62 protein-coding genes and 2 other annotated features are annotated in these 56228 nt (G+C 41.3%); of the genes, 49 read left to right on the top strand and 13 right to left on the bottom strand.

Annotation, left to right across the window (positions count from 1 at the left end; translation table 11 throughout):
- Nucleotides 1-37: 37 nt before the first annotated feature.
- Nucleotides 38-1297: a bacillibactin exporter BcbE gene (gene bcbE, locus J7I93_RS14170; RefSeq protein WP_214726513.1), complete on the bottom strand. Its 1260-nt coding sequence runs from the start codon at nucleotides 1295-1297 to the stop codon at nucleotides 38-40.
- Between the two features lie 178 nt (nucleotides 1298-1475).
- On the opposite strand from bcbE, the gene J7I93_RS14165 reads away from it, so the two are divergent.
- The 13 genes from J7I93_RS14165 (at nucleotide 1476) to J7I93_RS14105 (ending at nucleotide 13782) form a co-directional block, all read left to right on the top strand.
- Complete coding sequence (locus J7I93_RS14165; RefSeq protein ID WP_214726512.1) at nucleotides 1476-2117, top strand: MOSC domain-containing protein; 642 nt, start codon at nucleotides 1476-1478, stop codon at nucleotides 2115-2117.
- A 289-nt stretch (nucleotides 2118-2406) separates the two neighbouring features.
- Nucleotides 2407-2658 (top strand) — a binding site (T-box leader).
- Nucleotides 2659-2699: 41 nt separating this feature from the next.
- Nucleotides 2700-2948: a binding site (T-box leader), on the top strand.
- A 92-nt stretch (nucleotides 2949-3040) separates the two neighbouring features.
- Nucleotides 3041-4420, top strand: coding sequence for an anthranilate synthase component I (trpE, locus tag J7I93_RS14160; RefSeq protein WP_483297135.1), 1380 nt, complete (start codon nucleotides 3041-3043; stop codon nucleotides 4418-4420).
- A complete protein-coding gene (locus J7I93_RS14155; RefSeq protein ID WP_214726510.1) occupies nucleotides 4404-5015 on the top strand; it encodes an anthranilate synthase component II in 612 nt (203 codons plus the stop codon). The genes trpE and J7I93_RS14155 overlap by 17 nt, the downstream gene beginning before the upstream one ends.
- Complete coding sequence (gene trpD, locus J7I93_RS14150; protein WP_214726509.1) at nucleotides 4987-6012, top strand: anthranilate phosphoribosyltransferase; 1026 nt, start codon at nucleotides 4987-4989, stop codon at nucleotides 6010-6012. Before J7I93_RS14155 ends, trpD begins: the two co-directional genes overlap by 29 nt.
- Nucleotides 6013-6807: an indole-3-glycerol phosphate synthase TrpC gene (trpC, locus tag J7I93_RS14145; protein WP_214726508.1), complete on the top strand. Its 795-nt coding sequence runs from the start codon at nucleotides 6013-6015 to the stop codon at nucleotides 6805-6807.
- The gene (locus tag J7I93_RS14140; RefSeq protein WP_214726507.1) at nucleotides 6804-7427 is read left to right on the top strand and encodes a phosphoribosylanthranilate isomerase; all 624 of its coding nucleotides are present in this window, start codon (nucleotides 6804-6806) and stop codon (nucleotides 7425-7427) included. Before trpC ends, J7I93_RS14140 begins: the two co-directional genes overlap by 4 nt.
- A complete protein-coding gene (gene trpB / locus J7I93_RS14135; RefSeq protein WP_214726506.1) occupies nucleotides 7424-8629 on the top strand; it encodes a tryptophan synthase subunit beta in 1206 nt (401 codons plus the stop codon). The genes J7I93_RS14140 and trpB overlap by 4 nt, the downstream gene beginning before the upstream one ends.
- On the top strand, nucleotides 8626-9411 hold the full coding sequence (trpA, locus tag J7I93_RS14130; protein WP_214726505.1) for a tryptophan synthase subunit alpha: 786 nt from the start codon (nucleotides 8626-8628) through the stop codon (nucleotides 9409-9411). Before trpB ends, trpA begins: the two co-directional genes overlap by 4 nt.
- Before the next feature lie 344 nt (nucleotides 9412-9755).
- The gene (locus J7I93_RS14125) at nucleotides 9756-10544 is read left to right on the top strand and encodes an ABC transporter ATP-binding protein (protein ID WP_214726504.1); all 789 of its coding nucleotides are present in this window, start codon (nucleotides 9756-9758) and stop codon (nucleotides 10542-10544) included.
- On the top strand, nucleotides 10528-11283 hold the full coding sequence (locus J7I93_RS14120; protein WP_214726503.1) for an ABC transporter permease: 756 nt from the start codon (nucleotides 10528-10530) through the stop codon (nucleotides 11281-11283). The genes J7I93_RS14125 and J7I93_RS14120 overlap by 17 nt, the downstream gene beginning before the upstream one ends.
- A 15-nt stretch (nucleotides 11284-11298) precedes the next feature.
- Nucleotides 11299-12291: an aliphatic sulfonate ABC transporter substrate-binding protein gene (locus J7I93_RS14115; RefSeq protein WP_214726502.1), complete on the top strand. Its 993-nt coding sequence runs from the start codon at nucleotides 11299-11301 to the stop codon at nucleotides 12289-12291.
- A gap of 175 nt (nucleotides 12292-12466) precedes the next feature.
- Nucleotides 12467-13045: a LemA family protein gene (locus tag J7I93_RS14110; RefSeq protein WP_214726501.1), complete on the top strand. Its 579-nt coding sequence runs from the start codon at nucleotides 12467-12469 to the stop codon at nucleotides 13043-13045.
- Nucleotides 13042-13782 (top strand): TPM domain-containing protein, encoded by a 741-nt coding sequence (locus tag J7I93_RS14105; RefSeq protein WP_214726500.1) that lies wholly within the window; start codon nucleotides 13042-13044, stop codon nucleotides 13780-13782. The genes J7I93_RS14110 and J7I93_RS14105 overlap by 4 nt, the downstream gene beginning before the upstream one ends.
- A gap of 53 nt (nucleotides 13783-13835) precedes the next feature.
- Here the strand turns inward: J7I93_RS14105 and J7I93_RS14100 are convergent, their stop codons facing one another.
- Complete coding sequence (locus J7I93_RS14100; RefSeq protein ID WP_214726499.1) at nucleotides 13836-14432, bottom strand: class I SAM-dependent methyltransferase; 597 nt, start codon at nucleotides 14430-14432, stop codon at nucleotides 13836-13838.
- Nucleotides 14433-14767: 335 nt separating this feature from the next.
- Between J7I93_RS14100 and cdaS the strand changes: the two genes are divergently transcribed.
- Complete coding sequence (gene cdaS, locus J7I93_RS14095; protein ID WP_214987797.1) at nucleotides 14768-15367, top strand: sporulation-specific diadenylate cyclase CdaS; 600 nt, start codon at nucleotides 14768-14770, stop codon at nucleotides 15365-15367.
- A 924-nt stretch (nucleotides 15368-16291) separates the two neighbouring features.
- Here the strand turns inward: cdaS and J7I93_RS14090 are convergent.
- The gene (locus J7I93_RS14090) at nucleotides 16292-16447 is read right to left on the bottom strand and encodes a hypothetical protein (protein ID WP_214726497.1); all 156 of its coding nucleotides are present in this window, start codon (nucleotides 16445-16447) and stop codon (nucleotides 16292-16294) included.
- Between the two features lie 165 nt (nucleotides 16448-16612).
- Between J7I93_RS14090 and J7I93_RS14085 the strand changes: the two genes are divergently transcribed.
- Nucleotides 16613-17962, top strand: coding sequence for a TrkH family potassium uptake protein (locus tag J7I93_RS14085; RefSeq protein ID WP_214726496.1), 1350 nt, complete (start codon nucleotides 16613-16615; stop codon nucleotides 17960-17962).
- 30 nt (nucleotides 17963-17992) lie between these two features.
- On the top strand, nucleotides 17993-18664 hold the full coding sequence (locus J7I93_RS14080) for an SOS response-associated peptidase (protein ID WP_214726518.1): 672 nt from the start codon (nucleotides 17993-17995) through the stop codon (nucleotides 18662-18664).
- Nucleotides 18665-18693: 29 nt separating this feature from the next.
- On the opposite strand, the gene J7I93_RS14075 is transcribed toward J7I93_RS14080, so the two are convergent.
- Nucleotides 18694-19158, bottom strand: coding sequence for a DinB family protein (locus J7I93_RS14075; RefSeq protein ID WP_214726517.1), 465 nt, complete (start codon nucleotides 19156-19158; stop codon nucleotides 18694-18696).
- Between the two features lie 248 nt (nucleotides 19159-19406).
- On the opposite strand from J7I93_RS14075, the gene J7I93_RS14070 reads away from it, so the two are divergent.
- A complete protein-coding gene (locus J7I93_RS14070; RefSeq protein WP_214726495.1) occupies nucleotides 19407-21539 on the top strand; it encodes a peptidoglycan D,D-transpeptidase FtsI family protein in 2133 nt (710 codons plus the stop codon).
- Nucleotides 21540-21635: 96 nt separating this feature from the next.
- On the opposite strand, the gene J7I93_RS14065 is transcribed toward J7I93_RS14070, so the two are convergent.
- Both J7I93_RS14065 and J7I93_RS14060 read right to left on the bottom strand, forming a co-directional pair.
- Nucleotides 21636-21815, bottom strand: coding sequence for a hypothetical protein (locus tag J7I93_RS14065; RefSeq protein ID WP_214726494.1), 180 nt, complete (start codon nucleotides 21813-21815; stop codon nucleotides 21636-21638).
- A gap of 99 nt (nucleotides 21816-21914) precedes the next feature.
- On the bottom strand, nucleotides 21915-22052 hold the full coding sequence (locus tag J7I93_RS14060) for a hypothetical protein (RefSeq protein ID WP_214726493.1): 138 nt from the start codon (nucleotides 22050-22052) through the stop codon (nucleotides 21915-21917).
- Between the two features lie 151 nt (nucleotides 22053-22203).
- Between J7I93_RS14060 and J7I93_RS14055 the strand changes: the two genes are divergently transcribed.
- Together J7I93_RS14055 and J7I93_RS14050 are read left to right on the top strand one after the other, a co-directional pair.
- Nucleotides 22204-22482: a hypothetical protein gene (locus J7I93_RS14055; RefSeq protein ID WP_214726492.1), complete on the top strand. Its 279-nt coding sequence runs from the start codon at nucleotides 22204-22206 to the stop codon at nucleotides 22480-22482.
- 187 nt (nucleotides 22483-22669) lie between these two features.
- On the top strand, nucleotides 22670-23083 hold the full coding sequence (locus tag J7I93_RS14050) for a VOC family protein (RefSeq protein WP_214726491.1): 414 nt from the start codon (nucleotides 22670-22672) through the stop codon (nucleotides 23081-23083).
- Between the two features lie 85 nt (nucleotides 23084-23168).
- On the opposite strand, the gene J7I93_RS14045 is transcribed toward J7I93_RS14050, so the two are convergent.
- Entirely contained in the window at nucleotides 23169-23681 is a 513-nt protein-coding gene (locus J7I93_RS14045) for a DUF3231 family protein (RefSeq protein WP_214726490.1), read from the bottom strand.
- A 167-nt stretch (nucleotides 23682-23848) separates the two neighbouring features.
- On the opposite strand from J7I93_RS14045, the gene J7I93_RS14040 reads away from it, so the two are divergent.
- Entirely contained in the window at nucleotides 23849-24169 is a 321-nt protein-coding gene (locus tag J7I93_RS14040) for a hydrolase (RefSeq protein ID WP_214726489.1), read from the top strand.
- Between the two features lie 238 nt (nucleotides 24170-24407).
- Here the strand turns inward: J7I93_RS14040 and J7I93_RS14035 are convergent, their stop codons facing one another.
- Together J7I93_RS14035 and J7I93_RS14030 are read right to left on the bottom strand one after the other, a co-directional pair.
- Nucleotides 24408-24623 carry a hypothetical protein gene (locus J7I93_RS14035; RefSeq protein ID WP_214726488.1) on the bottom strand — a complete coding sequence of 72 codons (216 nt, stop codon included), beginning with the start codon at nucleotides 24621-24623 and terminating at the stop codon, nucleotides 24408-24410.
- Nucleotides 24624-24687: 64 nt separating this feature from the next.
- Nucleotides 24688-25017 (bottom strand): hypothetical protein, encoded by a 330-nt coding sequence (locus J7I93_RS14030; RefSeq protein ID WP_214726487.1) that lies wholly within the window; start codon nucleotides 25015-25017, stop codon nucleotides 24688-24690.
- A gap of 313 nt (nucleotides 25018-25330) precedes the next feature.
- Here J7I93_RS14030 and J7I93_RS14025 point away from each other — a divergent pair, with 313 nt between their 5' ends.
- The 12 genes from J7I93_RS14025 to J7I93_RS13970 all read left to right on the top strand — a co-directional run bounded on the left by J7I93_RS14025 (nucleotide 25331) and on the right by J7I93_RS13970 (nucleotide 35577).
- Nucleotides 25331-26413, top strand: a complete 1083-nt coding sequence (locus tag J7I93_RS14025; protein WP_214726486.1) for a hypothetical protein — start codon at nucleotides 25331-25333, stop codon at nucleotides 26411-26413.
- Nucleotides 26400-28568: a molybdopterin oxidoreductase family protein gene (locus J7I93_RS14020; protein WP_214726485.1), complete on the top strand. Its 2169-nt coding sequence runs from the start codon at nucleotides 26400-26402 to the stop codon at nucleotides 28566-28568. Before J7I93_RS14025 ends, J7I93_RS14020 begins: the two co-directional genes overlap by 14 nt.
- Nucleotides 28569-29129 (top strand): 4Fe-4S dicluster domain-containing protein, encoded by a 561-nt coding sequence (locus J7I93_RS14015; RefSeq protein ID WP_110065303.1) that lies wholly within the window; start codon nucleotides 28569-28571, stop codon nucleotides 29127-29129. It begins immediately after the preceding gene.
- Between the two features lie 12 nt (nucleotides 29130-29141).
- The gene (locus J7I93_RS14010) at nucleotides 29142-29666 is read left to right on the top strand and encodes a Rieske (2Fe-2S) protein (protein WP_214726484.1); all 525 of its coding nucleotides are present in this window, start codon (nucleotides 29142-29144) and stop codon (nucleotides 29664-29666) included.
- Nucleotides 29656-29847: a hypothetical protein gene (locus J7I93_RS14005; protein ID WP_214726483.1), complete on the top strand. Its 192-nt coding sequence runs from the start codon at nucleotides 29656-29658 to the stop codon at nucleotides 29845-29847. The genes J7I93_RS14010 and J7I93_RS14005 overlap by 11 nt, the downstream gene beginning before the upstream one ends.
- A gap of 5 nt (nucleotides 29848-29852) precedes the next feature.
- Entirely contained in the window at nucleotides 29853-30164 is a 312-nt protein-coding gene (locus tag J7I93_RS14000; RefSeq protein WP_214726482.1) for a hypothetical protein, read from the top strand.
- On the top strand, nucleotides 30151-30426 hold the full coding sequence (locus J7I93_RS13995; RefSeq protein WP_214726481.1) for a hypothetical protein: 276 nt from the start codon (nucleotides 30151-30153) through the stop codon (nucleotides 30424-30426). The genes J7I93_RS14000 and J7I93_RS13995 overlap by 14 nt, the downstream gene beginning before the upstream one ends.
- Nucleotides 30427-30431: 5 nt before the next feature.
- On the top strand, nucleotides 30432-31940 hold the full coding sequence (locus J7I93_RS13990; RefSeq protein WP_214726480.1) for a nitrate/nitrite transporter: 1509 nt from the start codon (nucleotides 30432-30434) through the stop codon (nucleotides 31938-31940).
- A gap of 43 nt (nucleotides 31941-31983) precedes the next feature.
- A complete protein-coding gene (locus tag J7I93_RS13985; protein WP_214726479.1) occupies nucleotides 31984-32634 on the top strand; it encodes a sensor histidine kinase in 651 nt (216 codons plus the stop codon).
- Between the two features lie 93 nt (nucleotides 32635-32727).
- The gene (locus J7I93_RS13980) at nucleotides 32728-33381 is read left to right on the top strand and encodes a response regulator (RefSeq protein ID WP_285289078.1); all 654 of its coding nucleotides are present in this window, start codon (nucleotides 32728-32730) and stop codon (nucleotides 33379-33381) included.
- A complete protein-coding gene (locus tag J7I93_RS13975; protein ID WP_214726478.1) occupies nucleotides 33371-33829 on the top strand; it encodes a GAF domain-containing protein in 459 nt (152 codons plus the stop codon). Before J7I93_RS13980 ends, J7I93_RS13975 begins: the two co-directional genes overlap by 11 nt.
- A gap of 20 nt (nucleotides 33830-33849) precedes the next feature.
- Complete coding sequence (locus J7I93_RS13970) at nucleotides 33850-35577, top strand: PAS domain-containing sensor histidine kinase (RefSeq protein ID WP_214726477.1); 1728 nt, start codon at nucleotides 33850-33852, stop codon at nucleotides 35575-35577.
- A 143-nt stretch (nucleotides 35578-35720) separates the two neighbouring features.
- On the opposite strand, the gene J7I93_RS13965 is transcribed toward J7I93_RS13970, so the two are convergent.
- The 4 genes from J7I93_RS13965 to fbpA form a co-directional block, all read right to left on the bottom strand.
- On the bottom strand, nucleotides 35721-36911 hold the full coding sequence (locus tag J7I93_RS13965; RefSeq protein ID WP_214726476.1) for a chromate transporter: 1191 nt from the start codon (nucleotides 36909-36911) through the stop codon (nucleotides 35721-35723).
- Between the two features lie 14 nt (nucleotides 36912-36925).
- Nucleotides 36926-37234, bottom strand: coding sequence for a PadR family transcriptional regulator (locus J7I93_RS13960; protein ID WP_214726475.1), 309 nt, complete (start codon nucleotides 37232-37234; stop codon nucleotides 36926-36928).
- A gap of 154 nt (nucleotides 37235-37388) precedes the next feature.
- Nucleotides 37389-37526 carry a hypothetical protein gene (locus tag J7I93_RS13955; RefSeq protein WP_214726474.1) on the bottom strand — a complete coding sequence of 46 codons (138 nt, stop codon included), beginning with the start codon at nucleotides 37524-37526 and terminating at the stop codon, nucleotides 37389-37391.
- A 13-nt stretch (nucleotides 37527-37539) separates the two neighbouring features.
- On the bottom strand, nucleotides 37540-37704 hold the full coding sequence (gene fbpA / locus J7I93_RS13950) for a Fur-regulated basic protein FbpA (RefSeq protein WP_214726473.1): 165 nt from the start codon (nucleotides 37702-37704) through the stop codon (nucleotides 37540-37542).
- Between the two features lie 182 nt (nucleotides 37705-37886).
- Between fbpA and J7I93_RS13945 the strand changes: the two genes are divergently transcribed.
- The 17 genes from J7I93_RS13945 (at nucleotide 37887) to J7I93_RS13865 (ending at nucleotide 56040) form a co-directional block, all read left to right on the top strand.
- Entirely contained in the window at nucleotides 37887-38210 is a 324-nt protein-coding gene (locus tag J7I93_RS13945; protein ID WP_214726472.1) for a MerR family transcriptional regulator, read from the top strand.
- 159 nt (nucleotides 38211-38369) lie between these two features.
- Nucleotides 38370-39122 carry a threonine/serine exporter family protein gene (locus J7I93_RS13940; protein ID WP_214726471.1) on the top strand — a complete coding sequence of 251 codons (753 nt, stop codon included), beginning with the start codon at nucleotides 38370-38372 and terminating at the stop codon, nucleotides 39120-39122.
- 42 nt (nucleotides 39123-39164) lie between these two features.
- Nucleotides 39165-39608 (top strand): threonine/serine exporter family protein, encoded by a 444-nt coding sequence (locus J7I93_RS13935; protein ID WP_214726470.1) that lies wholly within the window; start codon nucleotides 39165-39167, stop codon nucleotides 39606-39608.
- A gap of 74 nt (nucleotides 39609-39682) precedes the next feature.
- Entirely contained in the window at nucleotides 39683-40582 is a 900-nt protein-coding gene (locus J7I93_RS13930; protein ID WP_214726469.1) for a hypothetical protein, read from the top strand.
- Between the two features lie 18 nt (nucleotides 40583-40600).
- Nucleotides 40601-41200 carry a gluzincin family metallopeptidase gene (locus J7I93_RS13925; protein WP_214726468.1) on the top strand — a complete coding sequence of 200 codons (600 nt, stop codon included), beginning with the start codon at nucleotides 40601-40603 and terminating at the stop codon, nucleotides 41198-41200.
- A gap of 107 nt (nucleotides 41201-41307) precedes the next feature.
- Nucleotides 41308-43023, top strand: coding sequence for an ABC transporter ATP-binding protein (locus J7I93_RS13920; protein WP_214726467.1), 1716 nt, complete (start codon nucleotides 41308-41310; stop codon nucleotides 43021-43023).
- Nucleotides 43024-43445: 422 nt separating this feature from the next.
- The gene (locus tag J7I93_RS13915; RefSeq protein WP_214726515.1) at nucleotides 43446-45155 is read left to right on the top strand and encodes a serine hydrolase domain-containing protein; all 1710 of its coding nucleotides are present in this window, start codon (nucleotides 43446-43448) and stop codon (nucleotides 45153-45155) included.
- Between the two features lie 69 nt (nucleotides 45156-45224).
- Nucleotides 45225-47339, top strand: coding sequence for a glycoside hydrolase family 3 protein (locus J7I93_RS13910; protein WP_214726514.1), 2115 nt, complete (start codon nucleotides 45225-45227; stop codon nucleotides 47337-47339).
- Between the two features lie 164 nt (nucleotides 47340-47503).
- Nucleotides 47504-48763 carry an exo-beta-N-acetylmuramidase NamZ family protein gene (locus J7I93_RS13905; protein ID WP_214726466.1) on the top strand — a complete coding sequence of 420 codons (1260 nt, stop codon included), beginning with the start codon at nucleotides 47504-47506 and terminating at the stop codon, nucleotides 48761-48763.
- Nucleotides 48764-48912: 149 nt separating this feature from the next.
- A complete protein-coding gene (nagE, locus tag J7I93_RS13900; protein WP_214726465.1) occupies nucleotides 48913-50289 on the top strand; it encodes an N-acetylglucosamine-specific PTS transporter subunit IIBC in 1377 nt (458 codons plus the stop codon).
- A gap of 286 nt (nucleotides 50290-50575) precedes the next feature.
- The gene (locus J7I93_RS13895) at nucleotides 50576-50722 is read left to right on the top strand and encodes a hypothetical protein (protein WP_214726464.1); all 147 of its coding nucleotides are present in this window, start codon (nucleotides 50576-50578) and stop codon (nucleotides 50720-50722) included.
- A gap of 160 nt (nucleotides 50723-50882) precedes the next feature.
- Nucleotides 50883-51344: a hypothetical protein gene (locus J7I93_RS13890; protein ID WP_214726463.1), complete on the top strand. Its 462-nt coding sequence runs from the start codon at nucleotides 50883-50885 to the stop codon at nucleotides 51342-51344.
- Nucleotides 51345-51454: 110 nt separating this feature from the next.
- Nucleotides 51455-51796 carry a nuclear transport factor 2 family protein gene (locus J7I93_RS13885; RefSeq protein ID WP_214726462.1) on the top strand — a complete coding sequence of 114 codons (342 nt, stop codon included), beginning with the start codon at nucleotides 51455-51457 and terminating at the stop codon, nucleotides 51794-51796.
- Nucleotides 51797-51923: 127 nt separating this feature from the next.
- Complete coding sequence (locus tag J7I93_RS13880; protein ID WP_214726461.1) at nucleotides 51924-52799, top strand: carbon-nitrogen hydrolase family protein; 876 nt, start codon at nucleotides 51924-51926, stop codon at nucleotides 52797-52799.
- A gap of 3 nt (nucleotides 52800-52802) precedes the next feature.
- Nucleotides 52803-53471 carry a GNAT family N-acetyltransferase gene (locus tag J7I93_RS13875; RefSeq protein ID WP_214726460.1) on the top strand — a complete coding sequence of 223 codons (669 nt, stop codon included), beginning with the start codon at nucleotides 52803-52805 and terminating at the stop codon, nucleotides 53469-53471.
- 21 nt (nucleotides 53472-53492) lie between these two features.
- Nucleotides 53493-54164 carry a GNAT family N-acetyltransferase gene (locus J7I93_RS13870; RefSeq protein ID WP_214726459.1) on the top strand — a complete coding sequence of 224 codons (672 nt, stop codon included), beginning with the start codon at nucleotides 53493-53495 and terminating at the stop codon, nucleotides 54162-54164.
- 517 nt (nucleotides 54165-54681) lie between these two features.
- Nucleotides 54682-56040 carry an LVIVD repeat-containing protein gene (locus J7I93_RS13865; protein WP_214726458.1) on the top strand — a complete coding sequence of 453 codons (1359 nt, stop codon included), beginning with the start codon at nucleotides 54682-54684 and terminating at the stop codon, nucleotides 56038-56040.
- The last annotated feature ends 188 nt before the right edge of the window (nucleotides 56041-56228 follow it).

The following is a 56228-nucleotide window of genomic DNA, read 5'->3' as shown; positions in this document are numbered from 1 at the left end:
CATTTTACTGGGTCACTCTAAATCGATACGGATTTTTTTATGCTTCATTTTTATCGGGTTTTATAGCCATCATTGTCGCCAGGGCTGCAAGAATGGTTATAGCACTTAATATATAAAAAAGCGCCTTGTCAGAGTGCTTCATTAGAATTGCGATTGCCGGGGGACCCGCAGCAACTCCAATAAATCTCATAGAGCTGTAAATGGATGTAATGGTTCCTCTTTCCGCTTTTTCAATGCCTTCAGTAATAAGAGCATCCAAAGATGGGAGGGCAACCCCTATACCAATACCAGCAAACAGGAACATGCCAATCATAAACCACATATTGTTTGAAAAGCTGAGAATGGCAGTCGCACCAGCAACCAGAACAGTTCCTAAAAATATTATCCATTTCATCAAAATTTTATTTTCTTTTATTTTTTTGCCAGTCAAATAGGACGAAATACAAAGAGCACCCAGTGGAACCGCCAGGAGAAGCCCTTTTTTAACATCTTTAATTTCATACGTTTTTTCCAGTATATCAGATAAATAAAAAAGGATTCCAAAAAGGACAAACATAAGAATTGCACCAATAAAAAAGATAGCGTAAAGCCATTTACCATTGTTCTTAAAGGTATCCTTGATATTTCCCCAAAATTTCTTCAATGGCAGCGGTTCTTCACGTTTATTTGGTGTTTTTACAAGGAAGAACACTAGCATTATGGATATGGTACAAAATACAGGAAATGAAAAAAATGGCAAAAACCAAATGAATCCTGCCAAAAAGGCACCAAGAATAGGTGACAAGACTTTCCCGAATGTATTGGATGTTTCGATTAAACCGAGCGAGCTGCTTACATCATTATCATTCTTGAACATATCACCGACCAGCGGCATAACAATTGGTGCCGCTCCAGCAGCACCAACCCCCTGCAATGCCCTGCCCGCTAATATTATCCAATAGGCATCATCCACTTTCCAGGCAGCCCATCCTGAGATGAGCCCGCCAATTCCCGCAATGAGAAGACTTGGAATGATTACTTTTTTACGGCCTATATGATCGGATAAAAAGCCGGCGATAGGTATCAAGATTATGGCTACAATACTGTATACCGTAATAATCATGCTTGATTGGAATGAAGAAATATTTAGTTTGTTTTCCATTTCAGGCAATACTGGAATTAACATAGAATTTCCAAGGGTCATAACGAGAGGAATTGAAGAAAGTGAAAGAATGGCCCATTTTTGGTTATGAACATCATCTCCGGTCTTCTTTTTGGCTTTTGAATTTACGGATTGTAAATTTTCAACATGCTCCATATTTCTTACCTTCCTTTTCGTTAATCAAACTAATATTAATATGAGCTTATAACACGGAAACTAATTAGAAAAAGGGTTTACTTTTTATGGGAAAAATCAAATGATGGAAATAAATGTTCGTTTTACTAAAAAAAAGAGTTAAAATATAAAAAAATACAAACTGGGCGAGGGGAATTTAATGGAGACAAACGGGATCATCAAGTGTTTAAGCGTAGGAAAGCCACAACTGTATTATTGGAAAAATAAAGAGGAGACTTCAGGGATTGGTAAAGGTAAAACTGCTGATGCTTTTTTAACGAAGGAAGGCTTTATCGGAGATGGTGTGGCCAATATAGATTTCCATGGCGGCCCTGACAGGGCTGTCTGCCTTTATCCTTATGAGCATTATCAAATGTGGGAAAAAGAATTCAAGAAGGTTTTCAATCTGCCATCCTTCGGGGAAAATATATGTGTAAGCAATATGCTTGAGAAGGATGTTTTTATCGGGGATGTTTATTCACTGGGGGAGGCAATGGTGCAAATAACACAGGGACGCATTCCATGTTCAACCATATCGAAGTATAATGGTGAAGACCGGCTTTTAGGCAGAATTGTCGAAACAGGGTACACCGGTTATTTTTTCAGAGTGCTTGAAGAAGGAAGAGTGGGAGCGGATTCCTGCCTTAAGCTGGTGGAAAGAAAACAGGAAAATATTTCGGTCCTTGAAGCAAATTATATATTGTTTCATAACCGCAAGAATCGAACTGCTGTTGCAGAGTTGCTGAAGGTTCAGGAGCTTGCTGATGTTTGGAGAGAGAAACTGGAAAAAGCACTTTTATAAAGTTATAAATGATTTTGTAAATGAAAAAATGGTTAAATAAGGTTGGTTGATTGGAGCGTAAGGTGCGAGACTCCAGCGGGAGGAGTGGGACAGGTGAGACCCCACAGGCGCTGCGCGCCGAGGAGGCTCACCGCCCGCCCCGCGGAAGCTTGAGCATCCTGGAGCGGAAATCAACCTCTACACTACTTGTTTGAAAATCAACAAAGTTTGCGAAAACATTTTTTATAATAATTTTTTGTTCATCCCTTGACATTTTTTATTTATCGGAATATTATAATAAGCAATATATCGAAAGGCAATGACAAAGAGTAGTAACTTCTGCGGAAGCTTTAGAGAGCTGATGGTTGGTGCAAATCAGTGCGAATGCTGAAGTGAATGGACTTTCGAGCCTCCAAACCGAACCTTTTAAAGCAGTAGGCTTTGGCGAACGGTCTCATCGTTACAAGGGACAGATATTCAAGCGTTTTTCGTTTTGATATCTGTTAAAGTGAGCTGAAATTTCAGCTAATGAAGGTGGCACCACGGGTTTCTCGTCCTTTTTAAGACGGGGAGCCTTTTTTATTTCCTTTAAAACTTTATAGCTTTAAATCGTTGAGCAAGAGGAGTACATTGATACTTTCCGTTCCAGAGAGCCGGGGCAGGTGGGAACCCGGTACGGAAAATCAATCGAATGGACTTGCGAGAGGCTTTCTGAAAACAGTAGGAAAGCACGGTTTCCGCCGTTAAAAGGATAGGGTATCGATTGTTGTTTTATCTAATCCGTACCCGAAGAGGGAGCAGCTAGCTGCTCTGAAATGAGGTGGCACCACGGTCACATGATACGTCCTCTATACACACAATCCCTGTGTGTATAGAGGACTTTTTTATTTCTGTCAACGAACTGGAGGAGAAATAACTTGAAGACGATTATTGATGAACGATACATGATCGAAGAGCTTGAGGGTGATACATTAACACCCATTTTGATTTACCAGAGAATGAGCGGGAAAAAGAAGTTCCTTTTCGAAAGCTCATTAAAGCATGAAAAGTCAGGCAGGTATTCATTCATTGGCGCAGATCCTGTGATGGAGCTTAAGGGAGATGGAAACCTTACAACCATCACAACAGATGGAAATGATGAGGTGCTTTCTGAAAAGCCGCTCGATGTCTTAAAGAAAATTATGCCTGAGGATAATAGACCGCAGCTTGAACGATTTCCGTTTTGCGGAGGGGCTGTGGGATATGCAGGCTATGATGTGATCAGACAGTACGAGGATATCGGAAGGGTTCCAGAAGATGAATTGAATGTTCCAGATGTTCATCTTATGTTTTTTGAAGAGGTTGCTGTGTTTGACCACCTGGAGCAAAAGGTTTACCTTGTCGCAATGCCTTTGACTGAAAAAACGGATGTATCACGACTTCGCCAAAAAGTGGAGAAAAGAAAGACAGAAATCCAAAATGGAAACAGCAATATGGAATCCAATGAAGCTGCCCTAAATGATTTTAAGGCTTCCACTTCAAAAGAAGACTTTGTTGACAAAGTAAAAAAAGCAAAGAAATACATTGAAGAGGGTGACATTTTTCAAGTAGTTTTGTCACAGCGATTGAAAGCTGAAATGACAGGCGACCCCTTCTCCTTTTACCGAAAATTAAGAGTGCAAAACCCGTCGCCATATATGTATTATCTTGAATTTGAGGATTATGCGGTTGCAGGAGCATCACCCGAAAGCCTCATCAAAGCGACTGGCGATAAGGTGATAACAAACCCCATTGCTGGAACAAGGCCAAGAGGGAAAACGGAAGCAGAGGACCTCCAGCTTGAAAAAAGCTTAAAAGAAGATGAAAAGGAGCTTGCCGAGCATCGCATGCTCTTGGATCTGGGCCGAAATGACCTCGGCCGTGTCTGTGAATTTGGCTCAATCACGATTGAAAAAAACATGGTAATCGAGAGATATAAGCATGTTATGCACCTGGTATCAGAAGTTGGAGGCAAGCTGAAAAACCCATATTCAGCCATTGACGCCTTAATCGCATGCTTGCCTGCCGGGACAGTTTCCGGCGCTCCTAAGATTCGGGCAATGGAAATTATTAATGAACTTGAAAAAGTTAAAAGAGGTATCTATTCTGGGGCAGTCGGCTATTTTTCCGGAAATGGCAATATGGATTTCGCTCTTGCGATCAGAACCATGGTCATTAAAGATGGCTATGCATATATACAGGCTGGTGCGGGGATCGTTCATGATTCGGTTCCAGAAAAAGAATATGAAGAAACACTTCATAAACTAAAAGCATTTTTGGAGGATAAAAATGATTTTACTGATTGATAATTATGATTCATTCACTTATAACCTTTATCAATATTTAGGGGAACTTGGGGAAGAAATTAAAGTAGTCCGCAATGACCAAATCACCCTTGAAGAAATAGAGAAACTGAATCCTGAGGCAATTGTGCTTTCGCCGGGGCCAGGCAGACCGGAACAAGCCGGGATTATTGTAGAAGTGATTCGTAATTTCCATAAAAAGCTGCCCATTCTAGGGATTTGCCTGGGCCATCAGGCAATTGGTTTTGCGTTTGGCGCCAAAATCGAAAAAGCCAGGAAAATCATGCATGGCAAGGTTTCAAACCTGAAGCATAATGGTTCGCAGCTGTTTCAATATATGCCACAGCCCATCAATATCATGCGTTACCATTCTTTAATCATTCAATCCGGCACTTTGCCAGGCAGCTTTCAAGTATTGGCGAGGTCCATGGATGACAATGAGATAATGGCCATCAAGCATGAAGCATATCCTCTTTACGGTTTGCAATTCCATCCGGAGTCAGTGGGAACGGTACTTGGCAAAAAGATATTGGAAAACTTTTTACAAACAATCGGGAGGGAAAAGAAAGATGAAAACAATACTGCAACGGTTATCTGATAGAGAGTCTTTAACAGAAGCAGAAATGAAGGAAGCAATGGATACTATTTTTTCTAATGATGTAACAGATAGTGAAATAGCCGCTTTTATGGTCAGCCTAAAGACGAAGGGAGAAACGGTTGACGAAATTGCAGGAATTGTAAGAGCTATGAGAGATAAATCACTAACATTTAGCAAGAAGATTCCCAATGTTTTGGATAATTGCGGAACAGGCGGAGATGGATCAAGCAGCTTTAATATCAGTTCCACCTCGGCATTTGTGATTGCCGGAGCGGGAATTCCCGTTGCCAAGCATGGAAATAGAAGTGTTTCCAGCAAAACCGGCAGTGCTGATGTACTGGAGCATTTGGGCATTAACTTAAATAACTCGCCGGAACGGACTGAAGAGATCCTTGAAGAAATCGGGATTGCATTCCTGTTTGCTCCCCATGTTCACCCGAACATCAAGAGAATCATGAAAGTGCGCAAGGATTTAAGAATTCCGACCACATTCAACTTAATCGGACCGCTGACTAATCCGGTTGAACTTGATAATCAGCTCCTTGGCATTTACCGCAGAGATTACACGATGATGTTCGCAGAAGTATTGAAAACATTGGGCAGAAAACGAGCTGTTGTCCTGAATGGTGCAGGTTATATGGATGAAGCCTCGCTGCAGGGAGAAAATCATTTGGCTATACTTGACAATGGCAAAGTAATCGAAACGATATTGCATCCTGAAGAGGTTGGACTGCCTGTTTACAGCAATGATGCCATCAGAGGCGGAGATTCCAGAGAAAATGCGGAAATTCTTTTAAATGTCCTTAAAGGTGAAAAAGGGGCAAAAAGAGATACAGTGCTGTTGAATGCCGGGATTGGCATCTTTACTGGAGGCAAAGCAGACACCATTCAAAGAGGGATTGATATAGCAAGAGAAAGCATCGACTCAGGAGCAGCTTTTGATAAACTCCAACAATTAATTAAAGCAAGCAAAAGCTTTCAAAAAGAGGTGATATAAATGGAAACCATTTTAGATAAAATTTTAGCTGAAAAAAGAAAAGAAATTATGGAGCTGCATGAAAAAAAAGAAACAGAAAAGGCAGATTTGAAATTTGAAAAACATTCCTTCATATCCCGTCTTGAGAAGGAAAATGAACTTGCTGTCATAGCCGAATTCAAAAGGGCTTCACCATCAAAAGGGGATATTAATATTTCTCAGAAACCTGAGGAACAGGCATTATTTTATAAAAATTTTGGTGCAGATGCGATTTCAGTTTTGACCGATAGAAGCTTTTTTAAAGGCAGCTTTTCTGATTTAACTGCTGTAAGGGAAACAGTTGATCTGCCGATCCTTTGCAAGGATTTTATTATAGATGAGGCACAAATCTTAAAAGCAAAGGCGGCAGGTGCGAATCTTATCTTGCTGATTGTTGCTGCAATGGATGCGGAAAGGCTGAAAGAGCTTTACAATTTTGCTCTTGAGCAGGAACTAGAGGTGCTGATGGAGATCCATAATGAAGAAGAATTGGAAACAGCACTAGAAACGGGAACAAAATTAATTGGTGTCAACAATCGAAACTTAAAAACCTTTGAAGTGAACCTTGAAGCAACGGAAAAGCTTGCACCAGCTATTAAGAAGGCGGGCAGATTCCTGATTAGCGAGAGCGGCATCAAAACGGAAGAGGATGTGCATCGTGTAATTGCAGCAGGAGCAAACGGCATTCTTGTCGGAGAAGCGTTTATGAAAGCAGATAATCTGGAAGGGCTGCTGAAGGCAATGAAGCTTCCTTTGCAAGGGGCTGTAAAACAATGAAGGTAAAAATTTGCGGAATTAGGGACATTAAAACAGCATTGTCAGCAATTGAAAGTGGTGCCGATGCCCTCGGGTTTGTTTTTGCGCAAAGCAAGAGGAGAATTGACCCGGAGGAAGCAGGGAAGATCATACACCAGCTTCCGGAGGATCTATTAAAAGTAGGCGTGTTTGTAAATGAAACAAAAGAAACCATAGAGAAGATTGTTGAGATCGCAGGTATAAATGTTATCCAACTGCATGGTGATGAAACACCTGAATTCAGCTGCGGATTTTCTCTTCCTGTTATAAAAGCATTGAGCGTTGGCTCGGCTGAGGATCTATCCAAGCTGGATGAGTATTCAAATGAATACTTCCTGCTGGATAGTCCAAAGGGTAAGTATCGGGGAGGCAATGGTGTTTCATTCGATTGGAGCATCCTTAATGAGAATCTTTTATTAGGTAAAAAGATTATCCTCGCTGGAGGTCTGAACCCTGAGAATGTGGCAGAAGGCATTAAAGCAGCTAGCCCGTATATGGTTGATGTGAGCAGCGGGGTTGAAACAGAAGGAAAAAAGGACCTTGGGAAAATTAAAAGATTTATAGATGAAGCAAAGAGCATGGAAAAGGAGGAAGTAAAATGACAGCGACTTATACATTGCCAGATGACCGGGGACACTTTGGTGAATATGGGGGCAGATATGTACCGGAAACCTTAATGCAGGCTATTCTTGAATTGGAAGAGGAATATAAAAAAGCACGTGCAGATGAGAGCTTTCAGGCGGAACTCCGAGCTTTATTAAAGGATTATGTCGGCCGTGAAACGCCATTATATTATGCTGATAACCTCACAAAATATGCAGGCGGTGCGAAAATCTATCTTAAGCGGGAGGATTTAAACCATACAGGCGCACATAAAATCAACAACTCATTGGGCCAGGCGCTATTAGCCGCCAGAATGGGCAAAAGGAAAATTGTTGCCGAAACGGGTGCAGGCCAGCATGGTGTGGCTACAGCAACGGCTTGTGCGCTATTAAATCTGGAATGTATTATTTTTATGGGTGAAGAGGATATCCGCAGGCAGCAGCTGAACGTTTTCCGGATGGAACTGCTCGGAGCCAAAGTGGTAGGTGTTAAATCAGGCAGCGCGACATTAAAGGATGCTGTGAACGAAGCCCTCCGCTACTGGGTGACAAACGTAGAAGATACCCATTATATTTTGGGCTCTGTCATGGGTCCGCATCCTTTTCCAATGATTGTCCGCGATTTTCAAAGTGTTATAGGCAATGAAACAAAGCAGCAATATCTTGAAAAAGAAGGAAAGCTTCCAGACGCAGTTGTAGCCTGCATAGGCGGCGGCAGCAACTCCATGGGCATGTTTTATCCTTTTATAAAGGATGAAAGTGTACGCATGATTGGTGTGGAAGCAGCAGGCTTAGGTACAGATACAGAAAAGCATGCCGCATCGTTAACAAAGGGCTCGCCAGGAGTCCTTCATGGGGCACTCATGTATTTATTGCAGGATGAGCACGGGCAAATTCAGGAAGCGCATTCGATTTCTGCTGGCCTTGATTACCCCGGTGTCGGCCCGGAGCACAGCTATTTAAAAGATAGCGGAAGAGCGAGATATGAATCCATTACAGATGATGAAGCAATGGAAGGATTAAAGCTGCTATGCAAGCTTGAAGGCATTATTCCTGCATTGGAAAGCTCCCATGCAGTTGCCTATGCTTTGAAGCTGGCACCGCAAATGAATAAAGATGAAGGACTTGTTATCTGCTTATCAGGCAGAGGCGACAAAGATGTAGAAACAGTAAGAGCCAGATTAGGAGGGGAAGGAAATTGAACCGGATCGAAAAAGTATTTCAAACTCTAAAGAAAAATAATGAAAAAGCGTTTGTGCCATATATTATGGCTGGTGATGGAGGCTTGGACACACTGGCTGAAAAAATAACTTTCCTGGAAAAAGCGGGAGCAACAGCTATTGAAATTGGTATCCCATTTTCAGATCCTGTAGCAGATGGACCTGTTATCCAGCAGGCTGGAATCCGGGCTTTACAGGCAGGTACAACACTTCGGGGTGTTATGGAAAAAATTGCTGAGATCCGCCCCATTGTCCATATTCCGCTAGTTTTTATGACCTACATGAATCCGATCATGGCATATGGAATTGGGAACTTTATTGCTGATGCCTCAAAGGCGGGTGTGGATGGCTTAATTCTCCCTGATCTCCCAGCTGAGGAAGAAGAAATTATCGCTCCTATTGCAGAGCGGGCTGGAATTGAGATTATCCGGCTCGTAACCTTAACGAGTCCAATAGAGCGAATTCAGGAAATTGCAGCCAGGGGAAAAGGCTTTTTATATGCCGTAACGGTTAACGGTATTACTGGTGCAAGAAAAGGATTTAATGAAGAGCTTGGCAAACACCTTGAAAAGGTGAAGGAGGTCAGCCCGATACCGGTCCTTGCAGGATTCGGAATCTCCGAGCCTTCACATGTTGAAAAAATGAATATGCATTGTGATGGCGTCATAGTCGGAAGCAAGATTATTGACCTGTTTGAGAGCGGGAACTTGACTGAAATTGAAGTGCTGATTGCTGCATCTAAAGCAGAGAAAATTAAGGTGTAATAGAATGAGCTTTCTCCTAAATCGGAGGAAGCTCATTATTATTTTTGGGGCTTTGCGCATGTTGATTTTGGCACTTTGTTGATTAGAGCGGAAGGCGGGAGTATCTTGCGGGAGTGCGAGTCAAACGGAAAACCCCGCAGGCTTAATGCTTGAGGAGCGTAGGACTGCCCGCGGTTCGCTTAGCTTTTTGAGCGGAAATCAACAGGTAAGATTAACAGATCCATTTTTTTGAAAAAGCCCATTTTTAAAAATTTTCACAAGAAAGGTTGACATGCAGGTTGAATACATTATAATTACAAGTAATCCGAGTAAATTAATATGTTTTATAGGAATAGGTGATTTAAGTGTTCATTGAGATAAATGAAGTTCATAAACAATATAGCGATAAAGAAAATCAGCCTGTGGTTGTATTGAAGGGTATTAATCTTTCGGTTGGCAAAGGGGAGTTTGTTTCGATACTGGGCCCATCCGGATGCGGGAAATCCACGCTTCTATCAATCGTTGCAGGTTTGACTAAAACAACCTCCGGACAAATTCTTATTGATGGAAATACCATCACTAAACCTGGCAAGGACAGGGGAATGGTTTTTCAGCAAGCTGCCCTATTTCCCTGGTTAACAGTTATGGAAAATGTTACATTCCCTTTGAAAAAAGAAATGAAGAAGAAGGATGCAGAGGAAGTCGCACTAAAATACCTGCAAATGGTTCAGCTGGGGAAGTATTTATCTCACTATCCCCATGAACTATCAGGGGGAATGCAGCAGCGGGTTGCAATTGCAAGAGCACTTGCCATGAATCCAGAGACACTTCTAATGGATGAACCTTTTGGTGCCCTTGATGAGCAAACCCGCTCCCGCTTACACGTGCAGCTTGAGAATATCTGGACCGAGACGAAGAAAACGATTTTGTTTGTCACTCATAGTATCTCTGAATCTATTAAGCTTTCAGATCGGATCATTGTGATGGGTACAAAACCGGGTACTATTTTACAGGACATCACTGTAGATATTCCAAGACCGCGTGAAGAATACAAAAAAGAAATGCTGGAGATTGAAGATCATATTATGAGTTATTTAAAGAAGGAAATTGACAAAGTCGTAAGTGAGGAACTTCAATATGCAAACAGCCATTAAACGAATTATCTTCTTCGCTGCCATCATCGCTTTTTGGGAGGCTGGTTCCCGGCTGGAGCTATGGCATCCGCTAATTTTCCCTTCTTTGTCCAGTGTTTTCAGCGCTTTGGTGGAAGGGTTTCAGGATAAAACACTCATATATGATTTAATCGCGAGCTTTAAACGTCTTGCAGTAGGGTTGGCCATTAGCCTTGTAATCGGTACATTAATTGGCATTCTTCTTGGAAAATCGAAGACAGCCGATGACACATTGGGAGCTGTCATTCTTGCCCTGCAGAGTGTTCCGAGCATTGTGTGGCTGCCTATCGCTATTATGTGGTTCGGTCTAAATGAAAAGGCGGTTATTTTTGTAACTATTCTTGGCGGAACATTTGTAATGGCACTGAATATGCGGACAGGAATCAAGAATGTATCACCTTTATATATAAAAGCAGCACAAACCATGGGGGCAAATGGGATTGACCTATTCACAAGGGTTATCTTCCCAGCTTCTATACCATATGTCGTCACTGGATCCCGTCTTGCATGGGCATTCGCGTGGCGGGCATTGATGGCCGGTGAGCTTTTAAGCACTGGTCCAGGATTGGGATATACGCTGCGATATGCTTCAGATTTTGGAAGAATGGATATTGTTATTGGCGTCATGATTATCATTGGTACGATTGGGATGATCGTCGACCAATTAATCTTCCAGCGCATTGAAAAATCAGTTATAAAAAAATGGGGACTTGAGTCTTAATCAGGAGGGGTAAATATGAAAAAGGTATTTATATGGATCGCTGTATTATTCACATTCGCGGGGCTGCTTGCAGGCTGCGGTTCATCTGAAAAGAGCAGCGGAAGCGAAGACAAAATTGTCATCGGATATTTTCCGAACATCAATCATGTCCCAGCAATGGTGGCAAAAGACCAGGGCTACTTTGAAAAGCAGCTTGGGGATGGAACAAAAGTGGAATATAAAACATTTGCTGAAGGCGGTTCATTCATGACAGCCCTTAAAACTGGCGACATAGATGCCGGTCTTGTTGGGCCAGGGCCAGCAATGAACAACTACTCAACTGGAGCAGATGTGAAAGTCATCGCGGGAGCCTCGACTGGCGGGACGGTTGTCCTTGCGAGAGAAGGGGTAGAAATCAACTCCCTTGAAGATTTCCAAGGGAAAACGTTTATCACTCCAGGTGTTGGCTGCACACACGATGTTCAGTATGAAACGTATTTAGAAGAAGCTGGCATCACATCTGCCCGAATCGGCGGCACAATGAAGCATCTGACAGGTAACCCTGCTCAGTATGCAAGTATGCTGAAAACTGGAAAAGTTGATATTGCAGTTGCTCCTGAACCATGGGCAGCAGTAATTGAACAGGAAACAAATGCTCAAGTCGTAATCGGCTGGGATGAAGTATCCTTCGGTGAAACTTTACCTGCATCAGTATTAGTAGCAACTGGCGAAGCGGTAAAAAATAGCCCTGATAAAGTGCAGAAAATCGTAGACGCTCATAAGGACGCTGTAAAATTCATCGAAGAAAATCCCGAAGAGGCAAAAGCAATTACCATTAAAGATATTAAGGAAGTTACAGGCCAGGAGCTTGAAAAAGAAGTAGTAGACCGCGCCTGGGAAAGAATCGGATTCACCTATGAAGTGAACGCCGAAGCCATCCAAGCATTTGCTGATTCATCCTATACTTTAAAATTCCTTAAAGACAAACCTGAATTTAGCGAGCTTATTGCGAAAAACTTTATTCAATAAGAGAAAATTTGGACCGGAGCCCGGAATGGGTTTCGGTTGTTTGTTTGGTGCCTCACTCTTCCCTGGTCAACATTCCCAATGCTCAAAACCTTCCTAAGGTTTAACATCCACTCAAAAAAGGAAAAATACCATGCAAGTGGCACAATACAACTTAGAAACAGGAGTGGCGCAAAATATGAAAAAAGGAATGGGAGTTTTAATAGCCGTTATTGCGGTAGTTGTAGTGCTGGGGATGATGCTGATGTCCAGCTATAACGGATTTGTAAATGCAGAGGAAAATGTAGACCAGGCATATTCGCAAATTGAGAACCAGCTGCAGAGGAGGCTGGACTTAATACCGAACCTGGTGAATACGGTAAAAGGTTATGCTGCTCATGAAAAGGAGACGATTCAGGCAATTTCTGATGCTCGTGCAAGATTGGCCGGTGCGCGGTCTCCTGAAGAGGAAGCTGCAGCAAATGCCGAGTTATCAAGCGCTTTGAGCAGATTACTTGTTGTGGTTGAAAACTATCCAAATTTAAAAGCGGATAAGCAATTTACTCAATTAATGGACGAGCTTGCCGGCACTGAAAATCGAATTTCCGTTGCCCGAAAGGATTACAATGACCAGGTTGCTGTGTATAACAAGAAAGTAAAAAGGTTTCCAGGTGCGATCGTAGCCGGAATTACTGGCTTTGATGAAAAAGAATACTTTAGGGCCGATCCGCTGGCTAATGAAGCGCCGGAAGTTGACTTTGGAGGCAATGGAGAATGACCATTCACAGGATCAGCTCGATCCTGCTAATATTGCTTTTGGCAATAGGGGTATTGCCAGCTCATGCAGATGAGCATATACCCCAGCCGGTCGGAGACATTTATGTTCAGGATTTTGCAAATGTTCTTAATGACCAGGAGAAATATGATTTAAATCATTTAGGCAGGCAGATCGAGGATCAGACTTCTGCGCAGATTGCTGTCCTTACCGTTGATACGACCGGAGGCAGGCCGATCGAAGAGTACACAAATGAAGCTTTTCGTACATATGGAATAGGAAGCGCTGCAAAAAATAATGGTGTTTTATTAGTAGTTGCCATGGAGGATCGTCAGGTTCGAATTGAGGTTGGATATGGACTTGAAGGGCGGATTCCTGATGGAAAAGCCGGCAGGATCCTGGATCAGTATACAATCCCGAATCTTCAGGCAGGACAGCCGAATAGGGCAATTGTTGAAACCTATAAGATTCTTGCACAGGAGGCTGCCGGAGAAAATATTGTGCAGGGCAATGGCGGAAATGCCAATGCCGAAACCCAAGACACTGGGGTAGGCATTCCATCCTGGCTGCTCATCATTATTGTCGTCGGTTTTTTATTCCTTGATATAAAATTTTTTGGCGGAGCATTTTCATATGCCATTTTATCCATCCTCTCAAGAGGCGGAGGGGGTGGAGGCGGCGGTCCCCGTGGAGGGGGAGGCGGTTCTTCCGGAGGCGGAGGCGCCAGCCGCGGCTGGTAATGCAGCACACAAAAGGAGTGGAGAATATCATTTCTCCACTCCTTTTAAATTATTTATTTAATTCCTGTTACACAGACTGCTAACACTGGGCGTGCATTCTTATAAGAAACAGATATGGAATGGAAGCCGGCTGCTTCCATATCTGCTTTCATTACATGTCCCAGACTTTTCGTTATCGTTTCATTTGCTCCTTCTTCTCGCGGCTGCACTGTAATCGCGATCTTTCCCTTGCTTTCAAGCATTCCGTATAAATACTGCAAGGATTCTCTTGGTTTGGTCCATAAAGGATAATTGTTAACAGAGAAGATCTTGTTATATTTTTTATCAGGTAAGAAATCATGTATGTCCTTAACGAACAACCTGACTTTCCCTTGCTGGATACAATCGTCATTCAGCTTTGCGGCAGCTGATTTCATATCTCTTGAAACGTCGACTCCATCAGCTTCCACATGGCGGTAATTGTCCATAATATAACGAATGCTGTATCCGGGACCGTAACCCACCTCTAAAATAGAATCTCTGCGTTTTATCTTGAGTTTTCCTACTGTCCATTTATTAATCTTGCGGTTTTCAAAATACATAATTTTGCCCGCAAGTTTACCCATTATTCCTTCAGGTTTTTCAAATTGTTTTGCCAAAATCTCAAACATGTCTATCACCTCGTTGCGTAATACTTATATTTAATCCTTTTTTACGGTTTCTAAACCTATTTCTGTTAAACTGGGCAGCTAATTTTCGATCCAGGCGTCCGCTTCTCCGCGGATAGTCAGGGATCCCCTTCAAGCATTAAGCCTGCAGGGACTCCCTTTGACTCGCTTGTCCCGCTGGCACTTACAATAAGCCTCCTGAGGAAAGCGCGACTTCCGTTTTAATCAACAGGGTGCCAACACAGAGCTTTAACAGACTCTTCTGTTAAGTATGTAAGTGGATAAATATTTTTTAACAGGAAAAGGTACTAATATAAAAAATGATTGGAGGAAGTCCAGTGATTTATGGCGAGGAACAATATCGTAATGACTTAAACCGATATATTGGCAATATAGATCAGCAGCTTCATTCACTTTCCAAAACGCTGGAGGACTTCAACTGCTGTATTTTATCCGATTTTGAAAGATTGCAGAAGATGGTGACAGATGCCCACAACATTGCTTCCACTTATTATTTGCAATCTTATTTATCACCATATACAAAGGAATATTCAAACTTGTCATTGGCCGCCCAGCATTTATCGGAAAAAAGGCATGGCGGGCTCATTGTCGTGGAGAGAAAACAGCCGCTAGATGATTATCTGCATAATGGAACGCCAATTGGTGCAAAGGTTAGCCATACCTTGCTGGAAACGATCTTTTATCCCGGAAATCCTCTCCATGATGGAGGGACCCTAATAAGAGAAGATATGATAGTCTCGGCAGGCAACATTTTACCTCTAGCAAGGAAAAGCATAGAGGGGAAGAAGTTGGGGACAAGACATAGGGCTGCATTGGGAATTACAGAGAAGACGGATGCAGTTGTCATTATTGTTTCTGAGGAAACAGGACGAATTTCATTTGCTGTTGATGGTCAGCTTTATACAGTGAGAACATAAAAAATCCCCCATAACTGGTGATTCATCTTTGATTGGAGTGGAAGGTGCAAAGACTCCTGCGGGAACAAGGGTCAGGGGAGCCCCCTCAGGAGCGGAGTGACGAGGAGGCTCCCCGGGCAGCCCGGGAAAGCGAAGCACCTGGAACGGAAATCAACAGGCCCATTTCAAAGACGGAATAAAAAAGACTGTAGCAAATCAACGGGTTCCGATACCTGTCACTTTTTATAATAATACGTTTGAAGATCTGCTTATATTTGTTATACATTTTGTCCTGCAAAATGCAGGGCTTTTTGTTATGTAAGAATATTACAAAGTGCCATCTAGTGTATAATGCAATTTATGGCCAAAGTACTGTTATAAAACTAAATGTTGATTTCACTGTGTTTGAAAATAACCGGAAAAATTCCGTTTAAAAGGGGAAATACCCATATTTCCTTAAGAATAAGCGGAGCTTTTTCGCTTATATGATCCAAATCTTTGAATTTTGGCTTATTTAGAGCAGTTAACCGGAATTCCTCCGCTTATCTCTGCTTCTTAAGCTTCCTCTATATACTTTAGCCGGAAATTCTCCGCCTATTAATTCTCATACCTATAGGAAAATCATCAATGAATAATTACAGAGCCAAAGAGAAACTTAGTATTGTAACTAAAAAACACAGCATTTTGCAATCCAATTTGCGAGGTAACAGAAATCTCTGTAACCTTACATTTCGAAATACAAATTGGACCACAGTTTCAAGCCTGTTTTTAGAATTATTCGCGTTATATCAATGAAAAATGACCATCAAATTCACATACAAATTGATGGTCATTTTAAAATACACATTGGATTTTTGTGACAGGTAAAAGAACCCGTTAGTAGCAAATCCGATTTTCATCGAGGTTGTCTACAGTCTGAATCCCCCATAACCGGGGGATTCCATATTACTTCTTGTTAATTTGTTTTCCGCTTTTCTTCTGGCTTTGGGAGTTATTGTTCCCGATCTGGAACTCGCTTCCTAGCTCAATATCATTTCTTTTATCCTGCTTTTCAATTTGTTCTCTCGTTTGGTTTGCATTTTGTCTGCCTTGTTTTGTCATGTCAAATCCTCCTTTAAATAAAGTGCTCAACAGTTTTAATATGCTCCATCCTGCAAAATAGATTAATGTCTTCAGTAAAAAACCGGAAAAAATTTTAACTTGCAGGATTACATATTTTGATTTATCGTAAGGGTATTTCAAAGACATAATGAATTGGTGAGCCAAATGAACTGGATTAAGGAAAAAATTAATGCTTTAACACCAACACAGCTAATCGTTTCTTTCTATGTTGTCGCAGTATCGATTTCTGTTGTTTTATTAAGTTTGCCTGTCGCTCATAAACCTGGGATGACCTGGACTTTTACAGATGCCTTGTTTACTGCGGTTAGTGCAGTAAGTGTAACTGGGCTATCCGTTGTGTCAACAGTAGATACATTCAGTACCACGGGTATTTTCTTTTTAATGTTCATTCTTCAGTTTGGCGGTATTGGCATTATGACACTTGGAACCTTTCTATGGCTGGTAGTCAGGAAAAGGATTGGCCTTAAAGAGAGGCGCTTGATTATGATCGATCAAAATCAGACCAATCTGGCGGGACTGGTTGTATTGGTCAAACAAATCCTGCTTTTGATCCTTGCAATTGAATTCATTGGCGCATTAATACTTGGCTTTTATTTTCTTAATTACTACCCAACTTGGCAGGAGGCATTTCTGCAAGGGGCATTCGCCTCTGTAAGTGCCACCACAAATGCAGGCTTCGATATTACAGGTTCATCGCTTGTGCCATTTGCAAATGACTATTTTGTGCAATCGATTAATATTCTTTTACTTACTCTTGGTGCAATCGGATTTCCTGTTTTAATAGAGTTAAAAGCCTTTTTATTTAATAAAGATAAATTCTTCAGGTTTACGCTATATACGAAATTAACAACACTTACCTTTTTCTTTTTAATGCTTTTAGGTACCATTTTGATTCTGTTATTGGAATTTAATCACTTTTTTAAGGGTAAAGAGTGGCATGAAGCTTTCTTCTATGCGTTTTTTCAATCCTCGACAACAAGGAATGGGGGATTGGCGACAATGGATGTTGCCCAATTTTCTGAACCGACTTTACTTGTGATTAGCTTTTTGATGTTTATTGGTGCCTCTCCAAGCTCTGTAGGGGGAGGTGTCCGGACAACCACATTCGCTCTTAATGCTTTGCATATTTATCATTTTGCCAAAGGGAAGAAGACGATTAAAATCTTCAAAAGAGAGATTCATGAGGAGGACGTAAATAAATCTGTCATTGTCACAATGATGGCTGTAGGGCTCTGTTTTATCGCAGTTATTCTTTTATCCATATCAGAAAAGTTTACTCTCATGCAAATAATTTTTGAAGTATGTTCGGCCTTCGGGACAACGGGTTTGTCGATGGGAATTACTGCTGATCTAAGCACATTCGGGAAGTACGTTATTATTGCCCTTATGTTTATCGGAAGAATTGGAATCCTATCCTTCTTGTTCCTTATCAATAAACATGAGCAGTACGATGATAACTACCATTATCCTAAAGAGAGAATTATCGTTGGCTAACAGGATTGTTTTAGAATGGAGGTAAATGAAATGTGCGGGCGTTTCACCTTAACAGAGACAATTAATAAACTTCAAATGACATTTGAATTTGAATATTCAGGGGGCGAGATTGTTCCCAGGTATAATATTGCACCTAGCCAGAATATATTAACGATTATTGGCAGCGGGGAGCAGCGGATTGGCAAACAGATGAAGTGGGGACTTGTGCCTTTTTGGGCCAAAGACGAAAAAATTGGCTATAAAATGATTAATGCCAGAGCGGAAGGCATTGATTCAAAGCCCAGTTTTAAAAAACCTTTTAAAAGCAAAAGGTGCCTTATCCCGGCTGACGGCTTTTATGAATGGAAGAAAACAGAGGAAGGAAAACAGCCTTACAGATTTATTATAAAGAATGAGGAGCCCTTTGCTTTTGCTGGAGTATGGGATATGTGGGATAAAGGCGATAATCCCCTAATGAGCTGTACAATCATTACAACAGTCCCTAATGAAGTAACAGAAGAAGTCCATGATCGGATGCCGGTCATATTAAAAGAAAGCGATTTTGAGGATTGGCTTAATCCCAACTTTGATGACACTGAATACTTGAAATCTTTATTAGTTCCTTATCCGGCTGAGAAAATGGATAAGTATCCGGTATCATCTAAAGTTAATTCTCCTAAAAATGAGATGGCAGAATTGATTTCTCCGCTTAATAGTTTATAAAAAAGGACGCCGCCGGGGCGTCCTTTTTCCTATCCTCTGCTTACGAACATCGGCAGGTCTGTATGCCCCATCTCACGAACATAAACAAATAAGTTGCCTTTATGATGGATTTCATGGTCCATGGCAATCTGAAGAAGCTGGCTTCCTGTTAATTCCATTCCAAAGATCTGCTTCATATCAATGCTTCTTTCCAATTCCTCATTTGTCAGTGAAGATATTAAATCTTTTGTCTTTTCTGTGAGGGTCTCAGCTGCTTCAGAAAGATTCTGCGGCACGTCATCCAATTTTTCTCCAAAGACCGCTCCATTTCCTTCTTTTACGGTTCTTGCAAACATGTAAAAGGAAGTGAGCATATGAGTGACTAATTTTCCGGCAGGCATGCTTGTTTCAGTCGGTTTGTAATCATAATTTGCCGCTTCAATTTTCCCGACAAGTTCATTTGTTACACTGCGATGCGATAAAAAATAGTTTAAAAGCTTTTGTGATCTTTCCATCATAATCCCTCCTGGAATGAATACTTCGTATAACATTTTCAACTGCAATCTTAAAAATCCTACCATGAAATTTTCTTTTTCGAAATTTATTTGACTATAGCCTGGTATGTTTCTGCAATAACCATTACTTCCGTGCATGATCTGGCAGGAATTTTACAATATTTGTGGAATAAATTAACAGAGTATAAAAGGTTTTGAAGGATCTCTGCAAAACAGCCATAGTGTTCATAAAGGGGGGAGATTCCAGCATGGGAAAAAAGAAAAAGAAAAGCCATGTGCCATTTAGGGTCAATTTATTATTCTTTGCAGTTTTTATCCTATTTTCATTGCTTATCTTAAGGCTGGGTGTTGTTCAGATTGTCAATGGTGAGACATATAAAAAGGAAGTTGAGCGGACAGAAGACGTTATCGTGTCCAACCCGGTTCCAAGGGGAAGGATGCTGGACAGGAATCATCAGCTGATTGTTGATAATGTCCCAAAAAGTGCGATTACGTACACAAACCGGAATGCCAAACAGGAAGAAATGGTGGAGGTTGCAGAACGGCTGGCTGTGCTGATTGATAAAAAGCCTGATAAAGTAAGGGAACGTGATAAAAAGGATTTTTGGATTATGAGAAATCCTGAAGCTGTAAAAGAAAAAATTACTGAAGAGGAATGGGAGCTTTTTGAAAACAAAAAGCTCACCGATAAAAAAATCTATGAGATGCAGCTTGAAAGAATTACAGATGAAGATCTTAATCAGCTAAGTGAACAAGATCTTGAGGTTCTCGCAATCTATAGAGAGTTTACAAGCGGCTATGCCATGACCCCTCAAATTGTAAAAAATGAGAGTGTAACACCTGAAGAATACGCGGCTGTAAGTGAAAACCTGCAATATTTGCCGGGAGTCAATACCACTACAGATTGGGATCGTACATATGCTTTTGGCAATACACTTCAAACAGTTCTCGGGAAAGTTACAGATTCTAACGAGGGGCTTCCTGAGGAGCGGCTGGATTATTTTCTTGCAAGAGATTACAGCAGAAATGAACGGGTAGGGAAAAGCTATCTTGAAATGCAATATGAGGATGTCCTTCATGGACAAAAATCAAAAGAGCGGCTTATTACAAAAAAAGGTGAAATTCTTGGAAGTGAGATGGTTTCGGAAGGTAAGAGAGGAAAAGACCTTGTACTTACGATTGATATGGATCTCCAGAGGGCAGTGGAAAAAGTATTGGAAGAGGAAATATGGAAGGCAAAACGGACGGGCGGAACCTATTTAATGGATCGTGCATTTGTTGTGTTAATGGATCCCCATACAGGAGAAGTCATGACGATGGCTGGAAAGATGATCGGCAAAGATAAAGACGGCAAGACCGTTCTGCAGGATTATGCGCTTGGAACAATCGCCTCCTCATATAATGTTGGTTCATCAGTTAAGGGAGCAACGGTTTTGACAGGATATAAAACAGGTGCCATTACTCCAGGAACAACTTTCTTGGACGCTCCAATGAAAATTGCAGGAACTCCGCAGGTGAAAAAATCCTGGTTTAATTTTCAGGCTGTCATGAACGAGACCAGGGCTTTGCGTATTTCCTCCAATGTTTATATGTTTAAAACAGCTGTCGAAATTGCGGATGCACGATATGCTTATGATCAGCCTCTTGGTTTTAAAAATCCAAGGGCCTTTGAAGATATGAGAGATTCCTTCGGTCAGTTTGGTCTCGGGGTCAGGACTGGCATTGACTTGCCAAATGAGATGGCAGGGTATGAAGGTCCGCTTCGGTTGCCTGGCTTCCTGCTTGACCTTGCAATTGGCCAGTATGATACCTATACTCCAATGCAAATGGCACAATATATATCAACCATTGCGAATGGGGGCTACCGAATTCAGCCGCGCCTTGTAAAAGAAATTCGAGAGCCATCTAATGTGCAAAGCGAATTAGGGCCAATTTGGAAGGATATTCAGCCAACTGTTCTGAATACAATCGATGTGACGGATAGAGAGCTAAGCACTGTGAAAGAAGGATTAAGGCAGGTTATGCAGCATCCGGAAGGAACAGCATACAGACGATTTGCTGATGCTCCTTATTCTCCGGCTGGAAAAACAGGTACAGCGGAGGCTTTTTACGATGGACCTCTTAGAAAAAAAGGAGATCCCCTAATTGATGTGATGAATTTAAGCCTGGTTGCCTATGCACCGCATAACAATCCTGAAATTGCCATGTCTGTTATTGTTCCATGGGCGTATCAGGGCCGAAGCGGACATACAGCCAACTATGAAATAGGCAGAAGGGTTTTGGATACTTATTTTGCTTTGAAAAAGCAGCGGATGTCCGGAGGAAAACAAGTACTGCCCGCCGAAGAAAAAGCAGAGAATACAGAAATAGAAGAATCCTAATTTCTTATTATTTCTAAAAGGATAGCTAAGATCGATCAAGGGTGGCCTTTTCATGGCAGGCCGCCGAAACTGCATTTATAGACGAAAAGCCTTTCCTTATTGGGAAGGGCTTTTCTTGTGCACAAATTTATTCTTTACATGCCGGAAGTTCTCTTTTAATTTAAACTGTTTTTCACTTTTCCCAAAAATTTTACGGTTAACGATAAATTGAATCGTTTCTTCCAAAATAGCCAGGATTATAATAGGAATGGAGATGATCAGAATCCAAAACCACATGCTTCTGCTCCTTTCATCTGAATCAACATACTTTAATATATTCAAAAATCCAGAAGGAATGAACAAATTGGAATTTTTATCCTTAGTCAAAAGGAGGATTTAATGGAGTACCTGCCCGATGAGTCTGATATCATCCAGGAGAACCTGTTTCATTTTCTCATCACGGCATGTGTAATAATCATTAAACAGACGACCAATTTCTTTAATAAACGCCAAATACTCTGTTTCCTTAATCATCTATCAAGCTCCCGTTCTAGTTGTTATTTTACTTATAACCTATTTTTAGTATCATAAACAGTTTATAGAAAAAAACTTTACCATTTTAAATGCTGCTGCAGTTTAAGAAAAGGACATTCGGGAAAATAATTTTAAAAAGGAGGTTGCTATCATGAAAACAATTAACGTTGAGCTTCAATACGATGAAAAGGAATTGAATAAGGACCAAACAAAGGTATTTGATCAATTGAAAGAACAGCTGGGTGGAACAGGTTTTCATGTTGTCACGATCATGGAAAATGATAAATATCTCCAGGAGCATTCTGGCCTTCCAAACCAAAAGAAAAATAAAGTACTTCCATCACAGCCTGAAGGAGCTGACCCTGATATCAATTCAAGCGGTGCAGGGGGTATGGTGTCCCCTGATTCTAGTGATAGTAAATATACTTAAACAAAAACGAGCCTTAGTCTTATTCAAGACTAGGGCTTTTTTGTGTTTGGCTATGTTAAAGCTATAAGCTGATTTGCAGGTGTTATTTGGAGCGGAAATCTACACTCAAGTTAACAGAACCAAAAAGGAATTTATAGTTTTGGATAGAATTAACAATAGGAGAATTTAATTGAAGGGGGATTTTTTAATGAAACAAAAGCTGCTAAGGGTTGGAACAGCCTACATACCTGTTACAAATGTTAGTAACTCACTAAAATGGTATACGGATAAACTCGGAGCCGTTGAGAGCTACAAAGATGAAAAGGGGAAAATGGCCATTATCAATATGGCCAGCCAAAGTTTCTTCCTTGTTGAGTCTCCTGAACAAGAGAGCATGAACTTTTTTGATTCTGAAGGTAACAAGCGTTTTTCTCTTACTTTTGAAGTAGATGGTCTCGCGCAATTGAAAGGTTTGCATGAAGAGCTTCTTTTACAAAATGTTAAAATAGGTGAGATTGAAAACCGCGGACATCCAGGCCGAAATTTTGTTTTTTCCGATCCGGACGGAAACCTTTTTGATGTATGGAGTGAATTAAGCCCTAGCTTTAAAAAGCGTATATGATGGAAAAAGAGCAGACCCTAAAAAATAGGGTCTGCTCTTTTTCTCTAAGTATTGATAGTTGTACAGCTCTCGCTCTGCTTTTTTATTAGCAATTATCCGATTTATGAAGATGAAGCGGAGGAGGAATGAGCCATCCTTTTTCCTTATTCATACGGAGAACCTTAACACCCAGTGCAGCTTTTTGCGTATGGAATTGACCAAACATGGCGGCAATGTCTTCACGAATACATTGGCCCATAACTGTACTGCATCCAACCATTCCTGCTGCGATATCCCCGGATAATTTGGCAGCTACTTCAGGATCCATAAACCTTGCACCAGCTGGAATATCATTCACGCATGCATCAGGGCGGTCAGGCGGTGCTGGAGGCAGCCCAACTCCGTTCTCCTTTAAGAGTGCCTCGATTTGTTCTTCTTCTTGCTTGGAAAGGCGGATCGCTTCTTCAAGCAATTTCTTCAAGTCTTCATCTCCAGAATGGCTAAGCATCGTTTGATAGGCTGATGCCATGCCCTTGCCTGCCAACAAGTAAGACCAGGCACTATAGACCTCGCCATAGTGCATCGGCTCGTCTTTCGGATTACCGCTTAAAATACCCATTGTATACCTCCTGAAAAAATTCATGATATGTGCCACCTTCCTAAAATTGCACAGGTATATCATGCCCAAAAGCAAATATAAAATGCCTCCTAAAAATGAAGAGGAGGGGGTTAAAGTCCACTCATTTGTGGTAAATACCCAATAAATGAAAGAGAGGAGATAAAATCATGGAACAAGCTAAAAAGCCATATTATATAGATATTGAAAATGCTCAAGTATATCCTGTACCAGATGAAGCAGCTGACTGGCAGTTTAAAATTTTTGCTACGGATAAAGAAATAGCAAAATTAGCCGATTATATCAGACAAAATTATGATGCGGATATGAAAACATTTGAACTTGCACATGTTCCATTGGCGGAAGATAAAGAAGAAACTCAAAATCACAAATATGATGCCACAATGGAAGGAATATATCGGATAATTTATGAATTGGGTGATGACGAAACCCGCAGGAATATTGCAGAATTGGGTATTTTGAACAGATAATTAAATATATTAGGAAGGAATACGGCTATTTTGGCCGTATTTTTTCGTTTTATGGGGATTTTTTTAGGATATGGGACAAAAAATGCTTTTTAGTAAACTTTAGGTGTCTTGCTGGTTGCCTAAAAGCTTTTTCAAAGCTAAAGATAATTTTATCAACGAAAATTAGGGTATATCAACGAAAACAGGGATTATATCAACGAATTTATCATTATCAACGAATCCAAATCAACAGGCCGGTTTAACAGACCTTAGGGTAAATAAAAAAAGAACCATCTCTCCTGTCTCGATCAGAAAAGCGGTTCTTATATTTGCAACTATATAATTTATCTTTCTTGGTCTTCGTTTGTCTTGTACGCATATCCTCAAATGCAAATGGACTGCGGTTTGATTCAGGATTTCTTTTTCCCTCGCGAACAGCTTTATCACGGAATTTTTTTGCAGCTGATTTAGCCATTATAACAACTCCTTCGAAAAGATTAAGTTTATTTTATCATATACAAAAGGTCGCCTGCACTTTTTTAAGCAGGAGGGATCACGTTTGTTAAAAGCAAAACAAAAAAAGCCAATCCAACAATAAGGAAAATCGCTGAACCCAGAACAACATTATTTGGCCTGAAGTGAAACTCTTCACGCTTTGTTAAAAATCCAGTTCGGGCACTTGTTGTGATGTCAATAAACCTCGTGACCGTTCCTCCGCTCCCAGAGAACCATACACTTAAAGCGGTAAAAACCACTCCTGCAAAAAACATAACTTCTATAAATCGAATGGATAATGCTCTTGAAATAAAGAGGGTAATCACAGATTCCACCAATAATGTAATGAGCAGTATAATCAAATTCCTTTTCATCAGCCCGCCTCCTCATGTGATATACGAATGATTGTTATTGTTATATATAGTTTCAAATTGAAGACCTTAAAATAGGTCTATTTTTTGTTTCCCTTATTAATGTACAGAAAATGTCTTACTTAAAAAAGAAAAGAGCAGAGTTTACTTGCTTACATTAATGCCTGATTCATTCAACTTAACACTATGAAAGTTTCCTTTTGTCTAAGATAGGGGAATTTCCCCCTCCTAATGGGGAGTTTCCCCGATATGGAAAATCTCTTCCCGCTTTTACAATAAGGTTAAGGTAATTGTTTGTGAATGAGGAGGAGTTAATATGCAGGCAAAAGCTGCAGTCAATCAAAAAACAGGAAATACACTAAACAATGCATTTGCATCACATTTCGCAAAGTCGATGTTTTTATCAGTAACAGCACTGGCAATCTTATCTTTTATCGGTACAAGAATGTTTACACATGTTGATTTGAACCTTTACGGATATATGGTTGGAACAATCGTTTTTATTGGAGGTTTCTTTTACCGGTTTATTGCCTGGGGTGAACGGCCGCCGACAAAGATCATCCTTAAAAAGGGACTTAAATTATTATTCAGGAAGTCAACTCCAAAAACTTCTGTTGAACATCTTGCCACTTACAATTTCATCTGGAATAGGGGAATTTACCGATGGACCCAGCACGTATTAATCGGTTGGGGATGTATTCTATCCTGCTTTGTAACATTTCCGCTCGTTTTTGGCTGGATGTATTTTACGATGGATGACAATGGCTACTACAACATTATTGCATTAGGAATGCAGGTGATGACAGTTCCTGCTGATGGTATCATCGCAAATCTTTCTTATAACGCATTGAATATTACGGCTGTAATGGTTATCGCGGGCGTTTGCATGGCTCTATACCGCCGCTTGAAAAATATGCAGGCAAGAGCGGAACAGAAATTCCTTTATGATTTCTTGCCGTTATACATGCTGCTTCTTGTAAGTGTTACCGGATTAGCTCTTACATTTATGAACATCTTTTTACACGGTGCTGGACAGCCCGCAATGTCCCTGATTCATCAGTGGTCAGTCATTATTACGCTAATTTATCTGCCATTCGGTAAGCTTGCACATATTCCATTCCGTCCAATGAGTGTTCTGGCAAGAAACTATAGAGAGCATTATGCTGAGCAAGCTATGAAGGAATGTAAAGTGTGCGGAGATCAGTTTGTTTCATCAGAACAATCACAAGATGTCGTCGATGTGCTCGGCGTGAACGATATTCAGTTTAAAACAAAGGAAGGCCACCATCTTGCAGAAATGTGCCTTCCTTGCCGAAGAAAATACCGGATTGCACAATTCTCCGGATTCCCTACTCATGAAGTGAAGGTCAAGGAGGCAAACCAGAATGCAAAGGGATAAGTTTTTTAAAGAAATCGAGAATTTAAACCATCCAAATGAAAAATTAATCAAAACTCATTGCAGCTATTGCGGTATGCAGTGCGGAATGAACCTGCGGGTTAACACACAGACAAATAAAATAATCGGAGTCGAACCCCGATATGATTGGCCGGTTACAGTTGGAAAGATGTGCCCTAAAGGGGTTACTGCCTATCAGCAGACAAACCATAAAGACCGGCTTTTAAAACCGCTGATAAGGGATGATGCTTCCTTAAAAGGAACAACTGAAGGATTCCGGGAAGCAAGCTGGGATGAGGCATACGATCTAATTGCAAAGAAATTTACTGAACTTCAATCTGCATATGGCAAAGATACACTGTCTGTATTCAGTGGCGTATCCATGACAAATGAGAAATGTTATTTGACTGGCAAGTTTGCAAGGGTTGCAATGGGAACTCGGTATATCGATTATAACGGCCGCTTCTGTATGTCAAGCGCAGCCGGCGGTTTCCTCCGATCTTTCGGAGTAGATAGAGGGTCAACGCTGCCATGGACAGATATCCATGAAACAGATTGCCTGTTTATCGCAGGAAGCAACACGGCTGAATGCCATCCAACTTCCATGTTCAGAATCTGGAATGTCCAGGAAAGAGGCGGCTATATCATTGTTGTAGATCCACGCGAAACCCCAATTGCAAGAAGGGCAGATCTTCACCTTGATTTACAGCCGGGCACTGACCTTGCGCTTGCAAATGGGATTGTGAATCAGCTAATCGAGTTAGGCTATATAGATGAAGAATTCATTAATAACCATACAAACGGATTTGAAGAAACAAAAGAACTTGTTAAAGATTTTACGCCGGAATACACGAGCTTGCTGACTGGTGTGGCACCAGAAAAAATCATTCGCGCAGCTGAGCTTTACGGCAAAGCACCGAACGCGGTGGTTATGTTTGCGCGTGGAGTTGAACAGCAGCATAAAGGTGTAGACAATGTGTCAGCTTACACAAATATGGCACTTGTCACAGGAAAGATCGGCCGTCCGAAATCAGGAGTAGCCACTTTTACAGGGCAGGGTAACGGCCAGGGCGGAAGGGAGCATGGACAAAAGTCCGACTTGCTGCCAGGCTACCGTAAAATCACAAATCCTGAGCATGTGAAAGAAGTTTGCCAGGTATGGAACATCACACCAGACGAAATGCCGAAACCGGGTGTTTCTGCTTATGAAATGTTCGAATTAATGAAAGAAAAAACAATCCGCGGATTGTATCTGCTTTGCTCAAACCCTGCAGTCTCAGCGCCAAATCAGAACTTCGTAAGAAAGGCGCTGAAGAGTTTAGACTTCATGGTATGTTCGGACTTCTATCTTTCTGAATCCGCGGAATTTGCAGATGTCGTACTCCCAGCGGTAACCTGGTCCGAAGATGAGGGAACTGTAACAAACATTGAAGGACGAATTATCAAAATCAATAAAGCACAGGAGCCTGTAGGAGAATCCAAGCCAGACTGGCAGATCCAAGTAGAGCTGGCTGAACGGCTAGGAAGAGGAAAGCAATTTTCCCATTTGAAAACAGCAAGAGATGTTGCAGATGAATTTAGATTGGCAAGTAAAGGCGGCTATGCTGACTACTATGGCGCCACATGGGATAAGATCGAGAAGCAAGACGGCGTATTTTGGCCATGCAAGGATGAGAATGATCAGGGAACACCGCATATGTTTCTTGATAAAAAGTTCTATCACCCTGATGGAAAAGCGAAAATTTGCGCACTTCCTTACCGTCCGCCGGCAGAAGAACCTTGTGAAAAATACCCGCTCCGCTTAACAACCGGACGCGTTGTCTATCACTATTTATCCGGCAACCAGACAAGAAGAATTCCGTTCTTGCATGACATGTGCCCTGAGCCATTTGTAGAGGTTCATCCTGAAACAGCAGCAAAATATAATATGGATCATGAAGAAAGAGTACGCCTGTTTACTAGAAGAGGCGAAGCCATCTATAAAGTGAAAATAACAGAGGCAATCAGAAAGGATACGGTTTTCGTTCCTTATCATTTTGGACACGAAGACTCTATTAATCTATTAACAATTGCAGCGCTGGATCCAATTTCCCGGATGCCGGAATTTAAAGCATGTGCTGCACAGCTGGAAAAAGTCGAAATAAAGAAGGTGCAATAAATGAAAAAGAGGCTGTACTTGGAACTGGAAAACTGTATAGGATGCCGTTCATGCCTGGCAGCATGTACGCAATGCGGAGGACATGAGGAACGCAACAGGAACTATGTTTACGATGTAAACCCTCTGGTTAACCGGCAGACGATGCCTCTTATGTGCCTTCACTGTGAGAATCCGGCATGTGCGAGAAGCTGTCCTGCCCAGGCAATCCAGATCCATGAAACAGGGGCAGTTTTATCTGCCCTCGTAGAAAAATGCATTGGCTGCCAAAACTGTACGATTGCTTGCCCTTACGGCATACCGAAGTTTGATACTGAACAGAACTTAATGTATAAATGCGATTTATGTATTGACCGGACGAAGGATGGCATTCCGCCAATGTGTGCAAGTGTGTGTCCATCCAATACACTGCAATGGCTGACAGATGAGGAAATTGAAAACAAAAAGAAACAATTTAACCTTGATAACGGCAAATGGGTCACAAGCATGCCATACCTGGAAGGCGAAACAAACGTGAAAGTAAATCTGCCGGGAATCCTGCAGGGAATTACAAAGCTGTATTAGGAGGGATTAGGGATGTCAGATAAAAATAATAAAATTCCCTTTAACGAAGATAACTATACTCATAATATTGAACGGAATAATGAAAGAAAGCTGGATAGACGGGGATTTATGAAAACATTGGTTGGAGCTGCAGGCGTATTTGCAGTTTCCTCCCTTCCATGGGGTGCTGTAGCGGCAAAAGAATTAATGGGGCTTGGCGAAAAAGAATATCCGCATAAAAAAATTACAGATGTAAGCAAATTGCCGATTGGCGATGCTGTGGATTTTAAGTTTCCTGGAGATCATGATGATGCCATCCTCATTCGATTATCAGAAAACAATTATGTTGCCTACCAAAACGCCTGTACACATCTGCGCTGCCCAGTCTTTTGGGTGAAGGAACAAGGGGAAATGGTTTGTCCTTGCCACCACGGAAAGTTTGATGTGGAAACTGGGGCGCCGACTGCCGGACCGCCAAGAAGGCCGCTTCCAGAAATACAGGTTAAAGTGGAAAACGGTGCAATTTATGCAGTGAGGGTGAAACGTTATGAAGCGTAGCTATATAGGCGTCATCATTTTGGCCGCTATATTAATGATGAATATCGTATTTACCCAGTATATGGTCCACCAGTATTATTACGAAAACTATGTGAATGTGTTAATTTTTGGCGGGTTAAATATTGTATTATTTCCCTTGGCCGTATTCGCTTATAAAAAGACGATTAACATGAGGGCGTGATTTTAATGAACAGTGAAACTTATCTTGATTTTTGTTTTGTCAGAGAGGCATCTGGAAACTTTGCATCAGAGGTTGACCAAATGCTTTCCGAGTTATTTAAAGGGGTACGCTTGAACTGGTACCTTGATGAAAAGAATGAGAGCGGTATGGATATTGTTATAGCCGAAGTAAAAGGTATGAGCAAATGGGAGTCTGAGGATGAAACCATTGATTATATTGAAGACCATGCCGGTGACTCTTTCTGGAGATATTTGCAGGGCTACCAAATGTATATCTATCCTGCAAAGAGAGGGTGCGGCAGCTGTGGAACTCATTAAAAAAGAAGATTTGGATGCATTTGTTCTGCAAAATGTTCAGGTAGCGATTTTAGATGAAGAGGGGAATGACAAAGCCCCCTTTGTTCCTAAAATCATACAAAAAACCAGGCTGTGCCCTGATGGAACACACTTGCGCATTTATTTTGACCATATGAATTTCTTTGCGGTTCCTTTAACTTCCTCTGTGGAAGCATCGGAGCAGGAATGGGCCGCATTTGATAAGGATGCTGGTTTAAAATATGTAATTAAGAAGAGAGCGTGAAAACAATGATAAGAAAAATTCAGCTTCCTTTGCAGACGATGAATTTAATAGCCGGCTTTATGGTATGGGTATTAATATCCTCACTTATGCCATTTATTAAGGAAGATATTAATATTCCAGCTGATAAGCTGGCGCTTATTACAGCAGTTCCGGTAATCCTCGGATCCTTGCTTCGCATACCTCTAGGCTACTATGCCAATCAATTCGGTGCAAGAAAGATTTTTATGTTCAGTTTTATCCTGCTATTATTTCCTGTTTACTATATCAGCATAGCTGATACTATTACCGATCTATTGATTGGTGGGTTATTCCTAGGACTCGGAGGAGCCGTATTCTCAGTCGGGGTGACATCACTTCCAAAGTATTACCCTAAAGAACGACACGGCTTTGTAAATGGAATTTACGGTGCCGGTAACCTGGGAACAGCTGTTACTGCTTTTGCTGCTCCTGTTGTGGCTACTAAATTTGGATGGTCAGCAACGGTACAAATTTACCTTGTTATTCTTGGAATCTTTGTTGCCGCCAACTTCTTTCTTGGTGATAAAAAAGAGGTTAAGGTTAATACGCCACTCCTTGAACAAATCAAAGGGGTCTATAAAAATGAAAAGCTTTGGCTGCTAAGCCTGTTCTATTTTATTACATTTGGTTCTTTTGTCGCTTTCACCATTTATCTGCCAAACTTCCTTGTTGCACATTTTGAATTGGATAAAGTGGACGCGGGGTTAAGAACTGCTGGTTTTATTGTCCTTGCAACTGCTATGAGACCGATTGGAGGCTGGCTTGCTGATCGCTTCCACTCTCTGATTCTGCTTATGTTCGTTTTTGGGATTTATACCGTTTCTGCAGTGATTCTTTCGTTATCTCCATCTATCACATGGTATACATTTGGCTGCCTGAGCATTGCATTTTCAGCAGGGATTGGTAATGGCGTCATCTTTAAGCTTGTGCCAATGTACTTCCAAAAGCAGGCTGGTATTGTTAACGGAATTGTCTCTGCAATGGGGGGGCTTGGCGGATTCTTCCCGCCGCTGATCCTGACATTGTTATTTAATATAACGGGCCATTATGCAATTGGCTTTATGGCATTGTCTGAAGTAGCGCTTGCCAGTCTAATACTTGTTATTTGGATGTATTTCCAAGGGAAAATGGAAGTTGCAAGCCAGGTTATTAGCCACACTGTTGAGGGGATACTGGTAACAGATAAGGGAGGAAAAATTATTTCCGTAAATCCCGCATTTACAGAAATCACAGGTTATCAGGAAGAAGAAGTGATTGGCAAAAACCCTAGTATACTTAAATCTGGCAGACAGTCAAAAGGTTTTTATCAGGACTTGTGGAACACGATCGAAACAAAAGGGTTCTGGCAAGGGGAGATTTGGAACAGCCGTAAAGATGGAGAAGAATACCTGCAATGGCTCACCATAAGTGCAATTAAAAATGATGCCGGAGATGTGATTCAATATGCGGGAATGTTTAGTGATATTTCAAGCCACAGAGTGAAACAGGCGAAATAATTAGCCAGGCTAGCATTCTAATAAAAAGGAGGAGGGGTGAAAAATGGAAACCCAGCCAGCAAAGAACAAGATTAGCTCCTACATTATCCAATCTCAGGAAGAGGAGATTAAACGCATTGCCCTGGAGCTTCATGAAGGGGTCGGGCAAACATTATACAGTCTATATACTGGTATGCAATTCATTGAAGCTGCTGTAAATATGCCGGACATGAAAGGTTATGTAGGCGATATGGCACAAATGCTTGAAAAAACAATTCAGGAAATCAGGCTTCTGGCTGTGGAATTGCATCCCCCTACTCTAGAAACGCTTGGGCTTCTTCCTGCCATGAAGAGTTATCTAAAGTTATATACTTCCACCTATGGAATCACTGTTGATTTGCAAAACGAAGGGATAGAGGTGCCGATCACCGAGAGGGAGAGCATCACCCTATTCCGGGTTTGCCAGGAAGCATTAGCGAACATAGCAAGGTATGCTGATACCATGAGTGCGAATATTGGATTTAATTGGGGGCCAGGCCAGCTTTCAATCAGCATAAAAGATCAGGGGAAAGGTTTTGATGTAGACACAGCTATGAAAAAATCTACAGGTCTTGCCGCTATGATCGAACGAATGTGCTTAATTAATGGAAAATGCAGAATAAATTCTAAAATTGGGGAAGGTACTTCAATAGATATTACCCTTCCGTTATACTAAGATTAGACTGTACAAGGGATGCGCAAAAGCGAATCCCTTGTTGCATATATGAAATCATTCTTTATATACGAACAATGTTAAGGGGGAGCCGGCTTGATAAAAATTTTACTGTGCGATGACCACGCAGTAGTTAGAATGGGTTTGAAAATGCTATTAAATAATCATGAAGATATGCAGGTAGTCGGTGAAGCTTCGGAAGGCAATGAGGGGATCCAGCAGTCGCTTGACTTAAAACCTGATGTAGTAGTTATGGATTTAAGCATGCCTCATGGAAAGGATGGCATGTCTGCTACTTCAGAATTAAAAAAGCTTATGCCGGATGTCGCCATCCTGATTTTGACCATGCATGATGATGAGGAATATTTATTCAGGGCCATTCAGGCTGGTGCTTCAGGCTGTATTTTAAAAAGTGCTCCGCATGATGAACTGGTAGCTGCCATCCGTTCTGTTGCCGGCGGAAATGCATACTTGCATCCATCCGCAACGAAAAGGCTGATGGAAGAATATATCGGAACCGTAAAGCAAGGAAACACCGACACATTCAATCTCCTGTCTGATCGCGAGAAGGAAGTTCTGACATTAATCGCCAAAGGCTTCTCAAATAAAGAAATTGCCGAACAGCTTGTCATAAGTGTTAAGACAGTTGAAACACACAAAGGCAATCTGATGGAAAAGCTCCAAATGAAAACAAGGCCTGAACTGGTTTCCTATGCACTAAAAAAGGGGCTGTTAGGGTATGGAATATAGGGGATGCAGCCAGGCTGGCAGCGGCCAGATTGATCAGGCCTGTGAAAAAATTCTATCTGAATTGGAATGTGATTTTGTCGGTCTTGCCCTTCAAAATACGGATGGGCCGGATGTGAGGTGGCACTACGCTGCAGGCAATAGCAATGAAAAATATAAAAGGATTACTGTCAGGTACGGCAAAGGCATCGCAGGGAAGGTTATTTCAACCGGAAGGCCGATGTATTTGGAGAATTTCCCTGAGAATATCTCAGGCAAAGTGCTTGAATATCCGATTATGCTTGCAGAAAGCCTAAATTATGCCTATGCATTTCCGATCCACTTTAAGGGTATTCCTAAAGGTGTTCTTTTAATTGGGAATCGAAACGGTCAGGCTATTAATGAAGATGAGCAAAGCACAGTTCGGTCTGCCGCCAGAAGGCTGGAAGAAAAGCTGAGCAGCTTAATCTAAATGCAACTGGAGGAAAGAAAATGGACAGGAATAATCAATTACATAATAAAAGAGAGATTGCTCCTGATTCCAGCGATGCTACCATTCTTATTAATGAATCGGGCAACATCTCCTATGCGAATCAGCAGGCACAAGAACAATTCGGCTACAGGGACAATGAATTGCTGGGTAAGAGCCTTAAAGAGTTAATGCCTGAAATAGCTCTACTCGATACAGAGGAAGGCAAAGTAGTCCATCAGTACGGAAGGCATCAGAATGGGCAAAGTTTTTCGATTTTTTATAGAATCAATTCTTTCAAGCTTGGCCAGGAGAGCTATTTTTTAATCGTTTTTCATTCTGTAAAAGACCGATCACGTTTAAAAAAACAGCAGTCCTATCCATTGAATGAACTGGTTGACCTTCAATTCGCTCTGGATGAATCAACGATTGTCGCCTTTACCGACCAAAAAGGGAAAATTAAATATGTGAATGAAAAGTTCTGTGAGGTTTCAAAATATTCGGCTGAAGAGCTGATTGGCAAAGACCATAGAATCATTAATTCCGGTTATCATTCCAAAGAGTTTATGAAGAACCTCTGGACAACCATCTCCAGCGGGGATGTCTGGCGCGGTGAAATTAAAAATAGAGCGAAGGACGGAACTTTATATTGGGTTGATACGACAATTGTCCCTTTCATGGATGAGAAAGGAAATCCCTACAAATTTCTGGCTATCCGCAAGGAAATAACCGAGTATAAGCGTGTCGTTTCTGAACTGAAAAAATCGGTTAATGAACTGATAGACTTAAAATTTGCCCTTGATGCTTCATCAATAGTGGCGATCACAGATCAAAAGGGCACAATAAAATATGTAAATAATCAATTTTGCAGAATCTCAAAGTATTCAAGGGAAGAATTGCTTGGGAAGGATCATAGGATTATAAACTCCGGCTATCATCCCAAAGAGTTTTTCACGGATTTATGGAAAACGATTTCCTCAGGCCAGGTGTGGAAAGGGGAAATCAAAAACAAAGCAAAGGACGGAACCTATTATTGGGTTGATACAACCATTGTGCCTTTCCTTGATGAAAATGGGAAGCCATACCAGCATCTCGCCATTCGCCATGAAGTCACCCAAAGAAAGAATGCTGAAGAAGAGCTTCAAAAAATGATGACAAGAATTATTGATGTTCAAGAGGAGGAGCGGAAGAGATTGTCGCGGGAGCTTCACGATGGCATTGGCCAGAATCTATATAGTCATCTAATTACCATTAATAGGCTGCAGGCCGAAATAAGCCATCCTCTCCTTGATCAAATGCAGGATGAAGCCACTGAGGTTATTGAAGAGCTTCGGGATCTTTCATGGGAGCTTCGGCCTTCTGTCCTTGATGACCTGGGGCTGATTCCGGCTATACGTTCCTATTTAGTCCGTTATTCAGAACATCATAATATAAATGTCCATTTTGATTGTTATCTGACCTCCCGCCTAAGTTCCAACAAAGAAATTACGATCTACAGAATTATTCAGGAGGCGCTGACCAATGTCAGGAAATACGCCGATACAGAAGAAGCGACTGTGACAATCCGCCAAAATGATGAAGAGATCCGTGTAGTCATCGAAGATAAGGGGAAGGGCTTCGATGTCGAAAAAGTAACACGCGGCGTCGGACTCTTCAGCATGGAAGAAAGAGCCAAAGCAGCCGGAGGTTCTATAAAAGTCGATTCAGCAGAAGAAAAAGGAACCAGGGTCGTCCTTGAAATTCCTTTATAGTAAAAAAGCTGCCGGAGCATTCGGCAGCTTTTTCTTAACGACAATTTTGTTCATAAGGATCTTTGTCGAAAAAAACAGAGTAAAAGAGTTGTGAAAAAGTCCTTCATTGGTGTGGAGGATAAAAATTACTTAACAGAACTCTTTTAAAAGATTGAACTTAATATCATTCCGCCAATTGCACCAGTCACAACAATAATCCATGGCGGCAGCTTCCAATAGACCAGCATGCTGAATAGAACCGCCGCAAAAGCGAAATCAACTGGCTCCAGTATGCTGCTTGTCCAAATGGGATGGTAAAAGGCGCCTATCAAGATACCCACCACGGCTGCGTTTACACCCATCAAAGCTCCTTTTATTTTCGGGTTGCGGCGCAGGCTGTCCCAGAAAGGAAGTGTACCTAAAATTAAGAGAAAAGCAGGCAGAAAGATGGCTGCTGTTGCAAGTAAACCGCCTTGCCATCCATTAATTGCTGCACCGATATAGGCAGCGAAAGTAAATAAGGGCCCCGGCACTGCCTGGGCTGCACCGTAACCTGCCAGAAAGGCTTCTTCACTTAGCCAGCCAGTCGGGACAAACTCGCGCTCCAGTAATGGAAGGACAACATGGCCTCCTCCGAAAACGAGGGAACCTGAACGATAAAAGCTATCGAATAAAGCTACCCAGTTTAGAGCAGTTAACTCCCTTAGAATAGGCAGCAATATTAACAGAGCAAAAAATAGCACTAAGCATCCAATGGCAAAGCCCTTTGAAATAGGAAAATGGATCTGTACGTCATCATTCTCGGCATGCCTTTTATAAATTAAAAATCCAATAAAGCCTGAGATTAGAATAATTGCTACTTGTGTAAATGCTGTTTGCCATAATAAAACAGCAATCATTGCAATTAAAGCAATTGTTTTTCGTGGCAGGTCAGGTACCAGCTTTTGCGCCATTCCTAAAACTGCATGAGCAACTACAGCCACTGCGACAATTTTTAGACCGTGTATCCAGCCAGCTTCTGCCACATCTATACCCTGCAGCAAGATGGCAAAGATAATCAGGGCAATGACAGACGGCAGGGTAAATCCAAGGAAGGCCATAATGCCGCCGGCTACACCGGCCCGCATCACCCCAATGCCGATGCCGACCTGACTGCTTGCCGGACCGGGCAGGAATTGACATAAAGCCACCAAATCAGCATAGCTTTTTTCATCCATCCATTTCCGTCTTCGCACATACTCATCGTGGAAATAGCCAAGATGCGCCACAGGTCCGCCAAAGGATGTAAATCCGAGTCTTGTTGAAACAATTAGTATTTCTACTAAAGATCTTAAACTGATATTATTCCTGTCCATTATGCAATCTCCTTTTAATCTTTTATTTCTTTGAAAAGCTCATAGGCTTTCTTTCTCGCTTCCTCTAAGACCAAAATTCCTTTTTCAGTAGCTGTATAATACTTTCGAATTTTACCTTCCACGTTCTTTTGCTCCTGATGGAGAAGGCCATCAGATTCCATGGAATGAAAAATCGGATACAGTGTCCCGGAACTAATGCTATACCCATGCTCCTTTAATTCTTCAAGCATCCACATGCCGAATATGGGATGCTCTTTTGCGTGGTGAAGAATATGGATTTGTATAAAGCCTAAAAACAGCTTCCTTACTATCTTTTCCTCCAAAGAGAATCCTCCTTACTTCAATTTCGAAAGCCAATATCGAAAGCCGATATTGGCATAATAACAAATTAAACAGAATATGAAAAGAGGGAGAGCTTAATCTTTACAATACCTTTATGTTTACATAAAAAAGAACGCTCTATGCAAGCGTTCCTTGTTAATTATTCTGTACATTTCTCAAGATTTCATAAGCCTGGTCTCCGGCCGCAGCAGCAAAGCTTTCCCACATCTCATCACGCAATAAATCAAGTTCAATTATTTTTCTCGCCAGGTCAACGGCATCCTTCGACTCCATGTTCATCCCCCTATTAAAAACTGTTTCCGTTTTTGTGTTTTTTAAATATAACCTCGAGCTCTGTTAATGTCAGTTTTTGCAGAGCGGGTTCGGAATACTGATATTCTCCTCCTGAGTTAATCAGCAAATCAATCAAATATTGTTTCTTTTTTTCAATTGCCTTTCGTAAATATTGCATCCTGATCTCCTCTTTTCTTTAATGTTTCTGTCATTCTATAAAAAGATAAGTTCTCTGTCATTTACCATGTAAGGTTTTCTAACGTGGTTTTTTAAATATTGTCAGATTTTCTAACATAATTGATGAAATTAACTCTGAGATTAGTATAATGAAAGAAATAGTTGAATTTGAGGTGACATTGATTGGAGAATGAAGCTTCTTACAAAAACAGAAAAGTCATATCGATCGGAACGGTGAGTGAATTGACGGGCCTAAGTGAACGGCAGATTCGCTATTATGAAGAAAGGAAGTTAGTATTTCCTGAAAGATCGGACCGGGGAAGCAGGAAGTATTCTTTTTCCGATGTTGAGAGGCTTATAGATATTGCAAACAAAAGGGAAGAGGGAGTCAGAACGGAAGAAATACGGTCTGAATTAAAAAGGAAAAAGAAAGAGGACGACAAGGCGGCACGGTCAAAAATGATCCAGGGGCAGCTTAATGCACAATTCGGGATTCGAAAAAAATAAAGCTCTAAATGCGGTTATTCTTTAGAGGAATAATCGTTTTTTTTGACTTTTTATATAAACTTTTCCTCAAAAGCACTTTCTTTCGTTTATCATTTCCTTTAAGATTTAACCTTATAAAAGAGGGTTTTATAAAATTGAGTAACTAAAGCGGGTGAAAAAATGGGGAGAGAGCTTCCTCCAACTTTTGAAGTAATTGAATTATGCCTGCTTGCAGGGAAGATTATGCTGCAGGGAGGCGCAGAAACGTACCGGGTAGAGGACACAATGACTAGAATTGCAGCTTCTTTGGGGATTCCGCATTCACACAGTTATGTGACACCCACCGGGATCATTTTTTCAACGGATGGAACAGAACCGGCGAAATTAATCCGGATATCCGAGCGTTCAACTGATTTATATAAAGTTACACTTGTTAACGGGATATCGCGAAAAATCAGCGGCGGTGAGCTGGATGGGAAAGAGGCTTTAGCCAAACTGAAAGAGATTGAAAGAGCTGACTATACTTTTCCCGTATACCAGCAGGTTCTGGCAGCTTCTATTGCAAGCGGCTGTTTCTTGATTATGTTTTTAGGGCAATGGATAGATTTTGTTCCGGCCATGATTGCTGGTGGATTGGGCTTTGCTTCATTTATATATGTCCATAGGGTCGTGCAGATTAAGTTCTTTTCAGAGTTTATTGCTTCTTTGTTAATTGGGCTATTAGCTTATCTGTTTGTCTCACTTGGAATAGGGACTGAATTGGATAAGATCATCATCGGTTCGGTAATGCCGCTAGTGCCGGGGCTGCTTATTACGAATGCAGTTCGTGATTTAATGGCAGGCCACCTTGTTTCAGGGTTATCCAAGGGAGCGGAGGCCTTTCTGACAGCCTTTGCAATAGGGGCAGGCATTGCTCTTGTGTTTACTTTTTAAATGGCTAAGCAAGTTATGGTTAATACGGAGGAATGAATTTTAATGTTAACTCACTTAATCACAAGTTTTATAGCATCGGCAGGATTTGGTGTGCTTTTCAATGCGCCGAAAAAATCATTGCTGAAATGCGGGTTTGTCGGCATGGTGGGCTGGTTCGTTTATATATGGCTGGTTACCCGCCAGTATGATGCTGTTATTTCTTCGTTAATTGCTGCATTTACGATTGCAGTCATCAGCCAGGTTTTTGCCAGAATGTATAAAACGCCAATCATTATTTTCAGTGTAGCAGGCATCATTCCGCTCGTGCCGGGCGGATTGGCATATGATGCAATGCGGAATTTTGTTGAAAATGATTACAATACAGCTATTCAACTGGCTGCCAAGGCCTTTATGATTTCTGGTGCGATAGCAGTCGGGCTTGTAATATCAGAAGTTCTTAATCAAATCATCCGCAAGATTCAGTTTAAATCGGAAAGAACTTATTGATTTCTGAAAATTCTTTCTCTATAATTTATTTAGCGGTTATTTCGGAGTGCTAAATAAATAAGAGGAGCTTAGTGATGGCGACACAAACGAAAATAGAAGAAATTTACAGCGGAATACATACCCATTACACCCAGTACAGCAGGATGCAATGGACACTATATACAGCCGGCTATGACTTTGGGCTAAAGGAACAATATGCAAAAATTACTGACATAATGAAAAATAAGGCTAATTATGAGGTTGTTCTCGAATATTTGCAAAAGGACATTTCTCCGCTTGAAAAAAGAAAGGCGGAGATTGTCCTGAACAGATTAAAACCTTATCATCTTTCCGCCGAATTGAATGAATTGGATATGGAAATTAGCGATAAAGTAAATGATCTTTCTAAAATATTAAATACTTTTCGTTATCGATTTGAGGGTAGAGAAGTTTCTTCTGTGGAGCTTAATCAGGTATTGAGTTCTGAAAGCAGCCGGGAAAAAAGAAGGGAAGCCTACTTTGCGAAGAACCAAATTAATAAACCGATGATTGAAGGCGGTTTTATTAATCTGATAAATCTTCGCAAGGAATACGCCAAGGCATATGGAGCGGAAAATTTTATTGCTCACAAGATTGAGCAGGATGAGCTTGATCAAAGTATCTTTGATGGCTGGCTTCCACAGCTCCACGAAGCACTGCCTCAAATGAACGCAGCAAGGGAAAAATATGCACTGGAGTATTTAAACGATGAGCGGATTATGCCATGGGATGAACAATATATTGATTCCAGGATTGCGCCTTCCCTGAATAAGCATGTAGACATGTCTGATTTCTATGGAAATATAAAAGAGCTTTTTGATTTATTCTCTATTGATATTTCAAAGTTTAATATCACTTATGATATCTTCCCTAGAGCCAATAAATCGGAATGGGGCTACAATTTCCCTGTGGAAACAGCAAAGGATTCCCGGATACTTGCCAATGTCAAAAATTAATATCATGAATATGGCGTATTGCTTCATGAAACCGGCCATGCCGTACATTCTTTCCTCCTAAATCCTGACGAGGAAATTCTGAACCGTGGTGTCAGCGGAATTATCAGTGAAGGCATTGCCAACCTGTTCCAGGGCTTTTTATACAGTCCCGTATTTTATAAAAAGTTCTTTTACGATGAGATGGGTGCAGGGAATCAATTCAAGAAACTGAAGGAATATCGAAAGCAAAATTCATTACGGGCGATCAATAGAATCTTCTTTGACCATAGCTTATATAAAAATGATATAAGCAGCCTGGAAGATATTTATGATGTGTATTGGAAAAATCAGATGAACGTTCTAAAAGAAGAACCGTTCGGCGAAGAGCCGCCATGGGCGTTTACCATTCACTATACCACCCACCCGATTTACCTGCACAATTACTTTATGGGTGATGTAACCTGTGCCATGCTCTCTTCTGTATTTGAGCAAAAGACAGGTTCAATCATGAGTGATAAGCCCAATGAATTTGGTGAGTTTTTAATTAATGAAGTTATTAAACCCTCGGGAAGATACCCATTCGGCGAGCTTTTCAGAAGGATAAGCGGGCAGGACTTTAAATTGGATTATATGCTTTAATTTTTGAATCGTTCCAGATACGACAATTCTGGGACGATTTTTAACTTGTTATTTTTTTACAGCTTTATCTTGATACGGTCTTATTCATTCAGAAAAGGAGAACAGCAATGATTCGACGTTTTTTTACCTATTATAAGCCGCATAAGCGCTTATTTATTCTTGATTTCAGTTCAGCTGTCATTGTGGCAGTTCTGGAATTGGGCTTCCCATTAGCGGTTCAGTGGTTTATCGATAGCTTGCTTCCCAGCGGCAATTGGTCAATGATTGTCTCTGTTAGTGCCGGCCTTCTGGCTCTATATATGATGAGTACATTATTGCAATTTGTTGTTAACTATTGGGGGCATAAGCTTGGGATTAATATTGAAACAGATATGCGCCAGCAGCTGTTTCAGCATGTGCAGAGCCAATCATTCCGTTTTTTTGACAATACTAAAACGGGCCATATTATGAGCAGGGTGACAAATGACCTCATGGATATTGGAGAACTTGCCCATCATGGCCCGGAGGATTTATTTATTGCAGTGATGACGTTTGTGGGTGCTTTTTGGATTATGCTAACCATTAACGTCAAGCTTGCTCTTGTGACGATATTTGTTCTTCCGTTTCTGGTATGGCTTATTGCTTTTTGCAACATCAAGATGAATAAGGCATGGAAGCGTATGTATAGTGAAATTGCCGATGTTAATGCCCAGGTGGAGGACAGTGTTTCCGGGGTCCGTGTGGTTCAATCTTTTACAAATGAAAATTATGAGATTAAAAGATTTACTGTGAACAATGGGAAGTTCCGCCTGGCAAAGCTTGCTGCTTATAAGATAATGAGTTTTAGCGCTTCGGGCATTTATATGCTGACAAGATTAATTACTCTAATTGTATTGGTGTACGGTTCCTGGCTAAGCTTCAGCGGCCAGCTTACCTACGGGGAGCTTGTAGGTTTTGTCCTATACGTGAATGTCCTGCTAAAACCTATCGATAAAATCAGTGCGCTGATGGAGCTGTATCCAAAGGGAATGGCAGGCTTTAAACGGTTTACAGAGATCATTGATACAGAGCCGGAAGTAGAGGATACTGAGGATGCGATTGAGGTTGCATCTCTAAGAGGGGATATCCGCTTTAATGAAGTATCCTTTAGCTATGATAAACATAAATCAGTGCTGGAAAGGATTAACCTTCAGATTAAAGCGGGTGAGACAGTTGCGTTTGTAGGACCATCAGGCGCTGGCAAGACAACGATATGTTCCCTTATCCCCCGTTTTTATGATGTGAATAGCGGCAGCATCACTTTAGATGGTATGGACATCAGGGATTTGACGAAGAAATCATTAAGGTCGCAAATTGGTATCGTCCAGCAGGATGTTTTTCTTTTTACCGGCACGCTCAAAGAAAATATTGCGTACGGAATGCTTGAAGCAACAGATCAGCAAATTGCAGAAGCTGCAAAGAAAGCACATTTGGAAGATTTCATTGCTTCACTGCCGTTTGGCTATGAAACCCAAATTGGGGAAAGGGGATTAAAACTTTCGGGCGGCCAAAAGCAGCGGATTGCAATCGCGCGAATGTTCTTGAAAAATCCGCCGATTCTCATCCTGGATGAAGCTACATCCGCATTGGATACCGAAACGGAACAAATTATCCAAACAGCATTAACAGATCTTGCCGTGGACAGAACTACTTTAGTTATTGCCCACAGACTTGCGACCATTCGTAATGCTGATCGGGTTGTCGTTGTAACCGAAGAAGGGATAGCAGAAGAAGGGACACATGACGAATTAATCAAGCAAGGCGGAATCTTTGCCAGCCTTCATAATGTGCAGTTTCAAAGATAAGGGCGGAGTCCGATTAGGATTCCGCTTTTTTACATGGTACAGACAACTACTAATTGGTTACTTTGCAAATAAAAGACTCATCTAAGCGAATGAACATTGGAGATTAGCGAACAAAGTTTTGAATTTAGCAAAAAATGAATACTGCGAAGAAAGCATTAGATTTAGCGAATAAACAGCAAGGACATGTGATTGGGAAGGAACGTTAAATTTTTTTTGAAAAAGAATTAGATAATAAATTTTCAGAATAGTCAAATATAACTAGATTATACTCTTTTCATTGGAAATTTTTAACTAGAACAGGACTTATGTGGTATAGACGACTATACTCTTATTCTATTAAGCTTAAAGTATGAAATGTAAGCCCTTTCAAATGTAAAGGAGGTTATTGTATGGGCAAAAGTCATAATAATAAAGGAGGCAATATGAAAAGAAAATCATTGCTTGTTGCGATTTCTGCTGCACTAAGTACTTCACTCTTTATTCCGGCAGTATTTCCAGTATCTGCACAAGGCGGGGAAGGAGTTATGCCAACAATGGAAATGAAGGATAAAAAGACTACGAAATACAAAATTCATCCAGTTTTTGCATGGGATCGTCCTGGACCTGTTTCTCCTGTTCTTCATCCGGGGTCTGCAGTCGGAGCGGGAATGGTTCAGCAGCCGCTTGATAAAATTGATTCAATTATGGAGGATATGATAACAGATGGAGTTATGCCAGGGGCTGTAGCTTTTGTAGCAAGAAGGGGACATATCGTAAAACATGATGCATACGGATATGCCTACCGTTATACGGATGATAAATTTACCGAAGCTAATAGTCCGATTGAAATGATAGAAGATACGATTTTCGACCTAGCTTCCATCAGTAAAATATTTACAACTACAGCAGCCATGATGTTATACGATGAAGGTTTCTTTCAGCTCGATGATCCTGTAGCAAAATATATTCCGGAGTTTGCAGAGAACGATAAGGAAAGTGTTACGATTCGCCAGCTGATGACCCATACTTCAGGATTTGCCGCATGGATTCCGTTACATTCCCAGGGCAGCAGCCGTGAAGATCGCATGCAGATCGTTTTTAAGTATCCTTTAGCCAATGAACCAGGTGAAGTGTATACATACAGCGACTTGAACATGATTACGCTTGGTGCACTAGTCGAACGTTTATCGGGGCAAAGGCTTGATGAATTTGTGAAAGAGCATATTACAGAGCCGCTTGGCATGAGCGATACGATGTATAACCCGCCTGAATCCTTGAAACACCGTATTGCTGCAACAGAATATCAGCCTGCTATCAACCGGGGACTTGTATGGGGGGAAGTTCATGATGAGAATGCCTGGTCACTTGGTGGTGTGGCAGGCCATGCCGGCGTCTTCTCAACAGCCGCTGATCTTGCGAAATTTGCCCATATGTATGTGAATGACGGCCGATACGGAGGCAAGCAAATTCTAAAAGAAGAAACGGTAAAAATGCTTGTCGAAAATCAGATCCCGCAATTCCCAGGCGACGACCACGGACTTGGCTGGGAGCTCGGTCAGGGATGGTTTATGGACGCACTATCTGAGGGGAATTCACTTGGGCACACTGGCTATACGGGAACTTCCATCGTTATTAATCGAAATAACGGAGCAATTGCGATCCTCCTGACAAACCGTGTTCATCCATCACGCAATACGGTAACAACCAATATTGCGAGAAGAGCCTTTGCAAGGCAGGTTGCTGATTCGATTCCAGTTTCGATCCCTGGTAAAGGCGATGCCTGGTTCTCAGGATATGGAGATAAAGCGCAGCATAATTTGACTGCAAAAGTGGATGTTGCCGATGATGCAGTTCTGTCCTTCGGTACATGGTACAGAACTGAAACTAATTTTGACAAGGCCTATGTTGAAGTTTCTAGGGACGGCGTTAATTGGACTCAAGCAGCCCAGCCATTTACAGGCAGCAGTGTCGATTGGAACAATGAAAAAGTGGAGATTCCTGCTGGAACAACACATATTCGATTCCGGTATCAGACAGACAGCTCTGTAAATGGAAGGGGCTGGTATGTAGATAATGTGAAGTTAAAGCTTTCTAATAACGAAACAATTGAACCAGCATTTACAAGTGAGGGCTGGCAAAAAAGAAATTACTAGGTTTCCATCATTTGGAGAAAATAAATGAAAAGCGCATTTGGAAAATATGCAGTTAGGAAGGTGTTAAAAATGAAGAAAGCGCGAAAAGTATTTTTCCTTTCTCTTCTCGCATTAACCTTGGCAGTATCCCAGCTTTGGATCGGAGCTCCCGCGCAAAAGGCAGCCGCTGAGAGTGCAGTCAAGGATTTAATTATCCTGCAAAATGTTCCCCAAGCTGTTACGGACGCCAATGGCGGGGATATTCAATTAAAGGCCCTTCACATTTTTAAAGGAGGGCATTTCATGGGTGTTTCTTTCGGAATGGAGTGGAGGTCTTCCAATAAAAACGTCGCAAAAGTGGATCAAAACGGAAAAGTTTCACTTACTGGACAGAATGGCAGAACTTTTATCAGTGTAACAGATGGGCATTTTCAAGATAGAATCACCATTGATTATAAAGTGGGTTCAAAGGAGGCTGGCAAAGGTAAGTCACCTTCAAAAGCAGCCATCATTAAGGGGCAGGGAGATCGTTACGATATCATCGGCCATGCCATTAACTCACTTTCGATTGAAGAAAAAGTTGGACAAATGCTAATGCCTGATTTTCGCAATTGGAATGGTAAAAACGTAACGGAAATGCTTCCTGAAATTGAGCAGCTTGTAAAAGACTATCATCTTGGCGGAGTTATTTTATTCCGTGAAAATGTTGTTACAACAGAGCAGACAGCCAAACTTGTATCAGACTATCAAGAAGCTGCTGAAAAGTTTGGACTGTTAATGACAATTGACCAGGAAGGCGGAATTGTTACACGCCTTCAATCTGGTACAGATATGCCTGGAAATATGGCTTTAGGTGCGACACGTTCAGAGGAAATTTCCCGCAAAGTCGGGAAGGCAATTGGGGAAGAGCTGGCTTCGCTTGGAATTAATATGAACTTTGCTCCGGTTATGGACGTTAATAATAATCCGGATAACCCTGTAATTGGTGTTCGCTCCTTTGGGGAAGACCCTGATCTGGTGGCAAAAATGGGTGTAGCCTACACACAAGGACTGCAATCAGCTGGCGTCGCGGCAACAGCCAAACATTTTCCGGGACACGGAGATACAGCAGTAGATTCACATTTAGGCTTGCCGGAAGTGCCGCACGATAAGGAACGTCTAAAAGAGGTTGAATTGTATCCTTTCCAAAAGGGAATGGAAGCGGGAATCGATGCGATTATGACTGCACATGTTACTTTCCCTAAAATTGATGATACAAAAGCGATCTCGCAAAAAACAGGTGAGGAGATCGCAATTCCAGCAACACTTTCTTATAAAGTGCTGACCGAGCTTATGAGAAAAGAAATGGGCTATGAAGGCGTCATTACAACAGATGCGATGAACATGAAAGCCATTGCAGACCACTTTGGACCAGTTGACGCAGCTATCAGGGCAGTAAAAGCCGGCACTGATATTGTGCTAATGCCAGTTGGTCTGGAAGAAGTTGCAGGAGGTTTATTGAACGCTGTTGAAAGTGGAGAAATCTCTAAGGAACGCATTGAAGCATCTGTTGAAAGAATTTTAACATTGAAAATTAAACGGGGAATTATTAAAGAAGAAACACCTCAGCCGATTGATGAGAAAATAGCTAATGCACTTGAGGCTGTCGGATCAGAAAACCATAAACAAGTAGAAAAAGAGGCGGCAGAACGGTCAGTTACACTAGTGAAAAATGAAGGTTCAGCATTGCCTTTAAATGTTGAAAATGATGATAAGATTGTTGTCGTGGGAAATACGTATATTACAAGCCTTGTGGATGCAGTGAGTAAGCATCACGAAAATACAGCTGTTATCCAAACGTCTACCTATAATTTGACGGAAGCCCAGCTTCAACAAATCAAGGGTGCCAGCGCAGTAATCGTTGGATCCTACACCTTTAATGTATCCGGGCGTTCACCGGACAGTGCTCAGATGCAAATGATTAACTCGATCATTACTGCAGCAGACGCCCCAGTTATTGCTGTCGGTATCCGCAATCCATATGACATTATGGCTTATCCGGAAGTTGATGCTTACTTCGCACAATACGGATTTAGAACAGCGAGCTTTGAAGCTACTGCGGCATCCATTTTCGGCAAAAATAACCCTTCCGGTAAGTTGCCGGTTACAATTCCAGGTGTGGAAGGCAATGTTTTATATGAATTTGGGCATGGTTTGAGCTATTAAGCAGGTTTTGTTGTACGAAAAATCAATTGATAAGTGCTTCGCATGGAAGATAACAACGAAATAATGAATATATCAACGAATTTGGCTAATTTTTCAACGAAACGGTCCGGACAGGCTTTTTGGGGATTTGTCCGGCATCGTTTCCAAACAGGGAGGGAAATCTAATGAAAAAATGGTTTATGTCTTTTTTGACAATGATTCTAGTACTCTCTTCTTTATCCGTTGTGCTCGCAGAAAATGGAAATGGCAAAGCAAATGGCAAGGATAAAAAGTTCGAATTGGGTGTGGAAGTGCTTTTAAATGAGCAAAAGCATCTGATTGAAGGAAAAAGGGTCGGCCTGATTACGAATCCAACTGGCGTTGATCAGGAGCTAAACAGCATTGTGGATCTTTTGCACAAAGACCCTGATGTTGAATTAACCGCTTTATATGGACCAGAGCATGGAGTCCGTGGAAGCGCTCAGGCAGGGGAGTATGTTGAATACTATATCGATGAAAAAACCGGCCTGCCTGTTTACAGCTTATATGGACAAACTAAGAAGCCAACGCCAGAAATGCTTGAAAATGTCGATGTCCTTCTATTTGATATCCAGGATGTAGGAACGCGTTTTTACACATATATTTACACAATGGCATATGCCATGGAAGCTGCCAAGGAAAATAATATTCCATTCATCGTGCTGGACCGCCCAAATCCTCAAGGCGGAGCAAAGGTTGAAGGGCCTGTCCTGGATATGAAATATTCTTCATTCGTAGGTAATTATGCGATTCCGCTTCGCCATGGGATGACTGTCGGCGAACTTGCGAAGCTATTTAATAAGGAGTTTGGAATTGGGGCTGATTTAACAGTTGTTGAAATGAACGGCTGGAAGCGCAATATGTATTACGATGACACCAAGCTTCCTTTTGTAATGCCATCTCCCAATATGCCAACGTTAGAAACGGCTTTGGTTTATCCGGGTGCGGCCTTAATTGAAGGAACGAATGTATCTGAAGGACGTGGAACGACTAAGCCTTTTGAATTAATCGGTGCTCCATTTATTAATGCAGATGACTTGTCAGCACATTTGAACAATCTTAAATTGCCAGGTGTAACATTTAGGGCTGCTTCATTTACACCGTTCTTTTCAAAGCACTCTGGTAAGCTTTCTCATGGTATCCAGATTCATATAACAAATCGTAATTCCTTTAAGCCTGTAGAAACGGGGATTCACATCGTAAAATCCATTCATGATATGTATCCGGAAGACTTCCAATTCCGTGCAGAAAACAGTGCAGGCATATCATTCTTTGATAACCTGATGGGCAACGGCTGGGTCCGTGAAGCGATAGAAGAAGGAAAATCAGTAGAAAAAATCTCTGCACAATGGCAGGAAGAACTAAATCAATTCAATCAAACACGCGAGCAATATCTGCTCTACTAAACTAGCAATCCGAAAAAAAGAACCTGGCGGCAAACGCCACCAGGTTCTTTTCACTGAAATCTTTCGACAAAATTCGGGTGGTGCCTGGTACTAAAAAGGAATGCCTGTTCATAATTATTATTAAATTGTGAAAGAGAGAGGTGTTTGGGATGTTGGGGTTTTTGCAGAAGATTGGTAAGTCTTTGATGCTTCCGATTGCGATTATGCCGGCGGCTGCGCTTTTGCTGAGGTTAGGGCAGGATGACCTTTTGGGGATTCCGTTTATCTCTGCTGCCGGTAATGCTGTTTTTGGCCATTTGGCCCTGTTGTTTGCAATTGGGATTGCCATTGGTTTCTCGAAGGATGGCAGTGGAGCGGCCGCACTAGCCGGAGCTGTTGGCTTTTTTGTTTTAACTGAAGGTGCCGCAGCAATAAATGAAACGATCAATATGGGGGTTTTTGGCGGCATTATTTCCGGCATTATGGCAGGGCTATTATACAATAAATATCATGATATTAAGTTGCCGGATTGGCTGGGCTTCTTCGGGGGCAAGCGGTTTGTTCCAATCGTTACATCACTTGTTATGCTGGCTATTGCGTTTCTGTTCGGCTATATATGGCCTCCGGTGCAGACAGGAATCAACAGCATCGGAGATTGGATTATCGGCGCTGGTGCTGCGGGTGTAGGTGTCTTCGGGTTCTTGAACCGGCTATTAATCCCGATTGGCCTTCATCATATTTTAAATACACTTGTATGGTTTGAGTTTGGGGAATTTACTAATGCAGCCGGTGATGTCATCAAGGGGGATTTATGGCGCTTCCTTGCTAAAGATCCATCAGCCGGAATTTTTATGGCGGGATTTTTCCCGATCATGATGTTCGGCTTGCCTGGAGCCGCGTTTGCAATGATTGCTGCCGCTAAAAAGGAGCGAAGAAAGACTATGGCCGGGGCGCTTGCCGGTCTTGCCTTCACTTCTTTCCTGACAGGCATCACAGAACCGATTGAATTCTCATTTATGTTCTTATCACCTGTTTTATATTTCATTCATGCACTATTAACAGGACTCGCAATGTCTATCGCTTATTTGCTGGATATACACCACGGCTTTGGGTTCTCAGCAGGCGCGCTGGATTATTTCTTGAACTTTGGTATTGCCCAAAAGCCGGTATTACTGGCAGGTATAGGACTCATCTATGCACTTCTGTATTTTGTTATCTTCTACTTCCTGATTATAAAATTGAACTTGAAAACCCCAGGACGTGAAGATGACGTAGAAGGTGAATTTGAAGACAATTTTACTATTAAAGGAAATTATACTGAAGCAGCAAATCGCTACCTTACTGCATTAGGCGGAAAAGAGAATCTTGTTGAAATTGACAACTGTGTAACCCGGCTTCGATTAAAAGTAAAAGATATGTCATTAATAGACGAAGCCCAATTAAAACAGCTTGGCTCAAAAGGCATAATAAAACTGAGTAAAACTGACCTTCAAGTAATAGTGGGAACAGATGTAGAGTTTCTATCCAATGAATTGAAGAAAAAATAAATGATCAGCTGGCTCTTTTTCAAGGGGCCAGCTTTTTGCACAAGTTGATGAAATGACTGAATAGCTAATGATAAACACCCTTGATTCATTACTTTTCCTGAACTGACGATAGATCCTGCGTAAGTTAGTAATAAAATCCCTTACACAAAGAATGAACTAGACTATACCCTATTGGACAGCGCCCTTTTTTCCCTGTCTATGATACTAGTTTATGCATGTCCAAATTTTCAACATAACATGTCTACGTAAGGGTTCCCTTATAAACGATCTTAAAGGGGGGATAAATATGACTCTAAGTCTTGGAGCAATTTTAACAGCTGTTGTCTTACTAGTTGTGTACTTGTTAGCTGGATTGCTATCTCCAAATTCACAAGAGGGTATTCTGGAAGAAATATGCAGTACACTAGGGTGCGGAGCACCGATTGAAGGATAAAATGAACAGCCCTAAAACCCTGGACATATTCCCAGGGTTTTTATTGTATGGGCAATAACCTGAAAAACTTCCATAATGGATGTTTGTCCATTACCAACAAGCTTTGGTTACATAAAATGTTTATCAGGAAGATCTGAATAAAAGAAAGGGCGTGCTTAAGATGGAAGACAAAAATCCAGACCTTGATAAATCAAATAATACTAGTAAAGTAAAAAAAGAAAAGGCAGAAGCTGTTCAAAAACTGGCTGAAAATTTAATTAAGGATGAGAAAAACCTCGATTTTGGTTCGATTTTTAAAATGGCCAATAAATTAATGAAAGATGAAACCTTAAAAGACTTAATGGAAGAAATCCGCAAGAACCCCGAAGAACAAGTAACAGAAGCAGAGCGCACGGTTGATGGGAGTGCAGGAGAAAAAATTGAAAATGGAGATATTGCCGTTTTAATCAAAGAAATGGAAGCATTAAAGTCCGAACTAAAAAATACTCAAAATGAGGTAGCAGAACTAAAAATGCAAAATGCTTCCCTTTTAAGTTTATATTTAAAAGTAGTCAGTGCCGCAAGCAATGATTTTAAAAAAGGTGTAGGTCTTATAACAGGATTAAGCAAATTTCTAAAATAGAAACTGAAAGCATTGCTTTTACCAGTAATGCTTTTTTTCTTCCCAGGTCTGGACCATATCACCGCAAATCCTTAAGATAGTATTAAATCTATTGAAAGACGGTGAGCCATTTGGAAGATGTAGCAGCATTGTTGGCGCAGCAGCAGCTCGATGCCTATAATCAGCAGAATATTGAGGAGTTTTTGGAAGTGTACAGTGAGGATGTTGTAGTGATGCACTTTCCTGGCGACGAGATCGTATATACAGGGAAAAATAAAATGAGGGAAAGATACAGCCAGCTGTTCAGAAATAACCCAAACCAGCATGCTGAGCTGCTTTCCAGAATGGTAAAAGGCAATATTGTTATTGACCATGAGTATGTTACAGGACGATCAAACGGGCCTGAAATAAAAGCAATAGCGATGTATGAAACACGGGATAAAAAAATCCAAAAAGTCTGGTTTGTAAAATAAAATACTGTGAATTAAAAAATTTCGGGCAGCGATAAAAAAGGTATTGTGATTTTAGTGAAAATCATTGATAATCTTTTAAAGATAGAGTGATACTCATCTATAAACCTTGCTGATGAGGGGGAGTACATTGAAAATTCGTGTTTCCGCTGTGCAGTATCATCTGCACACCATTCGTTCATTTGAAGACTTTGCAAAACAGTGTGAGCATTATATTAAAACAGCCCAGGAGTTCGGGTCGGAATTTGTTTTGTTTCCTGAATTTTTTACAACACAGCTTCTGTCAATTGGGAGCGAGCAGGGAACAAGTCTGACGATTAACGAATTGCCTGGTTTTACTGAGCAATATCGAACACTTTTCTCTACCTTTGCTAAAGACACAAATATGCATATCATCGGCGGCACTCACGTGATTAACAGGGATGGCCGCTTATATAATGTTGCCCATTTATTTTATCCGGACGGAAGGATTGAAGAGCAGGCCAAGCTGCATATAACGCCAACCGAGGTTCATGAGTGGAATATGTCTCCTGGTGAAGGGCTGCAGGTATTTGATACAGTAAAAGGCAGAATTGCTGTCCTGACTTGCTACGACATTGAGTTTCCTGAAATCGTCCGCATGGCTAAGGCAAAAGGTGCAGACGTTATATTCTGTCCTTCCTGTACAGATGATCGACATGGATTCCATCGAGTCCGCTACACAAGCCACGCCCGTGCAATTGAAAACCAGGTATATGTAGTAGTGACCGGGACAATCGGATCCCTACCGACCGTTGACTTCATGCGTGCCAATTTCGGCCAGGCTGCAGTTATAACACCCAATGATATTCCTTTCCCGCCTAAAGGGATTATGGTGGAAGGCGAGCTGAATGACGATATGATCGTAACAGCTGACTTGGATTTAAACCTTTTATATGAAGTGCGTGAGCGGGGATCGGTAACGACCTGGCGTGACCGCAGAACCGATTTGTACACAGACTGGGAAAAAGAGAATATTGAAGGTTAAATAATGGCATATAGAAGCGATTTCTATGTTTATGATTCTGAAAAGCCGGTGCCTGTTACCATTCGGAACTATACGAAGGCAGACTTTGAAGAGTTAATTCAAATTCAGTCTGAATGTTTTCCACCGCCTTTTCCATCTGAGCTTTGGTGGAATAAGGAACAACTGACAAATCATATTGAGTTATTCCCAGAAGGTGCATTGTGCATTGAAGTGGATGGCGAATTAGTAGGATCGTTGACAGGTCTGATTGTTGACTTTGATCCTTTGCAGCCAAACCATTCATGGGAGGAAATAACCGATAATGGGTATATCCGCAGCCACAATCCTGGTGGAAATACTTTATATATTGTTGATATTAGTGTGCGCCCCAAGTATCGTAAGCTCGGATTAGGTAAACTAATGATGCAGGCTATGTATCAGGTTGTTATTCAACTGGGGCTGGATAGGCTGCTTGGAGGCGGCAGGATGCCTGGGTATCATAAAGCAGCGAAGGAAATGTCAGCCGAGAAATATTTGCAAAAAATAATGGCAGGAGAGAAGAAAGATCCGGTAATCACTTTTTTGTTAAGATGCGGGAGAACACCAATGGCCGTTGTAGAAAATTATTTAGAAGATGAGGAGTCGCTTAACTGCGGAGTTCTAATGGAATGGAAAAACCCATTTAAGCAATGAGTGGCAGAGGAGAAAAGAACGATGGAATATATTAGAATTACGAGCATTAATGATCCTCTTTTTGTAAAAATGCATGAGCTAATGAAGGAAATCTTTCCTCCTGAAGAAGTGCTTGAATTTGAATTATGGAAAGAGCCGTTGGAGGATCCAGGCATTCGGGTATTCGCGGCAGTACACCAAGGCGATGTTGTTGGAGCAACAGAGTACCGATACTATCCTGATTGGAACATCGCGATGACAGATTTTACTATAATTGGACGTCCAGGACTGAGCCTGGGCCGCTTTCTTGCACAAAATCGCTCAAGGGATTTAGATGAGCTTGCCCAGCAAAACGGAAAAAAGCTATTTGGAATGTTTGCGGAGATTTACGATCCATATCAGCTGGAAGATCATGAGTTTGGGGGCGCTAAGCCAATGAATCCGTTTGTCCGCCGCGAGGTTTTGTCACACCTGGGATATAAAAAGCTTGATTTTCCATATATCCATCCTTCATGGAAGAATGATGGTGAAGCCGTTAAAGGACTTGATTTTTGCTTTATGCCTTTTGATGAAAATGTTAGTGAAGTCTCTTCGGAATTAGTAGTTAATTTCCTGACTAAGTACTATTCTGTACTTTCAACGAAGCCACAGGAATGGTATTCGATGATCGAGCAATTACAAGAAAAAGAAGAGATTGCCCTTTTGCCTTTATAATCCGATCACAAGCCCTTGTATTCAAGGGCTATTTATTTTGCAATGTTTAGCCTGCGCAAGGGAAAGGTAAAGGAAACAAAATTGCTGTACGAATGAAAGAGAGGGATATAAGATGGTTGTAAAAAGAATTATAAAAGCATTTATAGTAAAGCAGGGTGTTACTTTGGTAAAAAGGTACGTCGTTCCGGCTGTAAAAAGAAAGCTTAAAAGCAAAAGATAAATATATGGCATCTTCCATTAGGAAGGTGTTTTTTTATTTTTAGTTAGGGTCAAAAGCTATAAAGGTAAACTAGTTATCCATAGTGAAAACTTCATATATTTAAAAGTTTACTGGTTCAATAGAAAGATAAAACGCTTGTCTATTTATGTAGAAACATTAGGAAATATAGGTGATATTAAAAATTCTGAATTTTCATTAATATTAAGACTACATCATTTCGGGACACTCAATTTATAGGAGTCCCAGAAAAATTATGAATGACTACATAGGTGGATTCTAGTTAAGGGAGGAAGTACATTGAAAAAGAGAATTTTAGTTCATACGGCATTGGCAGGTGCTTTAGTTTTTTCGGCAGGTGGAGCCTCAGTTTTAGCTCATGATGAATTAGGCGGAGGGGCAGAAAAAGGTGATAGCCTGGCTGGTGTTGAATTAGCAGTTCCTTTGCTTGAAGGCAGCAAAAATACTGGTAATCTTCAGGAAGTGGCTGCTGTTCCGCTTAAGGAATTAAGTGAAGGTGTAAAAAACTCAACAGGTGATGTATATGCTCACAAAGGTTATGCATATCTAGGTACACATTCAGCAAATGGGGGTGCAGGCGGTGTTCGTGTTTTTGACATGAAGGATCCTTCAAACCCAGTAGAAGTTGCTGCATTTGCGAATATCCCGGGAACCTGGCAGGAAAAAGTGATTGTTAAAACAGTCAACACTGAAAACTTCAAAGGTGACTTGGCTGCTGTCAGTGTGCAAAAGCTGGACCGTTTTGATCCTAACTCAAAAGGAGGTTTTGTCTTATATGATGTGACAAATCCCCGTAAGCCGAAGGAGCTTGGTTTTTGGGAAGATACTTCAGGAGCGAGAGGAACTCATGAGCTATACTTGACAGTCCAGGGAAATAATGTTTATGTGCTTACTGCTAATTGTTATGCTGACTACTACTCGCATGGTGAAAGTATGGATGTTACGATTGTTGATGTGTCCAAGCCAGCAAGTCCGGAAACCATTTATGAATTTAATCCACGCGACTATATTTCGGAAGTAAGTGACGAGAACTATGACGGCTATAATTGGACCGACGAAGAAGGAATTCAGAGAACTGCATTTGCCCATAGTGTGAAAACAGATGGAACTGGTAAAACAGCTTTCCTCTCTTATTGGGATTTAGGAACGATTATGCTTGACATCAGTGATGCCAAAAATCCGGTCTATCTGGGAAGAACGGATTTTGCCAATGATGTACAAGGCGCGGCACATTCCATGGATTTGGCAAAAGGGGGCACAGTGTTAGTTGAGACCAGAGAAGTTTTCGGGCCAAAAAGGGAAGGCTTTGAGTCAGCATATGGTTATACGATGATTTACGATATTAAAGATAAAGCAAATCCAAAGCTTTTAAGCACATTCAGAACTGATTTTACGGAAACGATTCCAGGCGGGGCTACAGTCCATGATCCAAAGGTACAGGGGAATACCCTTTATTTATCTCATTATTCCGGTGGGGTTAGAACAGTTGACATTACTGATCCATCTAACCCGGAAGAAATAGGAGTCTATATCCCAAGCAGATCAAACATTTGGGGAGTTTTTGTAGATCGGAATTATGTGCTGGCATCGGATATGGGCACAGGATTGAAGGTTCTCCAGAAGAACGGCAGCCAATAATAAAAACGGGAAGGGGTTTCTAATATTTTAGAAAAAGCGAAGGATATACGAAAAACACATCATTTTGACTTATGAGAAGCATCGGAAAATGATAAGGTAATCACATAGAAACGTATCGCTCTCCTTTCCGTCTTTTTTATATGAAAACCGGCTGGTTCCTCAGCCGGTTTTTTCATGTGCGCCCGGCA

The sequence above is a fragment of the Bacillus sp. ISL-47 genome (assembly GCF_018613175.1).
In the GTDB taxonomy this organism is placed as follows: Bacteria; Bacillota; Bacilli; order Bacillales; family Cytobacillaceae; genus Cytobacillus.
The sequence above is the reverse complement of the archived record's forward strand: the minus strand, read 5'-3'. Positions and strand labels throughout refer to the sequence as shown.

Coding starts and splice junctions, on each gene's coding strand:
- bcbE (WP_214726513.1), bottom strand. CDS start 1,297: ATGGAGCATGTTGAAAATTTACAATCCGTAAATTCAAAAGCCAAAAAG.
- J7I93_RS14165 (WP_214726512.1), top strand. CDS start 1,476: ATGGAGACAAACGGGATCATCAAGTGTTTAAGCGTAGGAAAGCCACAA.
- trpE (WP_483297135.1), top strand. CDS start 3,041: ATGATCGAAGAGCTTGAGGGTGATACATTAACACCCATTTTGATTTAC.
- J7I93_RS14155 (WP_214726510.1), top strand. CDS start 4,404: ATGATTTTACTGATTGATAATTATGATTCATTCACTTATAACCTTTAT.
- trpD (WP_214726509.1), top strand. CDS start 4,987: ATGAAAACAATACTGCAACGGTTATCTGATAGAGAGTCTTTAACAGAA.
- trpC (WP_214726508.1), top strand. CDS start 6,013: ATGGAAACCATTTTAGATAAAATTTTAGCTGAAAAAAGAAAAGAAATT.
- J7I93_RS14140 (WP_214726507.1), top strand. CDS start 6,804: ATGAAGGTAAAAATTTGCGGAATTAGGGACATTAAAACAGCATTGTCA.
- trpB (WP_214726506.1), top strand. CDS start 7,424: ATGACAGCGACTTATACATTGCCAGATGACCGGGGACACTTTGGTGAA.
- J7I93_RS14120 (WP_214726503.1), top strand. CDS start 10,528: ATGCAAACAGCCATTAAACGAATTATCTTCTTCGCTGCCATCATCGCT.
- J7I93_RS14115 (WP_214726502.1), top strand. CDS start 11,299: ATGAAAAAGGTATTTATATGGATCGCTGTATTATTCACATTCGCGGGG.
- J7I93_RS14110 (WP_214726501.1), top strand. CDS start 12,467: ATGAAAAAAGGAATGGGAGTTTTAATAGCCGTTATTGCGGTAGTTGTA.
- J7I93_RS14105 (WP_214726500.1), top strand. CDS start 13,042: ATGACCATTCACAGGATCAGCTCGATCCTGCTAATATTGCTTTTGGCA.
- J7I93_RS14100 (WP_214726499.1), bottom strand. CDS start 14,432: ATGTTTGAGATTTTGGCAAAACAATTTGAAAAACCTGAAGGAATAATG.
- J7I93_RS14090 (WP_214726497.1), bottom strand. CDS start 16,447: ATGACAAAACAAGGCAGACAAAATGCAAACCAAACGAGAGAACAAATT.
- J7I93_RS14085 (WP_214726496.1), top strand. CDS start 16,613: ATGAACTGGATTAAGGAAAAAATTAATGCTTTAACACCAACACAGCTA.
- J7I93_RS14080 (WP_214726518.1), top strand. CDS start 17,993: ATGTGCGGGCGTTTCACCTTAACAGAGACAATTAATAAACTTCAAATG.
- J7I93_RS14075 (WP_214726517.1), bottom strand. CDS start 19,158: ATGGAAAGATCACAAAAGCTTTTAAACTATTTTTTATCGCATCGCAGT.
- J7I93_RS14070 (WP_214726495.1), top strand. CDS start 19,407: ATGGGAAAAAAGAAAAAGAAAAGCCATGTGCCATTTAGGGTCAATTTA.
- J7I93_RS14065 (WP_214726494.1), bottom strand. CDS start 21,815: ATGTGGTTTTGGATTCTGATCATCTCCATTCCTATTATAATCCTGGCT.
- J7I93_RS14060 (WP_214726493.1), bottom strand. CDS start 22,052: ATGATTAAGGAAACAGAGTATTTGGCGTTTATTAAAGAAATTGGTCGT.
- J7I93_RS14055 (WP_214726492.1), top strand. CDS start 22,204: ATGAAAACAATTAACGTTGAGCTTCAATACGATGAAAAGGAATTGAAT.
- J7I93_RS14050 (WP_214726491.1), top strand. CDS start 22,670: ATGAAACAAAAGCTGCTAAGGGTTGGAACAGCCTACATACCTGTTACA.
- J7I93_RS14045 (WP_214726490.1), bottom strand. CDS start 23,681: ATGGGTATTTTAAGCGGTAATCCGAAAGACGAGCCGATGCACTATGGC.
- J7I93_RS14040 (WP_214726489.1), top strand. CDS start 23,849: ATGGAACAAGCTAAAAAGCCATATTATATAGATATTGAAAATGCTCAA.
- J7I93_RS14035 (WP_214726488.1), bottom strand. CDS start 24,623: ATGGCTAAATCAGCTGCAAAAAAATTCCGTGATAAAGCTGTTCGCGAG.
- J7I93_RS14030 (WP_214726487.1), bottom strand. CDS start 25,017: ATGAAAAGGAATTTGATTATACTGCTCATTACATTATTGGTGGAATCT.
- J7I93_RS14025 (WP_214726486.1), top strand. CDS start 25,331: ATGCAGGCAAAAGCTGCAGTCAATCAAAAAACAGGAAATACACTAAAC.
- J7I93_RS14020 (WP_214726485.1), top strand. CDS start 26,400: ATGCAAAGGGATAAGTTTTTTAAAGAAATCGAGAATTTAAACCATCCA.
- J7I93_RS14015 (WP_110065303.1), top strand. CDS start 28,569: ATGAAAAAGAGGCTGTACTTGGAACTGGAAAACTGTATAGGATGCCGT.
- J7I93_RS14010 (WP_214726484.1), top strand. CDS start 29,142: ATGTCAGATAAAAATAATAAAATTCCCTTTAACGAAGATAACTATACT.
- J7I93_RS14005 (WP_214726483.1), top strand. CDS start 29,656: ATGAAGCGTAGCTATATAGGCGTCATCATTTTGGCCGCTATATTAATG.
- J7I93_RS14000 (WP_214726482.1), top strand. CDS start 29,853: ATGAACAGTGAAACTTATCTTGATTTTTGTTTTGTCAGAGAGGCATCT.
- J7I93_RS13990 (WP_214726480.1), top strand. CDS start 30,432: ATGATAAGAAAAATTCAGCTTCCTTTGCAGACGATGAATTTAATAGCC.
- J7I93_RS13985 (WP_214726479.1), top strand. CDS start 31,984: ATGGAAACCCAGCCAGCAAAGAACAAGATTAGCTCCTACATTATCCAA.
- J7I93_RS13975 (WP_214726478.1), top strand. CDS start 33,371: ATGGAATATAGGGGATGCAGCCAGGCTGGCAGCGGCCAGATTGATCAG.
- J7I93_RS13970 (WP_214726477.1), top strand. CDS start 33,850: ATGGACAGGAATAATCAATTACATAATAAAAGAGAGATTGCTCCTGAT.
- J7I93_RS13965 (WP_214726476.1), bottom strand. CDS start 36,911: ATGGACAGGAATAATATCAGTTTAAGATCTTTAGTAGAAATACTAATT.
- J7I93_RS13955 (WP_214726474.1), bottom strand. CDS start 37,526: ATGGAGTCGAAGGATGCCGTTGACCTGGCGAGAAAAATAATTGAACTT.
- fbpA (WP_214726473.1), bottom strand. CDS start 37,704: ATGCAATATTTACGAAAGGCAATTGAAAAAAAGAAACAATATTTGATT.
- J7I93_RS13940 (WP_214726471.1), top strand. CDS start 38,370: ATGGGGAGAGAGCTTCCTCCAACTTTTGAAGTAATTGAATTATGCCTG.
- J7I93_RS13935 (WP_214726470.1), top strand. CDS start 39,165: ATGTTAACTCACTTAATCACAAGTTTTATAGCATCGGCAGGATTTGGT.
- J7I93_RS13930 (WP_214726469.1), top strand. CDS start 39,683: ATGGCGACACAAACGAAAATAGAAGAAATTTACAGCGGAATACATACC.
- J7I93_RS13920 (WP_214726467.1), top strand. CDS start 41,308: ATGATTCGACGTTTTTTTACCTATTATAAGCCGCATAAGCGCTTATTT.
- J7I93_RS13915 (WP_214726515.1), top strand. CDS start 43,446: ATGAAAAGAAAATCATTGCTTGTTGCGATTTCTGCTGCACTAAGTACT.
- J7I93_RS13910 (WP_214726514.1), top strand. CDS start 45,225: ATGAAGAAAGCGCGAAAAGTATTTTTCCTTTCTCTTCTCGCATTAACC.
- J7I93_RS13905 (WP_214726466.1), top strand. CDS start 47,504: ATGAAAAAATGGTTTATGTCTTTTTTGACAATGATTCTAGTACTCTCT.
- nagE (WP_214726465.1), top strand. CDS start 48,913: ATGTTGGGGTTTTTGCAGAAGATTGGTAAGTCTTTGATGCTTCCGATT.
- J7I93_RS13895 (WP_214726464.1), top strand. CDS start 50,576: ATGACTCTAAGTCTTGGAGCAATTTTAACAGCTGTTGTCTTACTAGTT.
- J7I93_RS13890 (WP_214726463.1), top strand. CDS start 50,883: ATGGAAGACAAAAATCCAGACCTTGATAAATCAAATAATACTAGTAAA.
- J7I93_RS13875 (WP_214726460.1), top strand. CDS start 52,803: ATGGCATATAGAAGCGATTTCTATGTTTATGATTCTGAAAAGCCGGTG.
- J7I93_RS13870 (WP_214726459.1), top strand. CDS start 53,493: ATGGAATATATTAGAATTACGAGCATTAATGATCCTCTTTTTGTAAAA.